This is a genomic window from Streptomyces sp. NPDC093094 (genome assembly GCF_044754345.1).
Taxonomy (GTDB): Bacteria; Actinomycetota; Actinomycetes; order Streptomycetales; family Streptomycetaceae; genus Streptomyces.
Window position 1 is genome coordinate 1 of sequence record NZ_JBIVOX010000005.1, and the last position, 55,744, is coordinate 55,744.

At 70.8% G+C, this 55,744-nt stretch carries 53 protein-coding genes, 1 tRNA gene, 1 pseudogene and 1 riboswitch (1 of these 56 cut by a window edge); of the genes and pseudogenes, 30 read left to right on the top strand and 25 right to left on the bottom strand.

All coding sequences use genetic code 11. The annotated features are described in order from the left end of the window. Positions 1–160: 160 nt before the first annotated feature. Positions 161–607 carry an ATP-binding protein gene (locus ACIQGV_RS11110; protein WP_402493212.1) on the bottom strand — a complete coding sequence of 149 codons (447 nt, stop codon included), beginning with the start codon at positions 605–607 and terminating at the stop codon, positions 161–163. Positions 608–849: 242 nt separating this feature from the next. Here ACIQGV_RS11110 and ACIQGV_RS11115 point away from each other — a divergent pair, with 242 nt between their 5' ends. From ACIQGV_RS11115 to ACIQGV_RS11155, 9 genes are all read left to right on the top strand, one after another. Further along, positions 850–1,656: a hypothetical protein gene (locus tag ACIQGV_RS11115; protein WP_402493214.1), complete on the top strand. Its 807-nt coding sequence runs from the start codon at positions 850–852 to the stop codon at positions 1,654–1,656. A 194-nt stretch (positions 1,657–1,850) separates the two neighbouring features. Beyond that, the gene (locus ACIQGV_RS11120; protein ID WP_402493216.1) at positions 1,851–2,603 is read left to right on the top strand and encodes a YcnI family protein; all 753 of its coding nucleotides are present in this window, start codon (positions 1,851–1,853) and stop codon (positions 2,601–2,603) included. A gap of 86 nt (positions 2,604–2,689) precedes the next feature. Further along, the gene (locus ACIQGV_RS11125) at positions 2,690–3,343 is read left to right on the top strand and encodes an SCO family protein (protein WP_402493218.1); all 654 of its coding nucleotides are present in this window, start codon (positions 2,690–2,692) and stop codon (positions 3,341–3,343) included. After that, positions 3,340–3,804: a copper chaperone PCu(A)C gene (locus ACIQGV_RS11130; protein ID WP_402493220.1), complete on the top strand. Its 465-nt coding sequence runs from the start codon at positions 3,340–3,342 to the stop codon at positions 3,802–3,804. The genes ACIQGV_RS11125 and ACIQGV_RS11130 overlap by 4 nt, the downstream gene beginning before the upstream one ends. A 13-nt stretch (positions 3,805–3,817) precedes the next feature. Next, positions 3,818–5,878 carry a copper resistance CopC/CopD family protein gene (locus ACIQGV_RS11135; RefSeq protein ID WP_402493222.1) on the top strand — a complete coding sequence of 687 codons (2,061 nt, stop codon included), beginning with the start codon at positions 3,818–3,820 and terminating at the stop codon, positions 5,876–5,878. Between the two features lie 5 nt (positions 5,879–5,883). Further along, positions 5,884–7,206 (top strand): iron uptake transporter deferrochelatase/peroxidase subunit, encoded by a 1,323-nt coding sequence (gene efeB, locus ACIQGV_RS11140; RefSeq protein ID WP_402493224.1) that lies wholly within the window; start codon positions 5,884–5,886, stop codon positions 7,204–7,206. Between the two features lie 76 nt (positions 7,207–7,282). Continuing rightward, a complete protein-coding gene (gene pheA, locus ACIQGV_RS11145) occupies positions 7,283–8,215 on the top strand; it encodes a prephenate dehydratase (RefSeq protein WP_402493226.1) in 933 nt (310 codons plus the stop codon). 652 nt (positions 8,216–8,867) lie between these two features. Beyond that, on the top strand, positions 8,868–10,145 hold the full coding sequence (serS, locus tag ACIQGV_RS11150; protein WP_402493228.1) for a serine--tRNA ligase: 1,278 nt from the start codon (positions 8,868–8,870) through the stop codon (positions 10,143–10,145). Beyond that, positions 10,142–10,945, top strand: a complete 804-nt coding sequence (locus ACIQGV_RS11155; RefSeq protein ID WP_402493230.1) for an HAD family hydrolase — start codon at positions 10,142–10,144, stop codon at positions 10,943–10,945. The genes serS and ACIQGV_RS11155 overlap by 4 nt, the downstream gene beginning before the upstream one ends. A 75-nt stretch (positions 10,946–11,020) precedes the next feature. On the opposite strand, the gene ACIQGV_RS11160 is transcribed toward ACIQGV_RS11155, so the two are convergent. From ACIQGV_RS11160 to ACIQGV_RS11185, 6 genes are all read right to left on the bottom strand, one after another. Then, positions 11,021–11,105 (bottom strand) — tRNA-Ser (locus ACIQGV_RS11160). A 285-nt stretch (positions 11,106–11,390) separates the two neighbouring features. Then, positions 11,391–11,618 (bottom strand): hypothetical protein, encoded by a 228-nt coding sequence (locus ACIQGV_RS11165; protein ID WP_402493232.1) that lies wholly within the window; start codon positions 11,616–11,618, stop codon positions 11,391–11,393. A 94-nt stretch (positions 11,619–11,712) separates the two neighbouring features. Beyond that, complete coding sequence (locus ACIQGV_RS11170; RefSeq protein WP_402493234.1) at positions 11,713–12,432, bottom strand: ABC transporter permease subunit; 720 nt, start codon at positions 12,430–12,432, stop codon at positions 11,713–11,715. A gap of 10 nt (positions 12,433–12,442) precedes the next feature. After that, on the bottom strand, positions 12,443–13,354 hold the full coding sequence (locus ACIQGV_RS11175; RefSeq protein WP_402493236.1) for an ABC transporter ATP-binding protein: 912 nt from the start codon (positions 13,352–13,354) through the stop codon (positions 12,443–12,445). Next, on the bottom strand, positions 13,351–14,256 hold the full coding sequence (locus ACIQGV_RS11180; RefSeq protein ID WP_402493238.1) for an ABC transporter permease: 906 nt from the start codon (positions 14,254–14,256) through the stop codon (positions 13,351–13,353). Before ACIQGV_RS11180 ends, ACIQGV_RS11175 begins: the two co-directional genes overlap by 4 nt. Then, positions 14,246–15,220 (bottom strand): ABC transporter ATP-binding protein, encoded by a 975-nt coding sequence (locus tag ACIQGV_RS11185; RefSeq protein WP_402494099.1) that lies wholly within the window; start codon positions 15,218–15,220, stop codon positions 14,246–14,248. The genes ACIQGV_RS11180 and ACIQGV_RS11185 overlap by 11 nt, the downstream gene beginning before the upstream one ends. A gap of 238 nt (positions 15,221–15,458) precedes the next feature. Between ACIQGV_RS11185 and ACIQGV_RS11190 the strand changes: the two genes are divergently transcribed. From ACIQGV_RS11190 to ACIQGV_RS11210, 5 genes are all read left to right on the top strand, one after another. Beyond that, a complete protein-coding gene (locus ACIQGV_RS11190) occupies positions 15,459–16,301 on the top strand; it encodes a M24 family metallopeptidase (RefSeq protein ID WP_402493240.1) in 843 nt (280 codons plus the stop codon). Beyond that, positions 16,298–18,055: an SDR family oxidoreductase gene (locus ACIQGV_RS11195; protein ID WP_402493242.1), complete on the top strand. Its 1,758-nt coding sequence runs from the start codon at positions 16,298–16,300 to the stop codon at positions 18,053–18,055. Before ACIQGV_RS11190 ends, ACIQGV_RS11195 begins: the two co-directional genes overlap by 4 nt. Before the next feature lie 197 nt (positions 18,056–18,252). Then, complete coding sequence (locus ACIQGV_RS11200) at positions 18,253–18,801, top strand: RNA 2'-phosphotransferase (protein ID WP_402493244.1); 549 nt, start codon at positions 18,253–18,255, stop codon at positions 18,799–18,801. Between the two features lie 18 nt (positions 18,802–18,819). Further along, the gene (locus ACIQGV_RS11205) at positions 18,820–19,263 is read left to right on the top strand and encodes a hypothetical protein (protein WP_402493246.1); all 444 of its coding nucleotides are present in this window, start codon (positions 18,820–18,822) and stop codon (positions 19,261–19,263) included. A 206-nt stretch (positions 19,264–19,469) separates the two neighbouring features. After that, the gene (locus tag ACIQGV_RS11210; protein ID WP_402493248.1) at positions 19,470–20,375 is read left to right on the top strand and encodes an HAD hydrolase family protein; all 906 of its coding nucleotides are present in this window, start codon (positions 19,470–19,472) and stop codon (positions 20,373–20,375) included. 37 nt (positions 20,376–20,412) lie between these two features. On the opposite strand, the gene ACIQGV_RS11215 is transcribed toward ACIQGV_RS11210, so the two are convergent. From ACIQGV_RS11215 to ACIQGV_RS11230, 4 genes are all read right to left on the bottom strand, one after another. Continuing rightward, positions 20,413–21,504, bottom strand: coding sequence for a M23 family metallopeptidase (locus ACIQGV_RS11215; RefSeq protein ID WP_402493250.1), 1,092 nt, complete (start codon positions 21,502–21,504; stop codon positions 20,413–20,415). Between the two features lie 88 nt (positions 21,505–21,592). Beyond that, the gene (cydD, locus tag ACIQGV_RS11220; RefSeq protein WP_402493252.1) at positions 21,593–25,144 is read right to left on the bottom strand and encodes a thiol reductant ABC exporter subunit CydD; all 3,552 of its coding nucleotides are present in this window, start codon (positions 25,142–25,144) and stop codon (positions 21,593–21,595) included. A gap of 70 nt (positions 25,145–25,214) precedes the next feature. Then, positions 25,215–26,222: a cytochrome d ubiquinol oxidase subunit II gene (gene cydB / locus ACIQGV_RS11225; protein ID WP_402493254.1), complete on the bottom strand. Its 1,008-nt coding sequence runs from the start codon at positions 26,220–26,222 to the stop codon at positions 25,215–25,217. A 20-nt stretch (positions 26,223–26,242) separates the two neighbouring features. Beyond that, positions 26,243–27,751 carry a cytochrome ubiquinol oxidase subunit I gene (locus ACIQGV_RS11230; RefSeq protein ID WP_402493256.1) on the bottom strand — a complete coding sequence of 503 codons (1,509 nt, stop codon included), beginning with the start codon at positions 27,749–27,751 and terminating at the stop codon, positions 26,243–26,245. A gap of 209 nt (positions 27,752–27,960) precedes the next feature. Between ACIQGV_RS11230 and ACIQGV_RS11235 the strand changes: the two are divergent. Next, a pseudogene (locus tag ACIQGV_RS11235) lies at positions 27,961–28,348 on the top strand (cyclophilin-like family protein); the annotation flags it as partial. 90 nt (positions 28,349–28,438) lie between these two features. On the opposite strand, the gene hisC reads toward ACIQGV_RS11235, so the two are convergent. Further along, the gene (gene hisC / locus ACIQGV_RS11240) at positions 28,439–29,518 is read right to left on the bottom strand and encodes a histidinol-phosphate transaminase (RefSeq protein ID WP_402493258.1); all 1,080 of its coding nucleotides are present in this window, start codon (positions 29,516–29,518) and stop codon (positions 28,439–28,441) included. A 437-nt stretch (positions 29,519–29,955) separates the two neighbouring features. Between hisC and ACIQGV_RS11245 the strand changes: the two genes are divergently transcribed. The 3 genes from ACIQGV_RS11245 (at position 29,956) to ACIQGV_RS11255 (ending at position 33,639) form a co-directional block, all read left to right on the top strand. Then, positions 29,956–31,068, top strand: coding sequence for a LacI family DNA-binding transcriptional regulator (locus tag ACIQGV_RS11245; RefSeq protein ID WP_402493260.1), 1,113 nt, complete (start codon positions 29,956–29,958; stop codon positions 31,066–31,068). A gap of 424 nt (positions 31,069–31,492) precedes the next feature. Beyond that, positions 31,493–32,578, top strand: a complete 1,086-nt coding sequence (locus tag ACIQGV_RS11250; protein ID WP_402493261.1) for a metallophosphoesterase — start codon at positions 31,493–31,495, stop codon at positions 32,576–32,578. 194 nt (positions 32,579–32,772) lie between these two features. Then, positions 32,773–33,639 (top strand): hypothetical protein, encoded by an 867-nt coding sequence (locus ACIQGV_RS11255; protein ID WP_402493262.1) that lies wholly within the window; start codon positions 32,773–32,775, stop codon positions 33,637–33,639. Positions 33,640–33,765: 126 nt separating this feature from the next. Here ACIQGV_RS11255 and thiC read toward each other — a convergent pair whose 3' ends face one another. Beyond that, positions 33,766–35,565, bottom strand: coding sequence for a phosphomethylpyrimidine synthase ThiC (gene thiC / locus ACIQGV_RS11260; RefSeq protein WP_402493263.1), 1,800 nt, complete (start codon positions 35,563–35,565; stop codon positions 33,766–33,768). After that, a riboswitch (TPP riboswitch) is annotated at positions 35,558–35,735 on the bottom strand. (Overlaps the previous gene by 8 nt.) A gap of 71 nt (positions 35,736–35,806) precedes the next feature. On the opposite strand from thiC, the gene ACIQGV_RS11265 reads away from it, so the two are divergent. Continuing rightward, positions 35,807–37,408, top strand: a complete 1,602-nt coding sequence (locus ACIQGV_RS11265; protein ID WP_402493265.1) for a YibE/F family protein — start codon at positions 35,807–35,809, stop codon at positions 37,406–37,408. A gap of 250 nt (positions 37,409–37,658) precedes the next feature. Here the strand turns inward: ACIQGV_RS11265 and ACIQGV_RS11270 are convergent, their stop codons facing one another. The 4 genes from ACIQGV_RS11270 to ACIQGV_RS11285 form a co-directional block, all read right to left on the bottom strand. Then, positions 37,659–38,096 (bottom strand): SsgA family sporulation/cell division regulator, encoded by a 438-nt coding sequence (locus ACIQGV_RS11270; RefSeq protein WP_402493266.1) that lies wholly within the window; start codon positions 38,094–38,096, stop codon positions 37,659–37,661. Between the two features lie 98 nt (positions 38,097–38,194). Beyond that, positions 38,195–39,055, bottom strand: coding sequence for an IclR family transcriptional regulator (locus ACIQGV_RS11275; protein ID WP_402493268.1), 861 nt, complete (start codon positions 39,053–39,055; stop codon positions 38,195–38,197). Between the two features lie 205 nt (positions 39,056–39,260). Further along, complete coding sequence (locus tag ACIQGV_RS11280) at positions 39,261–39,473, bottom strand: DUF5326 family protein (protein WP_402493270.1); 213 nt, start codon at positions 39,471–39,473, stop codon at positions 39,261–39,263. A 156-nt stretch (positions 39,474–39,629) separates the two neighbouring features. Further along, the gene (locus tag ACIQGV_RS11285) at positions 39,630–39,947 is read right to left on the bottom strand and encodes a cupin domain-containing protein (protein WP_402494101.1); all 318 of its coding nucleotides are present in this window, start codon (positions 39,945–39,947) and stop codon (positions 39,630–39,632) included. Positions 39,948–40,005: 58 nt separating this feature from the next. On the opposite strand from ACIQGV_RS11285, the gene ACIQGV_RS11290 reads away from it, so the two are divergent. The 5 genes from ACIQGV_RS11290 to ACIQGV_RS11310 all read left to right on the top strand — a co-directional run bounded on the left by ACIQGV_RS11290 (position 40,006) and on the right by ACIQGV_RS11310 (position 43,762). After that, positions 40,006–40,383 carry a phage holin family protein gene (locus tag ACIQGV_RS11290; RefSeq protein ID WP_402493272.1) on the top strand — a complete coding sequence of 126 codons (378 nt, stop codon included), beginning with the start codon at positions 40,006–40,008 and terminating at the stop codon, positions 40,381–40,383. Positions 40,384–40,389: 6 nt separating this feature from the next. Beyond that, positions 40,390–40,881: a low molecular weight protein-tyrosine-phosphatase gene (locus tag ACIQGV_RS11295; protein ID WP_402493274.1), complete on the top strand. Its 492-nt coding sequence runs from the start codon at positions 40,390–40,392 to the stop codon at positions 40,879–40,881. Beyond that, positions 40,878–42,020 carry a cystathionine gamma-lyase gene (locus ACIQGV_RS11300; RefSeq protein ID WP_402493276.1) on the top strand — a complete coding sequence of 381 codons (1,143 nt, stop codon included), beginning with the start codon at positions 40,878–40,880 and terminating at the stop codon, positions 42,018–42,020. The genes ACIQGV_RS11295 and ACIQGV_RS11300 overlap by 4 nt, the downstream gene beginning before the upstream one ends. A 219-nt stretch (positions 42,021–42,239) precedes the next feature. Further along, the gene (locus tag ACIQGV_RS11305) at positions 42,240–43,145 is read left to right on the top strand and encodes a LysR family transcriptional regulator (RefSeq protein ID WP_402493278.1); all 906 of its coding nucleotides are present in this window, start codon (positions 42,240–42,242) and stop codon (positions 43,143–43,145) included. Between the two features lie 134 nt (positions 43,146–43,279). Beyond that, on the top strand, positions 43,280–43,762 hold the full coding sequence (locus ACIQGV_RS11310) for an NUDIX domain-containing protein (RefSeq protein ID WP_402493280.1): 483 nt from the start codon (positions 43,280–43,282) through the stop codon (positions 43,760–43,762). Between the two features lie 9 nt (positions 43,763–43,771). On the opposite strand, the gene ACIQGV_RS11315 is transcribed toward ACIQGV_RS11310, so the two are convergent. Beyond that, a complete protein-coding gene (locus tag ACIQGV_RS11315; protein ID WP_402493282.1) occupies positions 43,772–44,407 on the bottom strand; it encodes an HAD family hydrolase in 636 nt (211 codons plus the stop codon). A 211-nt stretch (positions 44,408–44,618) separates the two neighbouring features. On the opposite strand from ACIQGV_RS11315, the gene ACIQGV_RS11320 reads away from it, so the two are divergent. Continuing rightward, positions 44,619–45,485 (top strand): GNAT family N-acetyltransferase, encoded by an 867-nt coding sequence (locus tag ACIQGV_RS11320; RefSeq protein ID WP_402493284.1) that lies wholly within the window; start codon positions 44,619–44,621, stop codon positions 45,483–45,485. Positions 45,486–45,552: 67 nt separating this feature from the next. Here ACIQGV_RS11320 and ACIQGV_RS11325 read toward each other — a convergent pair whose 3' ends face one another. Further along, the gene (locus ACIQGV_RS11325; protein WP_402493286.1) at positions 45,553–46,761 is read right to left on the bottom strand and encodes an MFS transporter; all 1,209 of its coding nucleotides are present in this window, start codon (positions 46,759–46,761) and stop codon (positions 45,553–45,555) included. A gap of 138 nt (positions 46,762–46,899) precedes the next feature. On the opposite strand from ACIQGV_RS11325, the gene ACIQGV_RS11330 reads away from it, so the two are divergent. After that, a complete protein-coding gene (locus ACIQGV_RS11330) occupies positions 46,900–47,358 on the top strand; it encodes a MarR family winged helix-turn-helix transcriptional regulator (RefSeq protein WP_402493288.1) in 459 nt (152 codons plus the stop codon). 9 nt (positions 47,359–47,367) lie between these two features. Then, a complete protein-coding gene (locus tag ACIQGV_RS11335) occupies positions 47,368–47,820 on the top strand; it encodes a GNAT family N-acetyltransferase (protein WP_402493290.1) in 453 nt (150 codons plus the stop codon). 104 nt (positions 47,821–47,924) lie between these two features. On the opposite strand, the gene ACIQGV_RS11340 is transcribed toward ACIQGV_RS11335, so the two are convergent. Together ACIQGV_RS11340 and dnaB are read right to left on the bottom strand one after the other, a co-directional pair. Next, positions 47,925–49,310, bottom strand: a complete 1,386-nt coding sequence (locus ACIQGV_RS11340) for a serine hydrolase domain-containing protein (RefSeq protein ID WP_402493292.1) — start codon at positions 49,308–49,310, stop codon at positions 47,925–47,927. A gap of 71 nt (positions 49,311–49,381) precedes the next feature. Further along, the gene (gene dnaB, locus ACIQGV_RS11345; protein WP_402493294.1) at positions 49,382–50,848 is read right to left on the bottom strand and encodes a replicative DNA helicase; all 1,467 of its coding nucleotides are present in this window, start codon (positions 50,846–50,848) and stop codon (positions 49,382–49,384) included. A gap of 459 nt (positions 50,849–51,307) precedes the next feature. Between dnaB and ACIQGV_RS11350 the strand changes: the two genes are divergently transcribed. Next, positions 51,308–52,645 (top strand): MATE family efflux transporter, encoded by a 1,338-nt coding sequence (locus tag ACIQGV_RS11350; RefSeq protein WP_402493295.1) that lies wholly within the window; start codon positions 51,308–51,310, stop codon positions 52,643–52,645. Positions 52,646–52,753: 108 nt separating this feature from the next. Here ACIQGV_RS11350 and rplI read toward each other — a convergent pair whose 3' ends face one another. The 4 genes from rplI to rpsF form a co-directional block, all read right to left on the bottom strand. After that, the gene (rplI, locus tag ACIQGV_RS11355; protein WP_402493296.1) at positions 52,754–53,200 is read right to left on the bottom strand and encodes a 50S ribosomal protein L9; all 447 of its coding nucleotides are present in this window, start codon (positions 53,198–53,200) and stop codon (positions 52,754–52,756) included. Positions 53,201–53,218: 18 nt separating this feature from the next. After that, positions 53,219–53,455, bottom strand: a complete 237-nt coding sequence (rpsR, locus tag ACIQGV_RS11360) for a 30S ribosomal protein S18 (protein ID WP_003949403.1) — start codon at positions 53,453–53,455, stop codon at positions 53,219–53,221. A 58-nt stretch (positions 53,456–53,513) separates the two neighbouring features. Next, positions 53,514–54,110, bottom strand: coding sequence for a single-stranded DNA-binding protein (locus ACIQGV_RS11365; protein ID WP_402493298.1), 597 nt, complete (start codon positions 54,108–54,110; stop codon positions 53,514–53,516). A gap of 77 nt (positions 54,111–54,187) precedes the next feature. Beyond that, positions 54,188–54,478 carry a 30S ribosomal protein S6 gene (gene rpsF / locus ACIQGV_RS11370; RefSeq protein WP_402493300.1) on the bottom strand — a complete coding sequence of 97 codons (291 nt, stop codon included), beginning with the start codon at positions 54,476–54,478 and terminating at the stop codon, positions 54,188–54,190. 276 nt (positions 54,479–54,754) lie between these two features. Here rpsF and ACIQGV_RS11375 point away from each other — a divergent pair, with 276 nt between their 5' ends. Together ACIQGV_RS11375 and femX are read left to right on the top strand one after the other, a co-directional pair. Next, on the top strand, positions 54,755–55,063 hold the full coding sequence (locus ACIQGV_RS11375; protein WP_402493301.1) for a hypothetical protein: 309 nt from the start codon (positions 54,755–54,757) through the stop codon (positions 55,061–55,063). A 292-nt stretch (positions 55,064–55,355) separates the two neighbouring features. Beyond that, positions 55,356–55,744: the 5' portion of a peptidoglycan bridge formation glycyltransferase FemX gene (gene femX / locus ACIQGV_RS11380; protein WP_402493303.1), read on the top strand. It continues 733 nt past the right edge of the window; the window shows 389 of its 1,122 coding nt (coding positions 1–389); it begins with the start codon at positions 55,356–55,358; the stop codon falls past the right edge of the window.

The following is a 55,744-nucleotide window of genomic DNA, read 5'->3' on the forward strand; positions in this document are numbered from 1 at the left end:
GCGCTGCGGTCCGCGCCGCGCTGCGGTCCGCGCCGCGCTGCGGTCCGCGCCGCGCTGCGGTCCGCGCCGCGCTGCGGTCCGCGCCGCGCTGCGGTCCGCGCCGCGCTGCGGTACGGCGCGGACCGCGGTACGGCGCGGACCGCGGTGCGGCCGCCTCCGCTCAGGACGCCGTGACCAGCGGGGCGTTGTCGCGCCACTTGAGCATCTTGTCGAAGCTCACCACCGCCCCGCCCCGGCCCGGCTTGTTGCCGATGTGGACGTGGTCGGCGAGCTCCTCGATCAGACACAGACCCCGGCCGTGCTCGGCGTCCGTACGGGCGGGCCGCGCCGCCGCGGAACGGGCGAAGCCCGGACCCGAGTCGGCGACCTCGATACGGCACTTCTCGCCGTCGAGGTACGCGGTCACCCGGTACGCCTCCGTGCCGCCCGCCGCGGTGCCGCCGCCGTGCTCGACGGCGTTGGCGCATGCCTCGGTGAGGGCGACGGACAGGTCGTAGGAGACATCGGGATCCACCCCCGCGGTCTCCATGGTGCCGAGCAGCAGGCGCCGCGCGAGCGGGACGCTCGCGGCCTCGCGCCGCAAATGGAGTGACCACCAGATGCTCATGCTCCAGCCTCCCGGCCGCGGCTCGACATACCGATACCTATTGCCACGAGTGCCCGAACGTAAGCGTCCATTCAGCGTGATGCCGCCCATATGGGGGATGTGCCTCGGGTGCCATTCGGTGTATGTGGGACAGGACCGTCGTGTGGGGACCAGTCCGGCCAGAGGATGCCCTTCCGGATCGTACGGAACCTTGCGGACCTGCCGTACGGCGGTCGCCGGGCCAGTGCGATGATGGGCCCGCCATGTCTGCCCCCCATGCACGCGCGACGCGCTCCGGAGCTCGTCTGCGGATCCTGCGGGCCGCGGTGTTCGCCGCGGTCTGTGTCGTGCTGTCCGGGGCCGGACACACTCTCGCCTCCTGCGCCGCCGTACCGCTGTGGTCGCTCGGCGCGGGCTTCCTGGCCGTGCTCGCGGTGGCGGCTCCGCTCGCCGGGCGCGAGCGCTCGCTGCCGGGGATCGCGGCCGTGCTGACAGCCGGACAGGCGGTGCTGCACACCCTGTTCGGGCTGGGGCAGCACGGCACGGCGGCCATGACGGCGCCCGCGGCGGACGACAGCGCGCTGGTAGAGCGGGCCGCACGGCTCGTGTGCGGGACCACCGCGGCCGCGCTCAGTCCCGTCCAGGCCCAGCGCATCCTCGCCGACGCCCGGCTGCTCCCCTCGGGAGGCACCGGCGCGCATCACCCCGCGGACGCGCTGTCCACCACGGCGGGCTCCCCGGCGGCCCTGCTGCCCTCGCTGCCGATGCTGCTCGGTCACGCCCTCGCGGCACTCGCCGTCGGCTGGCTGCTGCGTCACGGCGACCTGGCCCTGCTGCGGCTGGTCCGGCTGTCGGCGCACGGTGTCGCGGAGGGGGCGCTCGTACGTTCTCTGCGCGGGGCGCTCGCGCTGGTGCGCGCCCTGCGGGCCGGGCTCCCGGCCGCTCCCGCGGCGGGCCCGCGTCCGGCACGCGCGGCTCTGCTCGCGCCTCCCGAGCCCCGTACCACCGCACTCCAGCACACGGTGATCCGGCGCGGGCCACCCGCCGCCGTGCTCGTCCTCGCCGCCTGACGCGACCGCACCGCTCCGCTCCGGGATCCACGGGATCCGGCGGGAGGGCCGGCCGCCGTCGTGCGGCCCGCGCGTGTGCGCGCCTGCGTCCGGGATTTCTTCGTTCCGGTCATGACCTCCGGTCACCTGCGCGCGCTCGTGTCCCTCTTCCTCACCGGACCACCGTTCTCACTCGAAGTGGAGTGCTTCCTCGCATGAAGGTTTCCCGTATCGCCGCCGCCGGTGCCGTCGCCGGTTCCGCCGTCCTCGCCCTGGCCGCTCCCGCGCTCGCGCACGTCAGCGTCCAGCCGGAGGGCACGGCCGCCAAGGGCGGCTACGCGGTCGTCGACTTCAAGGTCCCCAACGAGCGCGACAACGCCTCGACCACCAAGCTCGAGGTCAGCTTCCCGGCCGAGCACCCGCTGTCCTCGGTGATGCCCGAGCCGCTCACCGGCTGGGACATCGAGGTCACCAAGGCCAAGCTGGCCAAGCCGCTGGAGGTGCACGGGCGGCAGATCACCGAGGCCGTCACCAAGGTGACCTGGACCGCGAAGAACGGCGGCATCAAGCCGGGCTTCTTCCAGAAGTTCCCGGTCAACATCGGCGCGCTGCCCGAGGACGCCGACGAGCTGGTCTTCAAGGCGATCCAGACGTACTCCAACAAGGACGTCGTGCGCTGGATCGAGGTCCAGGAGGGCGAGGAGGAGCCGGAGAACCCGGCTCCGGTGCTCGCCCTGGCCGCCGCCGAGGAGGGCGGCCACCACGGCGCGGGCGCGTCCTCGGCCGAGCCGTCCGCCGAGGCGTCCGACGACGCCGACCAGGCCGCGGCCCACACCTCGGCCTCCGCCGAGGACGCCTCGCAGGACAGCACCGACACCACCGCCCGCGTCCTCGGCATCGTGGGCATCGTCGTCGGCGCGGCCGGTGTCGCCTACGGCGTGCTGGCCGGGCGCCGGCGCTCCGCCTGACGCATCCACCTCGGCGGGCGCCGGGACACGTCAGGTCCCGGCGCCCGCCGGAGCACTCACCTCCGGGACATCCCTCCATGCTCTCCATGCGCAAGAAGAAGTTCGCCGCGGCCGCGCTGCTCGCCGCCGCCTCGCTGACCCTGTCCGCCTGCGGCGGCGGGACCGGGGACAGCGGCTCGGCCGTCTCCGTGGTCTCCGAGGACCCTGCCGCGGCCAAGGCCGCCACCGTCCTCGACAAGCCCTTCGAGAAGCCGGACCTGGTGCTGACCGACACCACCGGCAAGAAGTACGACCTCCGCGAGGCGACCGCGGGCAGGCCGACACTGATCTACTTCGGCTACACCAACTGCCCCGACGTCTGCCCCCTGACGATGAACAACATCGCCGTCGCCAAGAAGTCGCTGTCCAGGGCCGAGCAGGACGCGCTGCGGATCGTGTTCGTCACCACCGACCCCGAGCGCGACACCCCCGAGGCGCTCGGCAAGTGGCTCAAGGGCATCGACCCCCAGGTCGTCGGCCTCGGCGGCGACTTCGCCACCATCCAGGCCGGCGCCCGCACCCTCGGCATCTCCATCGAGGCGCCGAAGAAGGAGAAGGGCAAGGTCGTCTCCATGCACGGCACCCAGGTCGTCGCCTTCTCCCCGAAGACCGACGCCGGGTACGTCCTCTACGGCGAGGACGCGACCGTCGAGGACTACACCCGGGACCTGCCGAAGCTGATCAAGGGGGAGAAGCCGTGAGGCGCTTCTCCGCGACGGCGGCGATACGGCCTCTGGTGCTGGTGACGGCCGGCACGCTCGCCCTGGCCGGCTGCGGCGGCGACGAGCCCGCCGGACCCGACCTGTCCGTCAGCGGGGCCTACATGCCCCAGCCGGTCTCGGACATGGCGGCGGGCTTCCTGACCGTCACCAACAAGGGTGACGAGGACGCCGAGCTGACCTCCGTCACCAGTGACCTCGGCGAGGTCACCGTCCACGAGACCGAGGGACAGGCCATGCGGGAAGTCTCCTCCCTCGACGTGCCCGCCCACGGCGCGCTCGTCCTGGAGAGCGGCGGCAGCCACCTGATGTTCGAACAGCTCGCGCAGAAGCCGCGGGAGGGCCAGACCGTCTCCGTCACGCTGCACTTCACCGGCCTCGACCCCGTCGAGGTCGACCTGCCGGTCAAGGCGGCCACCTACCGCCCCACGTCCGGCAACTGAAGGAGGGACCACCTTGACGCAGTCCACCGCCCCCCGCGTCCGCACGCTGGTGCTGCTGCTCCTGGCCGTCGCCGGCGCGCTCCTGGCCGGTGCGGCACCGGCCTCCGCGCACGCCGCGCTCACCGGCAGCGACCCCCGGCAGGGGGCGGTGGTCGACCGGGCCCCGCAGCAGGTCTCGCTGACCTTCTCCGAGACCGTCTCCCTGTCCGACGACTCGCTGCGCGTGTTCGACCCCAAGGGCAAGCGCGCCGACACCGGCGGGTCCACGGGCTCCGGCGGCACGACGTACGCCGTGAAGCTGCACTCCGGACTGCCCGACGGCACGTACACGGTGACCTACCAGGTCGTCTCCGCCGACAGCCATCCCGTCTCCGGCGCCTTCACCTTCTCCGTCGGCGCACCCTCCTCGACGTCCGTCTCCCTCGACCAGCAGGCCGCGGGAGACGGACCGGTCGGGCGGCTCTACGGGTTCGCGCGCTACATGTCGTACGCCGGGTTCATCGTGCTGGTCGGCGGCTGCGCGTTCGTGCTGGCCTGCTGGCAGCGCGGCGCAGGGGTGCGGGCGGTGCAGCGGCTGGTCGTCTCCGGCTGGGTCGCGCTGACCGCGGCCACGCTGGCGCTGCTGCTGCTGCGGGGCTCGTACACGACGTCGTCGAGGTTCGCGGACGTCTTCGATCTGGAGCTGCTCGGGCAGGTGCTCCAGACCAAGACCGGGGCGGCCCTGGTCTCGCGGCTGCTGCTGCTCGCGGCGGGGGCGCTGTTCATCGCGGTGCTGTTCGGGGCGTTCGACCGGCGCGAGGAGGACGAGAAGCGGGACCTGGTGTTCGGGCTCGCGGTCGGCGGCGGAGTCGTGGCCGCCGGGCTCGCCGCGAGCTGGGCGATGGCCGAGCACGCCTCCACCGGGCTGCAGCCGGGCATCGCCATGCCGGTCGACATCGTCCACATGCTGGCCGTGGCCCTGTGGCTCGGCGGGCTGGGCACGCTGCTCGTCGCGCTGTACGGGGCCCCGGTGGAGACCCCGCTGGACACCACCGCCGTACGCCGCTTCTCGCAGGTCGCCTTCGGCAGCGTGCTCGCGCTGGTCGCGACCGGCGTCTACCAGAGCTGGCGGCAGGTCGGCTCCTGGTCCGCGCTGACGGGCACGCGCTACGGACAGCTGCTGCTGATCAAGATCGGGCTCGTGGCGCTGCTGGTCGGCGTCGCCTGGATCTCGCGCCGGTGGACCTCGCGGCTGGCCGACACGACGGTGGCGCAGGCCGGCGGGAAGACCTCGGTGGAGGCGGCCGTCGGCGCGAAGGCGGGGGCCGGGGCGGCGTCCGGGACCGAGTCCGGGGTCGGGGCTGAGACGGCGTCCGGGGCGGCGTCCGGCGCGAAGGCCGGGGTGAGGACGAAGGGCTCGGAGGCCGAAGACGGCGCGGAGGCCGGAGCCACCGACGCGTCCGGCACCACCGGCACCACCGACGCCTCCGGGGGCGACGAGGGCACCGGGAGCGACGCACGAGCCGCCCAGCTCGCACGGCAGCGGGCCGCCGCGGAGGCCGCGCGGCGCAAGCAGGCCCGTGACGCCGACCCGCAGCGTCTCGGGCTGCGGCGCTCGGTGCTCGTCGAGGCGGCCGTCGCCGTCGTGGTGCTCGCCGTGACCACGATGCTGACGTCGACCGAGCCGGGCCGGACCGAGGAGGAGGCCAGGGCCGCCACCTCGGCATCGGCCTCGGACGCGGACTCGTCGACCGGCGCCCTCACCCTGGACATGCCGTTCGACACCGGCGGCGAGGACGGCAGGGGCGTCGTCCGCCTCGATCTCGACCCGGCCCAGGTCGGCGGCAACGAGATGCACCTCTATGTCGAACGGCCCAACGGCCGCGCCTTCGACGTCCCCGAGGTGAAGGTCTCGTTCACCCTCGACGCCAAGGACATCGGGCCGCTGCCCGTCGTCCCGGACCGCATCACCACCGGACACTGGGCGGCGAACGGGGTGCAGATCCCGATGGCCGGCGACTGGAAGATCGCCGTGACCGTGCGCACCTCCGACATCGACCAGGTGACCGTCGACAAGAACGCGAAGATCGGCTGAACCCCATGGCTGACCAGTCCCTTCCCGAGACACGCCAGGAACGCCGGGCCCAGGGGGCCGGAACCTCCGCGGAGGCGTCCGGCGGCCCTGCTCCGGCGGGCCCGGCCCGCGAGGGCGTCTCCCGGCGTGCCCTGCTCGCCACCGCCGGGGCGACCGGACTCGTGCTCGGCGCGGCGGGCGGTGCCGCCGGCTACGCGGCCGCTCCCTCCCCGGCGACGCCGCTGGCCTCGGTGGGCACCGGCCGGGCGATGTTTCACGGGAAACATCAGCCCGGCATCACCGACGCCCTCCAGTCCCGCGGCCATCTCGTCGCCTTCGACCTGGCTCCCGGCGCCGGCCGCAAGGAGGCCGCCGCTCTGCTGCGCCGCTGGTCGCGGACGGCCCGGCGGCTGATGGCCGGGGAGCCCGCGGACCACGAGGACACGGGCATCGCGCTGGACGCCGGCCCGTCCTCCCTGACGGTCACCTTCGGCTTCGGACACAGCTTCTTCGGCCGGACCGGCCTGGAGAAGCAGCGCCCGGTGTCGCTGGACCCGCTGCCCGACTTCTCCTCCGACCAGCTGGACAAGGCCCGCAGCAACGGCGACCTCTGGGTGCAGATCGGCGCCGACGACGCACTGGTCGCCTTCCACGCCCTGCGCGCGATCCAGAAGGACGCGGGCGCCGCGGCCCGGGTGCGCTGGCAGATGAACGGCTTCAACCGGTCGCCGGGCGCCACCGCACACCCCATGACCGCCCGCAATCTCATGGGCCAGGTGGACGGCACCCGCAACCCGAAGCCGTCCGAGCCGGACTTCGACGGACGGGTCTTCGTCCCGGCCTCGGGCTCCCGGGACCCCGCGTGGATGGCGAACGGCTCCTACGCCGTCGTACGCCGTATCCGCATGCTCCTGGACGACTGGGAGGAACTGTCCGCGAAGGACCAGGAGGACGTCATCGGGCGCCGCAAGGCGGACGGGGCTCCGCTGTCGGGCGGCTCGGAGACGACCGAGATGGACCTGGAGAAGACCGACGCCGCGGGCGACCTGGTGGTGCCGATCGACGCGCACGCGCGGATCAGCCGGCCCGACCAGAACGGCGGCGCGGCGATGCTGCGGCGGCCCTTCTCCTTCCACGACGGCATCGGCGCGGACGGGGTGCCGGACGCGGGGCTGCTGTTCATCTGCTGGCAGGCGGATCCGCTGCGCGGCTTCGTCCCGGTGCAGCGCAAGCTGGACCGTGGCGACGCCCTGTCACGGTTCGTCCGGCACGAGGCGAGCGGGCTGTTCGCGGTGCCGGGCGGGGCGGCCGAGGGCGAGTACGTGGGGCAGCGGCTCCTGGAGAGCTGACGCTTCAAACCACCCTCAGGGGTGATCATGGCGAGACGGGACCGCCCGGGCTCTTTGCGGCCATTAGGGTGAGGACATGCCAGCGAGCTATGCGTATCTCGGTCCCGAGGGCACTTTCACCGAAGTCGCCCTGCGCACGCTCCCGGAGACGGCGACCCGGGAGCTGGTCCCCTATGTGTCCGTGCAGTCCGCGCTGGACGCGGTGCGCACCGGGGAGGCCGAAGCGGCGTTCGTGCCGATCGAGAACTCCGTCGAGGGCGGCATCACCACCACCCTGGACGAACTGGTCGCGGGTGCGCCGCTGATGATCTACCGCGAGGTGCTGCTGTCGATCACCTTCGCGCTGCTGGTCCGCCCCGGCACCGAGCTGTCGGAGATCAAGACGGTCTCCGCCCACCCGGCCGCCCAGCCCCAGGTGCGCAACTGGCTGAAGAAGCACCTCCCGGACGCCCGCTGGGAGTCGGCAGCGTCGAACGCGGACGCCGCCCGGCTGGTCCAGGAAGGCCGCTACGACGCCGCCTTCGCGGGTGAGTTCGCCGCGGCCCGGTACGGGCTGGAGGCCCTGGAGACCGAGATCCACGACGCGGAGAACGCCCAGACCCGGTTCGTGCTGGTGGGCCGGCCCGCCCGGCCCGCCGCGCCGACCGGGGCCGACAAGACGTCCGTGGTGCTGTGGCAGCGCGACGACCATCCCGGCGGTCTGCGCGATCTGCTCGGCGAGTTCGCCACGCGCGGTATCAACCTGATGCTGCTGCAGTCCCGCCCGACCGGAGCAGGCATCGGCAACTACTGCTTCTGCATCGACGCCGAGGGGCACATCTCCGACCGCCGGGTCGCCGATGCCCTGAGGGGGCTGAAGCGGATCTGCCTGGAGGTGCGCTACCTCGGTTCGTACCCGCGCGCGGACCTGGGCGTGGAGGACGTGAGCGCTCCCCGGAGAGGCACGTCGGACGAGGAGTTCGTCGCGGCGGCCGACTGGGTGGCCCGCTGCCAGGACGGCCGCTTCTAGGCTGCCTGCACGTCCGTCTCCAGGCTGCCGGGGCGACCGTCTCCGGGCTGCCTGGACGGCCGCGGCCGGAGCGGTCGCCGACAGGCGGTTTCCCGCCCATCACACCCGTCGTACCTGCTGATCTTCGTTATCCACAGAAGTTATCCACAGGTCCGCTTCTCGACCTGTGCACAAGTCGACAACGAGCACCACGCAGTCGACAAATCACCCTGAGTGGATCAAGGTCGGCCACCAGGGCGTAAGTCACCCTTCGTCCACTCGTTTCCTTTGATCAATCCTTTGGGGCGACGCATTTCCACTCGAAGGTGGACTCGAAGAAGGTTTACCCAGGGAATCGCAGGGGGCGATCGAGCCTTCCGGAGTGGTCGATTCCGAAATCCACAGATCTTCCTCACAGGCTGTGGATAACCCTGAGCGACTGTGGATCCCTGTGGACAACGGGCGGACAGGGGCGATCCAAGTCCCTTTTTCCGCAAGGGAATCAGGTCAACAGAGCGCCGGGCGCATGCCCCGTCCCAGGGAGTGAGACACTTTTTATTGACACGCTCTGACACCCACTGACACGCACGGCAATTCCCCCATAACGGTACGTAAGCCATGGTTCGGAATAGTGAGTCGTGAGCCGTCATCCGTCACCGGTAGCCTTGAGCACGTGATTGACCTTCGCCTGCTCCGTGAGGACCCCGACCGTGTGCGCGCGTCCCAGCGCGCCCGTGGAGAGGACGTCGCGCTCGTCGACTCTCTCCTGTCTGCCGACGAGCGGCGCAGGTCGTCCGGCGTCCGCTTCGACGAACTCCGCGCCGAGCAGAAGGCGCTCGGCAAGCTGATCCCCCGGGCCACGCCCGAGGAGCGCGCGGAGCTCCTGCAGAAGGCCGAGCAGCTCAAGACCGACGTGAAGGCCGCCGAGGCCGCGCAGAACGAGGCCGACGAGGAGACCAGGCGTCTCGTGCTCGCCCTCGGCAACCTCGTGCACCCCGACGTCCCGGTCGGCGGCGAGGAGGACTTCACCGTCCTGGAGACGCACGGCACCATCCGCGACTTCGCCGCCGAGGGCTTCGAGCCCAGGGACCACCTGGAGCTCGGCGAGGCGCTGGGCGCCATCGACGTCGAGCGCGGCGCCAAGGTGTCCGGCTCGCGCTTCTACTACCTCACCGGCGTCGGCGCCCTGCTGGAGCTGGCGCTGGTCAACGCGGCGATCGCCCAGGCCACCGAGGCCGGGTTCATCCCGATGCTGACCCCCGCCCTGGTCCGCCCGCGCGCCATGGAGGGCACCGGCTTCCTCGGCCAGGCCGCGGAGAACGTGTACCACCTGGAGAAGGACGACTACTACCTGGTCGGCACCTCCGAGGTCCCGCTCGCCGCGTACCACATGGACGAGATCATCGACGCCGGCCAGTTGCCGCTGCGCTACGCGGGCTTCTCCCCGTGCTTCCGCCGCGAGGCCGGTACCTACGGCAAGGACACGCGGGGCATCTTCCGTGTGCATCAGTTCGACAAGGTCGAGATGTTCTCGTACGTCGCTCCCGAGGACGCCGAGAACGAGCACAAGCGGCTCCTGGAGTGGGAGAAGCAGTGGCTCACCGCCCTCGAACTGCCCTTCCAGGTGATCGACGTCGCCTCGGGTGACCTGGGTTCCTCCGCCTCCCGCAAGTTCGACTGCGAGGCGTGGATCCCGACCCAGGGCAAGTACCGCGAGCTGACCTCCGCCTCGAACTGCGACAGCTTCCAGGCCCGCCGGCTGTCGGTTCGACTGCGGGACGGCAAGCAGGTCAAGCCGCTGGCCACGCTCAACGGCACCCTGTGCGCCGTGCCGCGCACCATCGTCGCGCTGCTGGAGAACCACCAGCAGGCCGACGGCTCGGTGCGGGTGCCCGAGATGCTGCGGCCCTACCTCGGCGGCCGCGAGCTGCTGGAGCCGGTAGCCAAGTGACCAGCGGGTTCCCCTACCGGCTCGTCGCCACCGACCTCGACGGAACGCTTCTGCGGTCCGACGAGTCGGTCTCCGAGCGCACCCGTGAGGCGCTCGCCGCGGTCACCGCGGCGGGCGCCGCCCACATCGTCGTGACGGGACGTGCCGTCCCATGGACCCGGCACATCCTCGACGCCCTCGACTACCGGGGCCTCGCGGTCTGCGGACAGGGCGCGCAGGTCTACGACGCCGGGTCGCACCGGCTGCTGACCTCGGTCACCCTGGACCGGCAGCTGGCCGGGGTCGCCCTCGCGAAGATCGAGGCCGAGGTCGGTCCGCTGTATCTCGCCGCGAGCCGGGACGGCCTGGAGGGCGAGGTGCTGGTGGGTCCGGGCTACGCGCTCACCGGCGCGCTGCCGGCCACACCGTTCACCGAGGCGTCCGACCTGTGGTCGGCCCCGCTGAACAAGATCTACATACAGCATCCGCAGCTGTCCGACGACGAGCTGGCGGAGGCGTCCCGGCAGGCGGCCGGGGGGTTCGTCAGCGTCGCGATGGCGGGCCAGGGCATCGTGGAGCTGCTGCCGCTCGGCCTGTCCAAGGCGACGGGGCTGTCCCTGGCGGCCCGCCGGCTCGGGATCAAGGCGGCGCAGACGATCGCCTTCGGCGACATGCCCAACGACATTCCGATGTTCGCCTGGGCCGCGCGGGGTGTGGCGATGGCCAACGCGCACGAGCAGCTGAAGGCCGTCGCCGACGAGGTGACGGGTTCGAACGAGGAGGACGGCATCGCGGTCGTCCTGGAGCGTCTGCTGGGCTGACGCCACCTCAGGGGTACGGGTGGTGAAGGCCGTTCGCGCCCCTGGGACATCTCGCCCGCGGCGTCTCGTGTCTTGCGGAGGATGCACGGATCGAACGTGCGCGGAGTTGCCCCCGACCTCGGCTCAGCAAGCCGGTGCCTTGCCTCTCGGCCAATCCTCCGGGTGGGCGGCCCACGCGAGAGCGACATCGCGTGCTCGAAGCGGCCGCCCCGGGCAGTCGTACGGTCGGCTCGACGGTGGGGTAACTACACCGGAGCCTGCCGCCGGCTGCCCTGACGGGAGCTCGGCGTACTGCCGTGCATGGGCATCGCCGGGCTCCTCTCCCAGACCGTGGCACCGGGCCGTGTGAACGCCCGGACTGACGCGACCAGTCTGCCGGGCCGGGGAGTCGGCCGCCACCGAATAAAACAGGCGTGCGACCGCGCCCAGGATCTCCGGACCGGTCCTAGCGGCGGCGCCACTTCCGTCTGCGGGCCTTGCCGAAGAACCAGCCCGCCGGGGGCTCGTCGGAGCGCCAGGGCTGGGGTTCGGGCTGCTCACGGCTCCAGCGGGCGGCGAGCATACGGGCGCGGGCGGACGGCTCGCTGGTCTCGGCGGCACGGACGAAGTCCTCGTCCAGGACGAGGCCGTCCCAGGCGTCCTCGGACCGTCCGCGCTCTTCCTGCTGCGCCATCCGCTTCCTCCTCGCTGCGCATCCCCTCGGCCCAGTGTGCCCGGGCCGAGGTGAAGCCCCTGTCAGTAAGCGCGGTGTCGGGGGTGACTGTGCGTCACTCCTCGCCCGCGAGGGTCAGCGTCCGCAGCTTCCGCCCGGCGTACCAGGTGGCGAGCACGGTCACCGCGATCAGCAGCACCGTGGCCGTCGTCAGTCCGACGTCGGAGGTGACCAGTTCGCCCCCGGCGACCTTGTGGGCCACGGCCAGCGACCACTGCTGGACGCTGAGGGTGCGCGCGCCGGGCACCAGGGAGCCGAACAGTGCCTCCCAGACGAGCGCGTAGACGAGCCCGAAGACCACCGCGTGCCGCGAGACCGTGCCCAGCAGCAGGAACAGGGCGGCGTAGGCGATGGAGGAGACCAGTGCGGCGACCGTGTAGGCGACGGCGATCTGCTGGCCGTTGCCGTTGAGGATGAACCCGGCGACGAACGTCGGCAGCGCGGAGAACACCATCGTCACCGCGACGGCCACGAACAGCTTGGTGGAGATGATCGTGGAGCGTTTCACCGGCTTGGACAGCAGATAGACGACGGAGCCGTCGTCGATCTCCGGGCCGATCGCCCCGGTGCCGGCGATGACGCCGATGATCGGCACCATGGTGGCGAGCGCGAGCCCGCCCAGCAGGTCGGACGCGGTCTGGTCGTCGGCTCCGGCCAGGCCGCGCACCACCACGGAGATGGCGATGAGCAGCAGCGGCAGCGCGCCGAGGATGAGGGCCCGGCGACGGCCGAGCAGGGCCCGGTAGGTGAGTCGGGCGACTGTGGGGTCGTACATCTTCGGCCTCCTACGCCGCGACGAGATACGAGAAGACGGACTCCAGGGACTCGTCGGACGGCGAGACCGTCAGCAGCCGGATGCCGTTGTCCCGGGCCACCTTCGGCAGCAGGGCCGTGAACCGGCCGAAGTCGACGGCCTGGATGCGCAGGGCACCCTCGGCGAGGTCGACCTCGATGCCGGCGGTGGACGGGTCGGCGATCAGCGCGGCCGCGAGGGCGCGGTCGTCGCTGGAGCGCACCAGATAGCGGTGCGGCCGGTCGGTCATCAGACGGCGGATCTTGCGGAAGTCCCCGCTGGCGGCGTGCCTCCCGGCGACGACGACCTCGATGTGCCAGGCGAGCTGCTCGACCTCCTCCAGGATGTGGGAGGAGAACAGCACGGTGCGGCCCTCGTCGCCCATGCGGCGCAGCAGGTCCATCAGCTGCATGCGCTGGCGCGGGTCCATGCCGTTGAAGGGCTCGTCCAGCAGGAGCAGCGAGGGGTCGTGGACGAGGGCGCTGGCCATCTTCACGCGCTGGCGCATGCCCTTGGAGTACGTGGCGATCTTGCGGTCCTGGGCGTACTCCATCTCGACCGTGGCGAGCGCCTTCTGGGCGGCCTTGTCGCCGAGGCCGTGCAGTTCGGCGTTGGCGACGACGAATTCGCGGCCGGTGAGGAAGTCGTACATCGCCTCGCGCTCGGGGACGATGCCGATGTGCCGGTAGATGGACTCGTTGCGCCACACCGGCTGTCCGTCGAGGGTGACCGTGCCGGTGGAGGGGGCGAGGAAGCCGCCCATCATGTTGATGAGGGTGGACTTGCCGGCGCCGTTGGGGCCGAGGAGGCCCGTGACGCCGGGGCCGATGGTCATGGTGACGTCGTTGACGGCGACCACGTTGCCGAACCAGCGGGAGACATGGTCGATGCTGAGTGTGGTCACAGTCCCACCTTCCGGTAGCGGCGCATCAGAAGGCCGTAGCTCGCGGCGATCAGGCCGAGGGTGACGAGGACGTAGACGGCGCCCTCGCCGTTCGACGGTGCCACCCCTCCGGGGAACGTCGAGGTGGCCCCGAGGAAGGCCGACTGCACGCCGTCGATCAGGGTGACCGGGGAGAACAGGCCGATCCAGGCGATCGCGCCGGTGCTGTCCTGGAGCTCGGCGATGCCCTGGAGGGCGGAGACGGCTCCGTAGGAGATGGTGAGGACGGCGATCACGGCCGCGATGCCGAAACCGCGGCGCGGGGTGACGGACGCGATCACCAGGCTCAGCCCGGCGAACAGCAGCGAGAGCAGTGCCACGGACATGAGTCCCTGAGCGAACCCCTTGGTCTGGTCGGTGAAGTCGAGCTTGGCGAGCAGCGCGCCGACGTAGAGCACCAGCAGCGGGGCCGCGGTGAGGATGAACAGCGCGGAGGCCAGGGCCGCGTACTTGGCGCGGACGTAGTCGGCGGTCTCGATGGGCCGCGAGAAGTACAGCGGGACCGTCTTGAAGCGCAGGTCGCGGGAGACGGACTGGGGCGCCTGCGCGGCGACGTACAGGCTGATGACGGCCTGCATGATGATCGCGTAGCGCGTGTAGTCGACGGGGAGTTCCTTGGCCTTGGTGGCGACCGCGACGGCGACCATGATGGCCGCGGGCACGCACATCACCACGAACAGCAGCATCGGCAGGACCTTGGACTTCACCGAGCGGCCGAGGCCGTAGGCGCCGCGCAGGGACTGCGAGTACAGGGAACGGGTCGCGTAGGCGCGGCCGAGACGGGGGCCGTCGTAGCTGCGGTAGCCGATGTTGTGGATGCGGGTCTGGTCGCCCGCCGCGGTCACGGGGTGCTCAACGGCCATGGCCGACGGCCTCCTTCCGCTGCTCGTCGCTCTCCTCGCCGGTGGTGCCGAACACCTCGGCGATGTGGTGCCTGCGCTGTTCCATGCGCACGAGGCCGAGGCCCAGGTCGGCGACGGTGTCGCGGACCACGTCGTAGGTCTCCTCGCCCTGCGCGGTCAGCAGCAGGAGATGGCCGGCGCCGGGCAGACCGCTGCCGTCCTGGACGGTGATCCCGCGCGCGTGGAGCGCCTCGCGGACCGCGCGGGTGCCGTCGGGGTGCTCGTCGGTGTCGGTGACCTCGATGGCGAGGGTGGTGGTGGTCTGGGTGAAGTCGGTGGTGGAGCTGGAGCGCAGGAGCTTGCCGCCGTCGACGACGACGACGTGGTCGCAGGTGCGTTCCAGTTCGCCCAGGAGGTGCGAGGTGACCAGGACCGAGATGCCGAAGTCGGTGTGGATGCGGCGGATCAGGCCGAGCATGTCGTCACGGCCGACCGGGTCCAGGCCGTTGGTCGGCTCGTCGAGGAAGACCAGCTGCGGGTCGTGCACGAGGGCCTGGGCCAGCTTGACGCGCTGCTTCATGCCGGTGGAGTAGCCGCCGATGGGGCGGTAGCGCTCCTCGTACAGCCCGACATGGCGCAGGGTGTCCGCGGTGCGTTCGCGCGCGGCGGTGGGCGGCAGGCCGGACATGCGCGCCATGTGGACGACGAACTCGGTGGCCGAGACGTCGGGCGGCAGGCAGTCGTGCTCCGGCATGTAGCCGACCCGCTCGCGGATGGCGGCACCCTCGGTGGCGATGTCGAGGCCGAGCACGCTCGCTCGGCCCTCGGACGCCGGGGACAGACCCAGCAGGATCTTGATCAGGGTGGACTTGCCGGCGCCGTTGGCCCCGACGAGTCCGGTCACACCGGGTCCGATGTCCACGGACAGCCGGTCGAGCGCGGTCACCCGGGGGAACCGCTTGCTCAGGCTTTCGGTCACGATCACAGTCACGCATCCGACAGTAGTGACGCGGGCCACGCCGGTCGTCAGACTCCAGAGCCGTCTTGGCATCACCCTGGAGTCGTACGGGGCCTTAAGGGTCCCCCTGAGGTCGGGCCCCGCAACCGGGTCCGTCCAGCCCGCGACCGCCCTATTGACGCCGACTCTAACAAGGTGCGAGATTCGGCCTTGTCAAGTTACGGACACGTACCGCAGTCGGCGGTAACCGGGTGGACGGGGCGGCATGACGACGGCAGTGGCAGGCAGGAACTCCACGGAGCTGCACGGATTCAGGACGGTGCAGCGACTGGCCTACGCGTGCGCGGAGGCGGTGGCCGCCCGCCTCGCGCCCGGTGTCACCGAGCGTGAGGCGGCACGCATGCAGCGGGAGTGGCTGCGGGAGCGGGGGGTGAAGGACTGGTTCCATCTGCCCTTCGCCTGGTTCGGCGACCGGACGGCGTTCGCGGGCTTCCGCATCCCCCTCCAGTTCTTCCCCACCGACCGGGCGCTGGAGCCGGGGATGCCCTTCATCCTCGACATGGCCCCGGTGTACGAGGGTCACACCGCGGACATCGGCTACTCGGGCTCGCTCGGCCCCAACCCTCTGCAGGACCGGCTGATGGACGACCTCCGGGCGCACCGGGAGCTGATCCTGCGCGAGGTGCGCGAGCGGCGTCCGCTGCGCGAGATCTACGAGGACGTGGACCGGCTCATGGTCCGCCAGGGCTACGCCAACCGGCACCGCGCCTATCCCTTCGGGGTGATCGCGCACAAGGTCGGCCGGGTCACGCCCCGGCGTTTCTCGCCGCATCTCTTCGGCTTCGGCACGCAGTCGCTGAAGGGCCTCGTGTCGGACGCGCTGCACGGGCACCGCGAGGGATGGTCGCCGCTGTGGTCGCCGTACCGGTTCTCCGACCATCCGCCGCAGCCGGGCCTGTGGGCGGTCGAGCCGCATCTCGGGTTCCGGGGCACGGGCGCGAAGTTCGAGGAGATCCTCGTCGTCACCGACTCGCGGGACCCCGGGGAGAGCGCCTTCTGGCTGGACGACGATCTGCCGCACGTGCGGCGCTGGGCGAAGGAGAAGTGACCATGCTCAAGGGCGCGCGCGAGCGCCGGGTGGCGACCGGCGGGGTGGAGCTGTGCGTCGCCGAACTGGGCGACCCCGAGCAGCCGACGGTGGTGCTCGTGCACGGCTACCCGGACAGCAAGGAGGTGTGGTCCGAGGTCGCGCCGCGTCTCGCCGACCGCTTCCACGTCGTGCTGTACGACGTGCGCGGACACGGCCGCTCCAGCGCGCCGCAGCCGCTGCGCGGCGGGTTCACGCTGGAGAAGCTGACCGACGACTTCCTGGCCGTCGCGGACGCGGTGAGCCCGGACCGGCCGGTGCACCTGGTCGGACACGACTGGGGCTCGGTGCAGTCCTGGGAGTTCGTCACGGTCGCGCGCACCGAGGGACGCATAGCCTCCTTCACCTCGATGTCCGGCCCTTCGCTCGACCACTTCGGCCACTGGATCAACAGCCGTCTCCGGCGTCCGACCCCGCGCCGGGTCGGCCAGCTCCTCGGCCAGGGCGCCAAGTCCTGGTACGTCTATCTGCTGCACACGCCGGTGCTGCCCGAACTGGCCTGGCGCGGGCCCCTCGGCAAGCTCTGGCCGGGCGTCCTGGAGCGGCTCGAACGGGTGGCCTCGGACGGCTATCCGACCCCGTCGCTGCCCCAGGACGCGGCCCGGGGCGCCTGGCTGTACCGGGACAACGTGCGCGCACGGCTGCGCAGGCCACGCCCGGACGCCCACGCCCACGCGCCCGTGCAGCTGATCACGCCGCTCGGCGACGCCTTCCTCTCGGAACGGCTCCACGACGATCTGGAGCAGTGGGTTCCGCAGCTCACCCGCCGCACCCTGCCGGCCAGGCACTGGGTCCCCCGAACCCGGCCCGACCAGCTCGCCTCCTGGATCACCGAGTTCGTCCACGGGATCGAGGGCGGCCACACGAAGTCCCCTGCCACGGGGCGGCACTTCGACCGGTTCGGCGGTCAGCTCGTGCTGGTCACCGGCGCGGGCAGCGGGATCGGACGGGCCACGGCGTTCGCGTTCGCCGAGTCCGGCGCACGGGTGATCGCCGTCGACCGGGACGCCGAGAGCGCCGCGCGGACCGCCGAACTGGCCCGGCTCGTCGGCGCGTCCGACGCCTGGGCCGAGACGGTCGACGTCTCCGACGCCCAGGCCATGGAGAAACTCGCCGACAAGGTCGCCAGGGAGTACGGCGTCCTCGACGTCCTGGTGAACAACGCCGGCATCGGTCTGTCCGGCTCCTTCTTCGACACCGCACCGGAGGACTGGAAGAAGGTCCTGGACGTCAACTTGTGGGGTGTCATCCACGGTTGCCGTCTCTTCGGACGGCAGATGGCCGAGCGCGGGCAGGGCGGCCACATCGTGAACACGGCGTCCGCGGCGGCCTTCCAGCCCTCGCGCGCCCTGCCCGCCTACAGCACCTCGAAGGCGGCGGTGCTGATGCTCAGCGAGTGCCTGCGAGCCGAACTCGCCGAACAGGGCATCGGGGTGAGCGCCATCTGTCCCGGTCTGGTGAACACCGGCATCACCTCCACGGCACGGTTCGTCGGTGTCGACGGGGAGGAGGAGAAGCGGCGCCGGCAGAGCTCCTCGCGTCTGTACGGCCGGCGCAACTACCCTCCGGAGAAGGTCGCCGAGGCGATCCTGCGCGCCGTGATCCACGACGAGGCGGTCGTACCGGTGACCCCCGAGGCACACGGTGCGTACGTCCTGTCCCGTTTCGCGCCGAGGGTGTTGAGGCGGCTGGCGCGCATGCAGCCGCGTCTGTAGGACTCAACGGCTGCCGCGGAACGAGCTGTTCGCCAAGCAACCTTCATATGCGCCATGGTTGAACAAGTCGCCCATATGGAAAGGCGGTTGTCCACAGTCACGCCAAATCGCCTGTGGATAACCGCCGTTGCTGTGGATCAAACCTTCGTGTGAAAAAAGTGTGCGTGATCCCCGTCTCGCTCGGCATGCTGATGCGCATGGACGAAAGACGCACCGTGAAGGTGTCGAAGTACCTCTCCAAGCATCTGCGGCACCAGCCGGAGCGGATCGGGCTCACGCTGGACGAGGGCGGGTGGGTGGAGATCGACGCCCTGATGGCGGCGGCCGCCGCGCACGGGTTCCGCTTCACACGCGAGGAGCTGGACCAGGTGGTCGCCACGAACGACAAGAAGCGCTTCGCCGTCGAGGGCACCCGGATCCGCGCCAGCCAGGGCCACAGCGTCGAGGTCGATCTGGGCCTGCCGCCCGCGACCCCGCCGCCGTACCTCTACCACGGCACCGTGGCCGCCCGTCTGGAGGCGATCCGCGACGAGGGGCTGCGGCCCATGAACCGCCATGACGTGCATCTGTCCTCCGACCGGGAGACCGCCACACGCGTGGGCGCCCGCCGGGGACGGCCCGTCGTGCTGTCGGTGGACGCCGGGGCCATGCACCGGGACGGCCATGTCTTCCACATGAGCGCGAACGGGGTGTGGCTCACCAAGGCGGTGCCGCCGCGTTATCTGCGCTTCCCCGAGGCGCACTGACCCGGCATGATCAGTGGTATGGACCACTTGCCGACCACCGAGGCCGCGGTCTCCGCGCTACGGGCCCTCGCCCATGAGTACCACCGCGAGATCGAGGTCACCCACGACATCGGCGCCGACCGGACGTCACGGCGTACGACCGCGGGGGTCGGCGTCGTCACCGACCCGGACGGTTCCCTGCCGCACGAGGCCCATGTCGAGCTGGGCGGCCGCCCCGCCGTGGGCGTACGGCTCTATCCGGAGGACGACGCACTGATCACCGTGGACGGGGTGGAGTGTCCCGACGTCGACCGCGACGACGTCCCCGCCTTCGTGCGCTCCCTCTACGACGGCCGGGCCTGGGTCAGGGCCCGCCGGTTCCCTCCGGGTCACTTCCTGATGGTCCCGCTGCCGCGCGACCGTGTGCACAAGGAGTTCGTCCTCGTGGCCCTCACCCCGTGGCTGGCCGCCTGCGGGCGGTGACGCCTGCGGGCGGTGACGCCTGCGGGCGGTGACGCCTGCGGGCGGTGACGCCTGCGGGCGGTGACGCCTGCGGGCGGTGACGCCTGCGGGCCGCCGCCGCGGTGCGCCTTCCGTCCGGGCCTTCCGTCCGGGCCTTCCGTCCGGGCCTTCCGTCGAGTGTGCCACGGGCCTCATCTGTGCGGACTCCCGCACGGTCGTGCTGGCATATGCGCGAGAATGGCCCGGTGACCTCAGCGACCAGAAAGCCCGCGCCCTCCGCCTCCCCCGAGCCTCCGCGGCCCCGCCCGCGGCTGATCGCCACCGATCTCGACGGCACCCTCCTGCGCGACGACAAGTCGGTCTCCCCGCGGACCGTCGCCGCACTGGCCGCCGCCGAGGAGGCGGGCATCGAGGTCTTCTTCGTCACCGGCCGGCCCGCCCGCTGGATGGACGTCGTCAGCGACCACGTCCACGGCCACGGCCTCGCCATCTGCGGCAACGGCGCCGCCGTGGTGGATCTGCACGGCGGCCCGGGCACCCACCGCTTCGTCAAGGTGCGCGAGCTGGCCCGGGAGAACGCGCTCGACGCCGTACGCCTGCTGCGGGACGCGGCGCCCGGCACGGTGTACGCGGTCGAGCAGACGTACGGCTTCAACCAGGAGCCGGACTACCCCAAGCTGCACATGGAGATCCCCGACGTCCTGGCACCGGCCGAGCAGCTCCTCGGTCCGGACGGGCCGGGCGCCGACGAGCCCGTGCTGAAGATCCTCGCCTTCCACCCCACGCTCGACCCCGACGCCTTCCTCACCCTCGCCCGCCTCGCCATCGGCGACCGCGCAGGCGTCACCCGCTCCAGCCCCAGCGCCCTGCTGGAGATCAGCGGCCCCGGTGTCTCCAAGGCCAGCACCCTCGCCCTGTGCTGCGCCGAGCGCGGCATCTCCCACGAAGAGGTCGTCGCCTTCGGCGACATGCCGAACGACGTCGAGATGCTCACCTGGGCGGGACGCTCCTACGCGATGGGCAACGCCCACCCCGACGTCATCGCGGCGGCCTCGGGCCGCACGGTCGCCAACAACGAGGACGGCGTCGCCGTGGTCGTCGAGCAGCTGCTGGCCGAGGCCCTGGAGGCGTGAGCCCGGGGCTGCCCGGCCGCCCCGGGCCGTGGTCCGGCTACCCCAGCGGGACGCCACGGGCAGCCAGCCACGGCACCGGGTCCACCCCCGAGCCCAGCTCGGGGGTGACCCGCACCTCGAAATGCAGATGCGGTCCGGTGGAGTTGCCGGTGGTGCCCGTCTGTCCGATCCACTGCCCGGCGGCCACCCGCTCGCCCTCGTCGACGGCGACGGACGCGAGGTGCGCGTACTGCGTGTAGTAGCCGCCCGGATGCCCGACCACGATCTGGATGCCGAACGCGCCCCCGCAGGACACGCTCACCACCCGCCCGTCGCCGACCGCCCGCACCGGCGTACCGATCGGCACCGCGAAGTCCTGCCCGGTGTGCCGGTTCGCCCACCGCGACCCCCCGCTGCCGAAGCCCGCCGACAGCTGGTACGTCTCCACGGGCGCGACCCAGCCCTGCGCGTACGAGGCCGGCGGCTGTTCGAGCCGGACCGCACCCCGGCAGCTGCCCGCCAGAGCCGACGCGTCCGCCTCCCCCTGGAGCCGTGAGCGGGCCTCCTCCAGCTTCTGCTCGATGGACCCCTTCAGCGCCGCCAGCTCGCCGTTGCGCCTGTCCAGCTCCCGCCAGGCCGCCGCGGCCCTCGCCTCGTCGGCCACGAGCCGCTGCTCCGCCCGGCGGCTCTTCTCGATGGCGTTGCCGAGCTCCAGATTCGCCTGGGAGAACATCCGCTGACCGCGCATCATCTCCTCCGGAGTGCCCGCCAGCAGGATCTGCGCGGCGACCGGCAGCCCGCCGCCGTCGCGGTACTGGGCCCGTGCGATCCGGCCCAGGTCCTCGTGCAGCACGGCGATCTCGCGCCGCCGGCTCTCCAGCAGCCCCTCGTAGTGCCGGGCCCGCGCCTGCTGCGCCCCGGCCTCGCGCTGTCCCCGCTCGTACTGCTGCGTCGCCACGGCCGCGTCCTCGTACAGCCGTGCCACCTCCGCCGCCGTGCTCCCCGAGGCACTGCCCGACGCGCTTCCCGCGACGCTCCCTCCGACGCCGCCCTCGGCCGTGTCCGAGGCTTCGGTGGGCCGGGCCGCGAGCACGGCGAGCGCGCACAGCAGCACCGAAACGAGCAGCGGATGACGGCGAAGTGAGGGCATGTCAGCGATCGTGGCCCCACCGCACGCCCGGAGTCCTGTTCAAGTCGTACGCCTGGGGGACAGGTTGCTGCGAACGAGGTGTTTTCGGTTACAGAGCCTCAAGCACAGGTGCCTGCCGTGTCAGTTCCTCCGCCTCCGCCTCACGGGCCGCCGTCTCCCGCAGCGGCCCCTCCGCCGCGGCCAGCTCCGCGAAGCCTCCCCGCTGCACGACCCGGCCCCGGTCCAGCACGACCACCTCGTCGACGTCCGTGAGACCGGCCAGCCGGTGGGTGATCAGCAGAACCGTACGGCCCTCGGTGGCCGCCAGCAGATCCGCGGTGAGGGCGTCCGCCGTGGGCAGGTCGAGATGCTCGGTGGGCTCGTCGAGGACGAGCACGGGGAAGTCGGCGAGCAGCGCACGCGCGAGCGCCAGCCGCTGCCGCTGCCCCCCGGACAGCCGGGCCCCGTGCTCCCCCACCAGCGTGTCCAGCCCGTCGGGCAGGCTCTCCACCCACTCCAGCAGCCGCACCCGCGCCAGCGCGTCGCACAGCTCGGCGTCGGTCGCCCCGCGCCGGGCCAGCAGCAGGTTCTCCCGTACGGAGCTGTCGAAGAGGTGCGCGTCCTGGGCGCACAGCCCGACAAGACGCCGTACGTCGTCACCGCTCGGCGCGTACGCGTCCACGCCGCCCAGCGTGTACGAGCCGGCGTCGGCGTCCAGGAAGCGCAGGAGCACCTGCGCCAGCGTGGTCTTGCCCGACCCCGACGGGCCCACCACGGCCACCCGGCGGCCCTCCTCCAGCCTCAGGTCCAGCCCGGCCAGCGCGTCCCGGCCCTGCCCGGGGTACCGGGCGGTCAGGCCGCTCACGACCAGCGGGAACGGTGAGGCGGGCGCCTGCCGCGGCTGCTCCGGCTCTCGCACGGGCACCGGGGCGTCCAGCACCTCGTGCACCCGCTCGGCGCTCCTGCGCACCCGCTGGCGGAACTGCACGGCGAGCGGCAGCCCGAGAACCGCCTCGAACGCCGCCAGCGGGGTGAGGACGACGACGGCCATGGCCACACCGCTCAGCCGCCCGGCGGCGACCGCCTGGGCGCCCACGAGCGCGGTCGCGGCGACGGTCAGCCCGCCGGCCAGGGCGGTGAGCCCGTCACCGAGCGCGGTCGCGCCGGCCGTGCGCGAGGCGATCCGGGTCAGGTCGGCGTCCGCCGCGCGGGCCCGAGCGGTCCGGGCCGGCAGCGCTCCGGCGACGGTCAGTTCGGCGGTGCCGGTGAGCAGATCGGCCACGCGGGTGGCGAGCACGCCCCGGGCGGGGGCGAGCCTGCGTTCGGCGTGCCGCGCCACCGCGCCGGAGAGCAGCGGGACCCCGACGCCCGCCGCGAGCAGTCCGGCCGCCAGGACCGCGCCCGCCTCCGGCAGCAGCCAGGCCGTGAAGGCGACCGACCCGGCCGACACGAGCGCCGCGGCCCCGGCGGGCAGCAGCCAGCGCAGCCAGTAGTCCTGGAGGGCGTCCACGTCGGCGACCAGCCGGGTGAGCAGATCACCCCGCCGGGTGTCGCGCAGTCCGGCGGGCGCCAGTCGCTCCAGGCGCCGGTAGACCGCGACCCGGGTGTCGGCCAGCATCCGCAGCACCGCATCGTGCGACACCAGCCGCTCCGTGTAGCGGAAGACGGCCCGGCCGATCCCGAAGGCCCGGGTCGCCGTCACGGCCATCATCAGATACAGCACCGGCGGCTGCTGCGACGCCCGCGAGATGAGCCACCCGGAAGTGGCCATCAGTCCGACGGCACTGCCCAGCGCGAGGCTGCCCAGCAACAGCGCCAGGGCGAGGCGGCCGTGTCGCGGTGCGGCCATGGCACGGACCCGGGTGAGGGGACGGGCCCCGGAAGGGGCGGGCCCGAGAGCGGCTTCCTCACCCGCGGGGGCACTCGCTTCCGTCACGGGGGAGACGTCGTTCCCGGCCGTCCGGTCGGCCGTACCGGTGAGGCGGGCCATGGGCACCGGCTCTGCCTCCGCCCCCAGCCGCTCCGGTCGTTCCGGCAGCTCCAGCCGTTCCACCCGGTCCGCCACCGCCAGCAGCGCGGGCCGGTGCACGACCAGCAGGACCGTACGCCCGGCCGCCAGCCTGCGGACCGCGGCGACGATCTCGGCCTCGGTCTCTCCGTCGAGTGCGGCCGTCGGCTCGTCGAGCAGCAGCACAGGACGGTCGGCCAGGAAGGCCCGGGCCAGCGCGAGCCGCTGCCGCTGTCCGGCCGAGAGCCCCGCCCCGTCCTCGCCGAGCACGGTGTCGGCACCGAAAGGCAGCGCGTCCACGAACTCCAGCGCCCCGGCGTCCCGCAGTGCCTCCCGGACGGACGTGTCGTCGGCGTCGGGCCGTGCGAGGCGCACGTTCTCCCCGACCGTGCCCGCGAAGAGATGCGGCCGCTGCGGAACCCACGCGACCTTCGCCCGCCACTGCTCCGGGTCGATGCCGGCGAGATCCGTGCCGCCGATCCGCACCTGCCCCGAGGCCGGCCGCACAAAGCCCAGCAGGACGCTCAGCAGCGTCGACTTGCCCGCGCCGCTCGGTCCGACGAGTGCGACCGTCTCCCCGGGCCTCACGGTGAAGGAGACATCGGCGACAGCGTCCTGTGACCGTCCGGGGTGGCGGACCATGACGCCGTCGAACACGAGGGGCCCGTCGGGGGCGGGGCCGGTCCCCGTGTCCGGCACCGGCGTCTCCAGCACCGCGAAGATCTCCTCGGCCGCCGCGAGCCCCTCGGCCGCCGCGTGATACTGCGCGCCCACCTGCCGCAGCGGGAGATACGCCTCGGGGGCCAGCACAAGGACGACCAGCCCGGTGAAGAGGTCCATCTCTCCGTGGACGAGCCGCATCCCGATGGTCACCGCGACCAGGGCCACGGAGAGGGTGGCGAGCAGTTCCAGGGCGAAGGAGGAGAGGAAGGCGATCCGCAGCGTCCGCATGGTCGCCTGCCGGTACTCCCCGGTGATGCGCCGGATCGACTCGGCCTGCGCCTTGGCCCGGCCGAACACCTTCAGCGTCGGCAGCCCCGTCACCACGTCCAGGAAGTGCCCGGACAGCCGGGACAGCAGCCGCCACTGGCGGTCCATCCGCGCCTGTGTGGCCCAGCCGATCAGCATCATGAAGAGCGGGATCAGCGGCAGGGTGCCGACGATGATCGCGGCGGACACCCAGTCCTCGGTGACGACCCGGGCCAGCACCGCCACCGGCACCACCACCGCAAGGCCCAACTGCGGCAGATAGCGGGAGAAGTAGTCGTCGAGCGCGTCGATCCCTCGTGTGGCCAGCGCGATCAGAGATCCGGTGCGCTGTCCCTCCAGCCAGCCCGGGCCGAGCCGGCCCGCCCGCTCCAGCAGCCTTCCGCGCAGCTCCGACTTCACGGCCGCACTCGCGCGATGGGCCGCGAGTTCGGTGAGCCACGCCACGACCGAGCGGCCGGCCGCCACAGCCACGAGCAGCAGCAGGGGAGTACGCAGCTCACCGGCCGGCAGTCCGTGCTGGAAGGCACCGACCACGACCTCGGCGATGAGCATCGCCTGGGCGACGACGAGCCCCGCCCCCACGGCGCCCAGGGCGACGACCGCCGCGAGGAAGAGCCGGGTGGCACGGGCGTGGCGGAGAAGGCGGGGATCGATCGGTTTCACGTGAAACATGCCCTTCGGCCCGGGGAAGGTGTCTGACGGTGTTTCACGTGAAACACCTTCCCGGTCGGACTCAGTGTGTTGCTTCGACAGCGATGTGCTGAGTGCCGATCCGCTTGCGGAACACCCAGTACGTCCAGCCCTGGTAGAGCAGCACGATCGGTGTGGCGATCGCCGCACACCAGGTCATGATCTTCAGGGTGTACGGGCTCGACGAGGCGTTGGTGACCGTCAGGCTCCACTCCTCGTCGAGCGAGGACGGCATGACGTCGGGGAAGAGCGACAGGAAGAGCATCGCCACGGCGGCGACGATGGTCACACCGGACAGCGCGAACGACCATCCCTCACGCCCCGCCTGGTTCGCCACCAGCGCGGCGACCAGGGCGGCGACCGCGACGACCAGGGCGACCAGGCTCTTGTCGTCACCGGTGTCGACCTGGGTCCACACCAGGAAGCACAGCGCGGCCACAGCCGTCACGAGACCGACCTTGAGGGCCATCCCGCGTGCCCTCTCCCGGATCTCACCGACGGTCTTCAGCGCCGTGAAGACCGCGCCGTGGAAGGTGAACAGGGTCAGCGTCACCAGGCCGCCGAGCAGCGCGTAGGGGTTGAGCAGGTCCCAGACGTCGCCGACGTACTCCAGATCGGCGTCGATCTTCACACCCCGCACGATGTTGGCGAAGGCCACGCCCCACAGGAAGGCGGGGATCAGCGAGGTCCAGAAGATCGCTGTCTCCCAGTTGCGCTGCCACTTCTCCTCCGGCCGCTTGACCCGGTACTCGAAGGCGACGCCGCGGACGATCAGACAGACCAGGATGACCAGCAGGGGCAGGTAGAAGCCGGAGAACAGGGTGGCGTACCACTCCGGGAAGGCGGCGAAGGTCGCTCCGCCCGCCGTGAGGAGCCAGACCTCGTTGCCGTCCCAGACGGGGCCGATCGTGTTGATCAGCACCCTCTTCTCCAGGCGGTTGCGGGCCAGCAGCCTGGTGAGGATGCCGACACCGAAGTCGAAGCCCTCCAGGAAGAAATAACCGGTCCACAGGACGGCGATCAGGACGAACCAGACGTCGTGCAGTTCCATGACTGAGCAGCTCCCTCGGCCTAGTACGAGAAGGCCATCGGCTTGTCGGCGTCACGGGAGTCGCCGCCGATCTTCGTGGGCGGGTTGAGGTCGGCCTCGGTGAGCTCCGGCGGGCCGGCCTTGACGTACTTCGCCAGCAGCTTGACCTCGACCACCGCGAGGATCGCGTAGAGCACGGTGAAGACGATCATCGAAGTGAGCACCTCACCCTGCGAGACACCGGGGGAGACCGCGTCACGGGTCTGCAGGACGCCGTAGACGACCCACGGCTGGCGTCCCATCTCGGTGAAGATCCAGCCCCAGGAGTTGGCGATCAGCGGGAAGACCATGGTCCAGATCGCGATGCGCCAGTACCAGGTGGTGAGCTTCGGACCGAGAGCCTTCTTGCGGAACAGGACCAGATGCGGCACCTCGTCCTCGCCCACCCTCAGGTGCTGCGGCAGCAGGAACTTCTTGCGGGTCAGCCAGAGCCCGGCCACGCCCACGGCGAGGGACGCCATGCCGAAGCCGATCATCCAGCGGAAGCCCCAGTAGGCGACGGGGATGTTGGGCCGGTAGTCACCGGGTCCGAACCGTTCCTGCTCGGCCTTGTTGACGTCGTTGATGCCGGGCACGTACGAGGTGAAGTCGTCCTTGGCCAGGAAGGACAGCAGGCCCGGAATCTCTATGGCGACCGTGTTGTGGCCCTTCTCGACATCGCCGTAGGCGAAGACGGAGAAGGGTGCGGGAGCCTCGCCGTCCCACAGCGCCTCGGCGGCGGCCATCTTCATCGGCTGCTGCTCGTACATGATCTTGCCGAGGACGTCACCGCTGACAGCGGTGAGCATGCCACCGGCGATCAGGGTGACCAGACCGAGCCGCAGCGAGGTCTTCATCTCGCGGATGTGCCTCTTGCGCAGCAGATGGAAGGCGGAGATGCCGACCATGAACGCGCCACCGGTGAGGAAGGCCGCCGAGAGGGTGTGGAACGCCTGGGCGAGCGCGGTGTTCTGGGTGAGGACCAGCCAGAAGTCGGTGAGCTCCGCCCGTCCCTTGGCCTCGTTGATCCGGTAGCCGACCGGGTGCTGCATCCACGAGTTGGCCGCGAGGATGAAGTACGCCGAAAGGATCGTGCCGACCGAGACCATCCAGATGCAGGCCAGGTGGATCTTCTTGGGCAGCTTGTCCCAGCCGAAGATCCACAGGCCGATGAAGGTGGACTCGAAGAAGAAGGCGATGAGCGCCTCGAAGGCGAGCGGGGCGCCGAAGATGTCACCCACGAACCGGGAGTAGTCGGACCAGTTCATCCCGAACTGGAACTCCTGCACGATGCCGGTGACCACACCCATGGCGATGTTGATCAGGAACAGCTTGCCCCAGAACTTGGTGGCCCTGAGGTACTTCTCCTTCTCCGTCCGCACCCATGCCGTCTGCAGGCCGGCCGTCAGGGCGGCGAGCGAGATCGTCAGCGGGACGAAGAGGAAGTGGTAGACGGTGGTGATGCCGAACTGCCATCGCGCCAGGGTCTCCGGCGCCAAAGCCAATTCCACGTCATCGTCTCCTTACTCGCCGTGGACACAGCGGCAGTTTGCCCCTTTTGTCACACACATCATCGGAGCAACCGGGACACGCTTGTGAACGCGTTCACATTCACAAGCAATTATGACGCACTGATTTTCGGACTCCACAGGGGGGTGCCTCTTTGGCCGCCACGCCGGCCCCTCGGCGAGAAATTCAACACCTTGTTGAAGGGCCTGCCATGCAGACACAGCACTCATCGACCCGCGTACGGATCTCCTGGCCCGCGGGGCATCTCACCGCGGCTCTCGACAGCACCCCAGTCGCCCAGGCCCTGCCGGAGGCACTGCCTCTCGCCTCCGCCGCCCGCACCTGGGGCGAGGAGGTCCACTTCGACACCGGAATCTCCGTTTCACGTGAAACGGATGCCCGGCAGGCAGTCGAGCCGGGCACGGTCGCCTTCTGGACCGACGGTGACGCCCTCGCACTCCCCGACCCGGCCCGACGCCGATCTCGCGAGGCGACGAATGCCGCCTCGCGAGCCTTTGCAACGTCCTCGGTCGTCTCGACGGGACCCCGGCCCCCTGGCCACGGTGCGCGTCGGCGACCCGGTGCGCGTGGAGACGATCGCCGGCCAGGGCTCTCCTGCCGGGCCGGCCCCGGCGGGACTGTCCCGCCGGGGCCGGCCTGCCAGGACTCCGTCCCCCCGCGGAAGACTTCTACAGCTCCTTGCGGAAGCCTTCCGCCGCCTTCAGGAAGATGTCGTTCGCCTCGGTCTCACCGACCGTGACCCGCACACCCTCGCCGGGGAACGGCCGCACCACGACACCCGCCTGCTCACACGCCGCGGCGAACGCCGCCGTGCGCTCTCCCAGCCGCAGCCACACGAAATTGGCCTGGGTGTCGGGCACCGTCCAGCCCTGGGCGCGCAGCGTGTCGACCACCCGCGTGCGCTCGCAGACCAGCGAGCCGACCCGGCCGAGCAGTTCGTCCTCCGCCCGCAGCGAGGCCACCGCGGCGTCCTGCGCGAGCTGGCTGACCCCGAACGGAACGGCCGTCTTGCGCAGCGCCGCGGCGACCGGCTCGTGAGCGATCGCGAACCCGACCCGCAGGCCGGCGAGGCCGTACGCCTTGGAGAAGGTCCGCAGCACACAGACGTTCGGCCGGTCGCGGTACAGCTCCACGCCGTCCGGCACCTCCATGTCCCGGACGAACTCGCGATACGCCTCGTCGAGCACGATCAGCACATCGCGGGGAACCCGGTCCAGGAAGCGCTCCAGCTCGGCTCGCCGCACCGCCGTGCCGGTGGGGTTGTTGGGGTTGCAGACGAAGATCAACCGGGTGCGGTCGGTGATCGCGTCGGCCATGGCGTCCAGGTCGTGCACATCGCCGTCCGTCAGCGGCACCTGAACCGAGGTCGCGCCACTGACCTGCGTGATGATCGGGTACGCCTCGAAGGACCGCCAGGCGTAGATGACCTCGTCACCGGGGCCGGAGGTGGCCTGGACGAGCTGCTGGGCGACCCCGACGGAACCGGTGCCGGTGGCCACGTGCGTGACCGGCACCCCGAACCGCTCGGCCAGCTCCTCCATCAGGCCCGTGCAGGCCATGTCCGGGTAGCGGTTGAACGCCGCGGCGGCAGCCGTGACGCTCTCCATCACGCCCGGCAGCGGGGGATAGGGGTTCTCGTTGGAGGACAGCTTGTACGCCACCGGCCCTCCGGCCGCGGCCGGCTTGCCCGGCTTGTAGGTGGGGATACCCTCCAGCTCGGCGCGCAGCTTCGGGCTCGTCTCGCTCACCGCAGTCCTCCTCGCGATCACCGGCGGGCCGTCAGCACCGTCGGCTTCCAATGCTTCTCACCTTAAGAGGATTCGGCCCGGCTGCGTATGGGTCGGCCTCACCTTCTGCCGGAGTCCGTGCACCTCAGGCACCTCACCGACAACACGGGCATCATCGTATAAAACTGTATGAATGAGGGGCGCACCATACATATATCTACGCGCCGGTGGCTCGCGCCGTGGCGCGCATCCCTCGTGAAGGTGAGTTGAGACCTCTTCGAAACATCGGACACTTGGCAGGCGGGTGCGCGCCGACAAGCCACGTACTACAGCGAAGACAGCCAACTCCCTTGCTTTCCAAGGCATTTCACCTGTCGCCGCCTTGCAGAAACGTGTCTGTCAACGGGTGCATATGCGTCCGCACTACCCCACCGCATGAGCCCTACTATCGGCACGCCATGACAGCAGCAGGGAAGCACCAGGTGAGCCGCGCGGAAACCTCACGGCGAGGCAACCGGCCGGGACGGGCGGGCATCAGAGACGTGGCCGCCGCCGCCGGAGTCTCCATCACGACCGTCTCCGACGCCCTCAACGGCAAGGGCCGGCTCCCGGACGCCACCCGCCGCCATGTCCGCGAGGTCGCCGACCGGCTGGGCTACCGCCCCTCGGCCGCCGCCCGAACCCTCCGTACCGGCAAGTCGGGACTCATCGGCCTGACCGTGACGACGTACGGGGATGAACCTTTCACCTTCACCGAGTTCGCCTACTTCGCCGAGATGGCCCGGGCCGCCACCTCCGCCGCGCTCGCCCGCGGATACGCCCTCGTCATCCTCCCCGCCACCTCCCGCCACGACGTGTGGTCCAACGTGGCCCTGGACGGCACGGTCGTCATCGACCCCTCCGACCAGGACCCCGTGGTCAGCGAGCTGGTCCGGCAGGGCTTACCTGTCGTCTCCGACGGCCGCCCGGCCGGCTCGCTCCCCGTCACCGCCTGGGTCGACAACGACCACGAGGCCGCCGTCCTCGGCATCCTCGACCACCTGGCCGACGCCGGTGCCCGCCGTATCGGTCTGCTGACCGGCACGACCACGGACACCTACACCCACCTGTCGACCACCGCCTATCTGCGCTGGTGCGAGCGTGTGGGCCAGGATCCGGTGTACGAGGCGTACCCGGCGCACGACCCCTGCGCCGGGGCCGTCGCCGCCGACCGACTGCTCGCCCGGCCCGACCGGCCCGACGCCGTCTACGGTCTGTTCGACCCCAACGGCACCGATCTGCTCGCCGCCGCCCGCCGCTACGGACTGCGCGTGCCGGAAGACCTGCTGCTCGTCTGCTGCAGCGAGTCCACCGTGTACGCCAACACCGAGCCGCCCATCACCACCCTGTCCCTCAAGCCCCGCCGCATCGGCACGGCCGTGGTCCAGCTCCTCATCGACGCCATCGAGGGCGTCGAGTCGGACCACCCGGTCGAGCAGGTGATACCGACGGAGCTGATCGTCCGCACCTCTTCCCAGCGGCGCGCGCCCCGCCGCACCGTGAGCCCTCCGCGCACACCCGACGAAGGCTGACCGCCCCGGTCCGCCACCTGGACCGGGCCGTCCGTGAGACGGAGCACGAGACGATCGCCCGCGCACGTTCCACCGGACCGGGGCGACCGCGCGCCCGAGAGGCACCGGGCGGGAGCGGCCCGGGAGGGCTCCTCCGCGCCGGGGACCCGCCGACGAGAAGCGAGCCGCGCGGGTCTGTCGGCGCGGGCACGCCGAAGGGCACCGTGCCCGCGAGGCTCCCGGGAGAACCCGGGCCGCGCCCGGAGCCGCGTCACGCCTCCGGCAAAGACCTGCCCAATCGGGGCGAAAGCCACGGTGAAGCGGAGTCCTGTTCCGATTCACCACCCCTGGGTCATCACATGGCACGATCCGCATTCCTATGATGGGCCCACGGCACCGCGGGCAGCTGCGACCAGGCAGTCCGATGCGGTGCAGATGCGGCGCGATGGTGGAGGGGTCGATGACTCAGGGGGCCGGTCAGGGACCCGAGGTGCAGCGCACGGCGACGTTGCGCGACTTCCGGGTGCCCGCTTACGTCCACGAGACCGGCGCCCGCCCCGGTGAGGTCACCGGTACCGCGGAACCGGTCGAGTACCCGGAGGGGTACACCCCCACCCAGCGCGATCTGCCCGTCATCAATCGGGGTGACACGCTCCAGGTGACCGTGGACCCCGTCGCCGCCTCCGCCCCGGTGCCCCAGCCCGTCGCCGGGCCCGGCCCGCTGTTCGTGGTCGGCGACGTGCACGGCTACCTCGACCAACTCGTCGCCGCCCTCCAGGAGAAGGGCCTGATCGACGCGGCCGGCCAGTGGTGCGCCGGCACCGCCCGGCTGTGGTTCCTCGGCGACTTCACCGACCGCGGTCCGGACGGCATCGGTGTCATCGACCTCGTGATGCGGCTGTCCGCCGAGGCGGCCGCTTCGGGCGGCTACTGCAAGGCCCTGATGGGCAACCACGAGCTGCTGCTCCTCGGCGCCAAGCGGTTCGGCGACACCCCCGTCAACTCCGGTGCGGGCACCGCCACCTTCCAGGCGGCCTGGCTGCTCAACGGCGGCCAGAAGACCGACATGGACCGCCTCCAGGACCATCACCTGCAGTGGATGTCCCGCCTCGACGCCCTGGAGGAGGTCGACGGCCATCTGCTCGTGCACTCCGACACCACCGCCTACCTCGACTACGGAAACTCCATCGAAGAGGTCAACGACACCGTCCGCGAGACCATCACGCGCAACGACGCGGACGAGGTCTGGGATCTGTTCCGCAAGTTCACCAAGCGCTTCTCCTTCCGTGACGAGGGCGGCGCGGACGCCGTGCGCTCGCTGCTCGACACCTACGGGGGCACCCGCATCGTCCACGGTCACAGCCCCATCCCCTACCTCCTGGGCGAGGTCGGCAACGAGGAGGGCGAGGACACCTCAGGCCCCGTGATCGAAGGGCCGCACGTCTACGCCGACGGTCTCGCCATCGCCATGGACGGCGGCGTGACCATGGCCGGAAAGCTTCTGGTGCAGCAACTCCCCCTGGACAAGTGAGCTTTCACCGGACAGGCGTCTCTCGTCGCATGTCCGGCCGGTGACGGACGCGGGCCGGGGGCCAATTTCTGCAAACCCCCTGTCACCGTGTGCCTTTGCCGCTCTACCATCGGCTTATCCGTAGCAGGCTCCCCTCCGTTTCTGCCCGACGGCTCGTCAGCGTGCGAGCCCCAAGCCCTACGGAGCATCGGGGGATGCACATGAACAGCGTTCCGCAGCACCTGCTGAGCGAGGACCGCCAGGAATACGAGCGGATCCTCGATGAGGCGCTGCGCTCCTCCCCACACCGTCCGGAGCCGGCCGCGGCCGGCCAGCGGCTCACCTCGGAACAACTGCGCACCATGGCGCTCGGCGCCACCGCCCTGATCACGGCAGCCGCCGCGACCGAGTACCAGCACTATGTGAAGGTCCGCGAGGAACTGCGTCGGCCGGCGCCTTCCACTCCGGCGTCCGTGCGCGAGTCCGGCTCCGCCGACCCCGGCGCGAGCACGGTGGGGCTCGCCTCCGCCATGGGCGAGGTCACCGAGACCGCCGGAGCGGGGGCCGTCGCCGTCGTCGCGGTCCTGGCGCCCGTCCTCGCCGGAACCGCCGCCGTGATCTTCCTGCTCGTCGGTTACCTCCTCAAGGTGCTCGATCCGGACCAGTCGTTCGGTGACACCCTGCTGACGACCGGGTGGGTGTTCGGCGCCGTGACGGCCGTCGCGATCCTGGTCGCCGCCGTCGGTCTGCTGCTCACCGCCCTGCGCAACAGGCCCTCACCGGAAACGGGCCTCTACGGCGATCCGGGCGGGGAGCTGGACCAGGCCAGGGAGGCATGGCGGGAGGCCCTGGTGGAGCGAGGCATCCTGCCGTTCCTGCGCGATGCCCTCACCGCGTCCGGCCCCGTCACCCTGCCCCGCACCACGCAGCCCGCGCGCACGAGCCGTATCCCCCACCTCGGCTACGGGCGCCCGGGCTTCACCAGCCCCGGTGAGGGTCCCGCGGCGGGTCCCCGGCCGAGCTACACCAGTCCCGACTTCAGCAGCCCGGACTTCGGCGGGCCCGAGCACCAGCCGGACTGACCCGGCGTGCGTTCCCCGACCGGGAACGCACGCCGTGCACCGGGCCACCGACGGCTTCGGCGGCCCGGGCCGGACGTACAGCCGGCCGACATCCGCGGCCTGGCCTGCCCGTCCCCCGCGGCGGGGTCAGTCCGCGAGCGGCAGGTACACGCGGTTGCCCGCCGCCGCGAACTCCTTCGACTTCTCGGCCATGCCCTGCTCGATCTCCGTCTTGGTGCCGCCGTGCTCACGGCGGATGTCCTGGGAGATCTTCATCGAGCAGAACTTCGGCCCGCACATGGAGCAGAAGTGGGCGGTCTTGGCGGGCTCGGCCGGAAGGGTCTCGTCGTGGAACTCCCGGGCCGTGTCCGGGTCGAGGGCCAGGTTGAACTGGTCCTCCCACCGGAACTCGAACCGGGCGTCGGACAGCGCGTCGTCCCACTCCTGTGCGCCCGGGTGCCCCTTGGCGAGGTCGGCGGCGTGCGCGGCGATCTTGTAGGTGATGACGCCCGTCTTCACGTCGTCCCGGTTGGGCAGACCCAGGTGCTCCTTGGGGGTGACGTAGCAGAGCATGGCCGTGCCCCACCAGGCGATCATCGCGGCGCCGATACCGGAGGTGATGTGGTCGTACGCGGGCGCGACGTCCGTCGTCAGCGGGCCGAGCGTATAGAACGGAGCTTCATCACAGATCTCCTGCTGAAGGTCGATGTTCTCCTTGATCTTGTGCATCGGGACATGGCCCGGGCCCTCGATCATCGTCTGAACATTGAAACGCTTCGCGATCCGGTTGAGTTCCCCGAGCGTCCTCAACTCGGCGAACTGGGCCTCGTCGTTGGCGTCCGCGATGGAACCGGGGCGCAGGCCGTCACCGAGGGAGTACGTGATGTCGTACGCCGCGAGGATCTCGCAGAGCTCCTCGAAGTTCTCGTAGAGGAAGCTCTCCTTGTGGTGCGCGAGGCACCACGCGGCCATGATCGAGCCGCCGCGCGAGACGATGCCCGTCTTGCGGTTGGCCGTCAGCGGCACGTACGGCAGGCGCACGCCCGCGTGGACCGTCATGTAGTCCACGCCCTGCTCGGCCTGCTCGATGACCGTGTCCTTGTAGATCTCCCAGGTCAGCTCCTCGGCGCGGCCGTCGACCTTCTCCAGCGCCTGGTAGAGCGGAACCGTACCGATGGGCACGGGGGAGTTGCGCAGCACCCACTCACGGGTGGTGTGGATGTTGCGCCCGGTGGAGAGGTCCATGACCGTGTCGGCACCCCAGCGGGTCGCCCAGGTCATCTTCTCGACCTCCTCCTCGATGGAGGACGTCACCGCGGAGTTGCCGATGTTGGCGTTGACCTTCACCAGGAACCGCTTGCCGATGATCATCGGCTCGATCTCCGGGTGATTGACGTTCACGGGCAGCACGGCCCGGCCCGCCGCGATCTCCTCGCGCACCACCTCGGGCGAAACGTTCTCCCTGATGGCCACGTACTCCATCTCGGGCGTGATCTCGCCCCGGCGCGCGTAGGCGAGCTGGGTGACCGCCTGTCCGTCACGGCCCCGGCGCGGCAGCCGGGGGCGCCCCGGGAAGACCGCGTCGAGGTTGCGCAGACCGCCACGCGGCGAGGTGTGCTTGAGGCCGTCGTCCTCGGGACGGACCGGGCGGCCCGCGTACTCCTCGGTGTCTCCGCGGGCGATGATCCAGTTCTCCCGCAGCGGCGCCAGGCCCCTGCGGACGTCCGTCTCGACGGATGGATCGGTGTAAGGGCCCGACGTGTCGTACAGCGTGACCGACTGGCCGTTGGTGAGGTGCACCTGACGAACCGGCACGCGCATATCGGGGCGTGAGCCCTCGACATACGCCTTGTGCCATCCGATGGACTTCCTGACGTCATCGCTGTCGGAGACCACGGAGGTCTGCGGCTGCGTGGAGGCAGGCGTGCGTACGTCCTTGCTGGTCATGAGACCTACTCCCTACGCCGGCATTACCCGGTAACAGGTTCGGCGGTCGACGCAGCGTTCACCGTCTTCCGGTGTTTCGTGTGGAACACGTCGTGTTCCACGTGAAACATCGCGAAGACGGAGGTCAGCGCCCTCTCAGCCCGGTGCTCCGAGCTCCCGCGTGTACAAAGGTGCCTCCACGCTAGCGGCAACTCTGGCGCGGTGAACAGGGGGCCCCTGCCGTTCTTGCGATGATCGGCCGGTGACCACGACACAGCAGCCCTCGTTTCCACCGCCCGAACCGCGCCGTCATGGGCGTCAGCCCGGCCACGGTGAGGCGCGCGCCGCCAGAGACACCTCCGGTGGCGGATACGGCGACAGTCCCGGCCACGACTCGGGGGACGGGCCCGGTGGCGACCACGGCCACGGCGGCGGACACGACAGCGGTACCGGCCGTCGAGGCGCCGCCGGACACGGAGGCGGCACCGGACACGGAGGCGGCACCGGACACGGAGGCGGACACGGCGCCGAAGGCGGGCACGGGCAGGGAAGCGGGCACGGGCACTCGCACAGCCACAGCCATGGGCCGGCCACACCGGTGTCCAAGCATCTGCGCAAGGTGATCGCGGCGATCCTGGTCCCGTTCGCCGCCGCGGTCGTGGTGGGCCTCGCCGTGCTGTGGCCCGGTGGGGCACCGGGCCACGAGCGCACCGGTGTCGGTTTCGACCGGCAGACGGAGCAGGCGACGGTCACCGAGGTCGTGCAGGTGGACTGCAAGTCGGTCAACGCCTCCGGTGTCCCCCCGACCGGAGACACCTCCACCGCCGAGGGGTCGTCGGCTCAGCAGCAGGCGAACGGCGACTGCAAGCGGGCGACGATCCGTGTCGACTCCGGCAAGGACAGCGGGCGCACGTTCACCGAGATCGTCCAGCCCGACCAGTCCCGGCAGCTGCACGAGGGCCAGGAGGTCGTGGTCGCCTACGAGCCCTCCGCTCCGAAGGACCTGCAGTACTCCGTCGCCGATGTGAACCGGCGTCTGCCGCTGGCAGTGCTCGCCGGCATCTTTGCGCTCGCGGTCGTCCTCGTGGGGCGGATGCGCGGGGTGATGGCGCTGGTCGCCCTGGCCATCAGCTTCCTGGTGCTCAACTTCTTCGTCCTGCCGGCGATCCTGCAGGGCTCGAACCCCCTGGTCGTCGCGGTGGTCGGGGCGAGCGCCATCATGCTGGTCGCGCTCTATCTCTGTCACGGCCTGTCCGCGCGGACATCGGTGGCCGTGCTCGGCACGCTGCTCTCGCTGCTGCTGATCGGTGTGCTCGGCTCGTGGTTCATGGACTGGGCCGCCCTCACGGGCAACACGGACGACAGCACCGGCCTGATCCACGGGCTGTACCCGTCGATCGACATGAGCGGTCTGCTGCTGGCCGGCATCATCATCGGTTCGCTCGGTGTGCTGGACGATGTGACGGTGACCCAGACGTCGGCGGTCTGGGAGCTGCACGAGGCCAACCCCACGATGGGCTGGCGCGGCCTGTACCGGGCGGGTATCCGCATCGGCCGCGACCACATCGCGTCGGTCGTCAACACGCTCGTCCTGGCCTATGCGGGCGCGGCCCTGCCCTTGCTGCTGCTCTTCTCGATCGCCCAGAGCAGCGTGGGCGCGGTCGCCAACAGCGAACTGGTGGCGCAGGAGATCGTGCGCACCCTGGTCGGCTCGATCGGCCTGGTCGCATCCGTTCCCGTCACCACCGCGCTGGCCGCGCTGATGGTCTCCGCCGACCGTCCCGCCATGTCGCCCGCAGGCGCCCAGCCGGGCCCGGCAGCCGTAGGGGCCCGCGCGGGCCGAGGCCGCCGCCGCAAGCGCTGAGCCCGGGCGGGGCCGCCGCTGCTGCAGGCATCGAGCTGAAGCAGGGCTGCTGCCGCAATCGCTGAGCCCGGCAGGCCGGGGCGCTCATGCCGAGCCGAGACGGGCGGGGGCGCCGGAAGCAGCCGGGCACGGGCCGTGCCCGGTCCGCCGGCACCCCGCGGCCGCAGCCCGGGCCGCGGCCGTGAACGCGCCGCCGAGGGCCGCGTCGGCCGCCTGGTGAAGCGTTACGGCACCGTGGTCGGCGAACGCTTCAGCCGGCGCTCTGTTCCTCGGCCAGGATGCGGTCCAGGGCCTCGTCGAGGTGGGTGTCGAAGTCGGCGAGCGAGGTCTCCTGACCGAGCGGCACCAGCTTGTCGGTGCGGTCGAGGAAGGCCACGAGCGGCGCCGTGGAGGAGCGGAACAGCGCCTGGTCGCTGCCGACCTGGAGCCGGATCAGCACCTCGCCGAGGGACTCCGGCTCCACGGGCGCGACCCGTACATCGCCCTCCCCGCTCGGCCGGCCCACGCCGTCGATGAGCAGCTCCCGCCCGAACGCCCAGGTCACCGGTGCGTCACCGGGCAAATGAAAGGTCAGACGGATGGCATAGGGATCACAGGTCTCGTAGCGCAGTTCCACCGGAATCCGGAAGGAGAGCTCCTCGGAGACGAGAAAGCTCATCATGACCTCTGCCTGCACCGACTCGCGCATCGCCTACCCCGTCTATTGCCGTCGACTGGCCGGGAATGAACCTCTGATCCTGGTGGCATCTTGCTCAACGTGCACACCAGATCACAAGGAGTGAGTTTTCAGATACTGATAGAGATCGCGAGGGATCCCAGAAGACGCCCGACCTCGCTCTGCAGCTGCCGCGCCGCAGGCAGCAGCCGTCCGGAGTGCTGGGTCGGCAGGGAGATGGCCATCGTGGCCGCCGCGCTGCCCACGGTGATCGGAACGGCCGCGCACACGGTGCCCAGCGCGTACTCCTGACGCTCGACCACCAGGTCCATGCGCCCCATCCGGTCCATCCGGCGCAGCAGGGACGCCCGGTCACGCACCGTGTACGGGGTGATCGGCTGCACCGGGTAGCGTTCGAGGTGGTCGAGCCGGGCGTCCTGTCCCAGCTGGGACAGCAGGCACTGCCCGATGGCGTGCGCGTGCCCGGTCTCGCGGAAGTCGGCCCACTCCACGACGGCCGGGTTGCCGGGGGTGTCCGAGACGCAGACGACGTCGATCTCGCCGTCCCGGTACTGGGCGTAGTACACCGGGACACCGATGGAATCTCGCCATTGGGCGAGCGCCTCGACCACCGTGCTGCGACGTTTCTGCTTCGCTCCGCTGCTGCTCAGCCGCTCCGCCGCCTCACCGAGGAAGAACAGCCCCTTGTCGCGCCGCAGATAGCCCTCGTGGACCAGGGTGCGCAGCAGGTGGTAGGCGGTGGGCAGGGCCAGGCCCGTCTCCCGGGCCAGTTGCTTGGCGGGGGCCCCGTGCTCGTGCCCGGCGGTGCACTCCAGCAGGCGCATCGCCCGCTGGACGGAGCCGATGAGCGTGGTGGCCGGGTGCGGGGCCCGCGCTCCGGGCGGGACCGGCTGTTCGGGCGGTCTGGTGAGGATCCCGGCAGGGGCGGGGGGTGCATGAGGTCCGGCGGGGGTGGTGTCAACCGTGGCCAAGGGGTCACTCCCGAAGGCGAGGGTGCTGCCCGTGCGGGGGGACACGGGGTGTACGGGGGTGTACGCCGTTCGCGGGGCGTCCGTCCCCACGTCGAGTTCCGGACTCTAACGGCCCGTCTCCGCCTGAGGGCGGGCTGCCCGGCAAACTTCCCTCGCCCGAGGGAACCGGTGGTTTTCCTTGTCACCCACCGGCTCCCTGTGCCGTTCACCAGTCGCTGCGCGACGCCGAGCTGGAGGTGAACTTCCTGACGACGTAGATGAGTCCGCCGACCAGGGCCACGAAGACCAGCAGCTTGAACAGCAGACCGATCACGAAGCCGACGACGCTGGCTATCAGCCCGCCGAACACCACCAGGGCGATGACCGGCACCGCGACCCACTTCACCCACCACGGCAGCCCCGCGAAGATCTCTCGCATCGCCCCAGCCCTTCTCTCTCGTCCGTCGGGCTCTGTCCGCCCTTCGGTCCTTCGTATCTCCTGCCCTCGATGCTAGGGCGGGCGAGGGGGCCGGCGGGGGCCTCGCGTCCCTTGTCCTCCCCTGACCGGTCCCCTAGGGAATCCGGGGGCCGGACATCAGCTCTCGGGCGGAGAGAACACCACGAGAACCCGCAGGTCCTCGCTGATGTGGTGGAACTTGTGCGCCACTCCGGCCGGGACGTAGACGACGCTGCCCCGGGCCACCTGGGTGGTCCCCAGGCCGACCGTGATCGAGGCGCGGCCGCTCACGACGAAGTACACCTCGTCCTGGTTGTGCGGCTGCTGGGGGTCGTGCTCGCCCGCGTCGAGCGCGTACAGACCCACCGACATGTTCCGCTCCCGCAGAAACTGCAGGTAGGCGCCTTCGTTGGCGGCGCGCTCCGCCTCCAGTTCGTCCAGCCGGAATGCCTTCATCGCGTTGTTGCCCTCACGCCCCTGCTCGTAGCGGATCTCGTCTGCCACGATCAGACACATGATGAATTTCGTAGTCAAGACGATCGCCAACGCGGGCGCACTGGCGGTCGCCGTGTGGATGCTCGACAAGATCACCCTGACCGGGGACAGCACCGGCAAGAAGGTCGGCACGCTGTTGCTGGTGGCGCTGCTCTTCGGGCTGGTGAACATACTGGTCAAGCCGTTGGTGAAGCTGCTGAGCCTGCCCCTGCTGGTGCTGACGCTCGGCCTGTTCACCCTGGTCGTGAACGCGCTGATGCTGTTGCTGACGTCGTGGCTGGCCGACAAGCTGGACCTGAGCTTCCATGTGGAGGGCTTCTGGACCGCGGTCGTGGGCGCCCTGATCATCTCGATCGTCTCCTGGGCGCTCAACGTCGTCCTGCCCGACAAGGACTGAACGGTCATGACGTACCGCGTCTGTTTTGTCTGCACCGGCAACATCTGCCGCTCCCCGATGGCCGAGTCCGCCTTCCGTGCGCGTGTGGCGGAGGCGGACCTGGCCGACGAGGTGGAGGTCGACAGCGCCGGCACGGGCGGATGGCACGAGGGGGACCCGGCGGACCCGCGCACTGTGGCCGTCCTGGAGGAGCACGGCTACGACGGCGGCCACACGGCACGGCAGTTCCACGCCTCCTGGTTCTCCCGGCTCGACCTCGTGATCGCCCTGGATTCCGGGCATCTCAAGGCCCTGCGCCGTCTCGCCCCGACCGAGCAGGACGCGCGGAAGGTGCGGCTGCTGCGCTCCTACGACCCCGCCGCGGGCGACGATCTCGATGTGCCGGACCCGTACTACGGCGGCATGGACGGCTTCGAGGAGTGTCTGGAGATGGTGGAGGCGGCGAGCACGGGTCTGCTCGCCGCGGTCCGTGAGCAGGTGGAGGGCCGGGCGGCATGAACGATTCCGGGCACCCGCCGCAGGGCGAGGGCACGCGCGCGGTGCGGGCCGGCCTGCCCGAGCCGGTGAAGTACGAACCGGCCCTGCCGGGGCCGGTGTTCGCCGCGCACTTCCATCTGCCGGGCGAGCCGACCGGGCCGTACACCTACGGCCGTGACGAGAACCCCACCTGGGCCCGTCTGGAGCGGGCCGTCGGCGAGCTGGAGGCGCCCGGGCAGGACGGCGTCGAGACGCTCGTGTTCTCCTCCGGAATGGCCGCCGTCTCCTCGGTGCTCTTCTCCCAGCTGCGCGCCGGCGACGCGGTCGTGCTGCCCGGCGACGGCTACCAGGCGCTGTCCCTGGTCCGTGCGCAGCTGGAGGCGTACGGCATCGAGGTGCGCACCGCCCCGACGGGCGGCGACGCCCAGCTCGACGTGCTGGACGGAGCACGGCTGCTGTGGATCGAGACGCCGTCGAACCCGGGGCTCGACGTGTGCGACGTCCGCCGGCTGGCCGAGGCGGCCCACGCGCGTGGCGCCCTGGTCGCGGTCGACAACACCCTCGCCACGCCGCTCGGCCAGCGGCCGCTCGGCCTGGGTGCCGACTTCGCGGTGGCCAGCGGCACGAAGCAGCTGACCGGGCACGGCGACGTCCTTCTCGGCTATGTCGTCGGCCGCGCGGGCGAGGCCATGACGGCCGTACGGCGCTGGCGCAAGATCGTGGGGGCGATCCCGGGGCCGATGGAGGCATGGCTGGCACACCGGTCGATCGCCACGCTCCAGTTGCGTGTGGAGCGGCAGAGCGCCACCGCGCTGGCCGTCGCCGAAGCACTGCGCGACTGGCCCGAGGACCTCGGCGTGCGCTACCCCGGACTGCCGGGCGACCCGTCGTACGAGATCGCCTCGCGGCAGATGCGCCGCTACGGCTGCGTGGTGTCGTTCACGCTGCCCACGCGCGAGCGTGCCGAGGGTTTTCTGCAGGCTCTGCGGCTCGTGGACGACGCCACCAGCTTCGGTGGCGTACGGTCCACCGCCGAGCGGCGCGGGCGCTGGGGCGGCGACGCCGTGCCGGAGGGGTTCGTCCGTCTGTCGGTGGGCGCAGAGGACGCCGCCGACCTGGTCGCGGACGTGCGGCGGGCGCTGGCCGAATCGGTGCGGTAACCGCCCGCGCCTGCGCAGGACCGGCTACGGCGAACGGACGGTCCGAGCCTCCCCCCTCGTGGCTCGGACCGCCCCCGGTTCTGCGCGCGAAGAACCGCGCGCACTAGGCTAGTTGACTCTGTGTCAGTGTCCAATCACAGTAGCGACAGCGACCTATCGACATATTTATAGTTGGCCCTGTCCGAGGCCGGAGAAGGGCGGGGAAAGGGAGGGCGTGCCATGGATCTGGCCTTGCTGCGCACGTTCGTGACCGTGCACCGGGCCGGCTCCTTCACCCGTGCCGCCGCCCTGCTGGGCCTTTCCCAGCCCGCCGTCACCTCGCAGATCCGCACGCTGGAGCGGCAGCTGGGACGGCCCCTGTTTCTGCGCCAGGCCCGCGGGGTGACGCCGACGACCATCGGCGACGAGCTGGCCCACAAGGCCGCACCGCATCTCGACGCCCTCGTCGAGATAGCCGAGAGCGGCCTCGACGACGAGTCCTCCCTGAGGACCCTGCATCTGGCCGGGCCGCCCGAGTTCACCGCCGAGCGGGCGCTGCCCGCCCTGGTGGAACTGACCGGTGACGACGGGCAGGGCTTCTCCCTGCGCGCCTCCTTCGGGAACGCCGACGAGGCTCTGGAGGGGCTGTCCGCCGGACATCACGATCTGGCCATCAGCACGGCCCGGCCACGCGGTGCGCTGCTCACGGCGACTCCGCTGTGTGACGAGGAGCATGTCCTGGTGGCCGCCCCGCGCTGGGCGAAGACGATCGGCCCTGTCGCGCCGCGCGGCAGCGGCGCGTCCGCCCTGGAGAACCTCCCGGTCGTCGAGGTGCACGAGTCGCTGCCCTTCGTCTCCCGCTACTGGGCCTCCGTCTTCGACTGCCGCCCGGCCGCCTCGGGCACGGTCGTCGTGCCCGATCTGCGTGCCGTGCTCACCTGCGCGATCGCGGGCGCCGGTCTCGCTGTGCTGCCCCGCTATCTGTGCGCGTCCGCCCTGGAACACGGGGACGTGGTCGCGCTGCACGATCCGGCCGTACCGCCGCTGCGGACGTACTTTCTCGTCGTGCGCACCGGCACACTGGCGATGCCGCACATCGCCCGGGCGCACGAATGGCTGCTCCGCACGGCCGCCGACTGGTCCTGAGCAGGGAGTTCGGGCCGGCCGGGGAAGGACGTCCCCGTCGGCCGGAGCCGACGGCCGGGGCCTGTCGCCGGGTGATCCCGTGCGAGGACGCCGCATGATGTTTCACGTGGAACCAGCCGGGCCACATTTCTCCCATGACCGTCAGACCCGTGGTCAAGCGCACCGCCCGAGCCGTGCTCCTGGACGGCGACGACCTGATCCTGATCAAGCGCACCAAGCCCGGTGTGGATCCCTACTGGCTCACCCCCGGCGGGGGCGTGGAGCCGGAGGACCCGACCGTCGTCGACGCCCTGCACCGCGAGGTCCACGAGGAGCTGGGCGCCAAGATCACCGATGTGGTCCCCTGCTTCGTGGACACCGTCGAGCACATCGGCGAGGACGGCGGCGCGACCGGCGTGAAGGTGCAGCACTTCTTCGTCTGCCGGCTGGAGTCGATGGACCCCAGCCTGCGCCACGGCCCCGAGGTCGACGAACCCATGGGTGAGTACGAGATCGTCAGGATCCCCTTCACCCGCGTCGGCATCGCCTCGGTCCATCTCGTGCCGCTGTCTCTGCGCCACTACCTGGACGGCAACATCGAGGGCGTACGTGCGATGCACGCCCCCGATCTGGGCTGACCCGCTCCTCTACAGGCGTGCGTCCTTGACCAGCGCATAGGCGTCCCACAGGTCCAGGCCCGTGTACGCGTGGGTGGCCAGGCCCGCCAGATGGCCGTCCGCGTTGACCGCGACGGAGGTCGGCACCGCCGCGAACAGCTCCTTGTCCGACAGGGAGTCGCCGTACGCGACGCAGTCGGATCTGCTCACCCCGAACTGCGCGCACAGCCGGTCGGCGACCAGGACCTTGGCCGCCGCACTGAGCACTCCGGCTGGATCCACGGGCTCGGCGAACGGCACGGCGGGAAAGACAGAGCCATGGGCGGCGTGGGCACCCCAGCCGGTGAGCCGTTCCACGAAGAACGACGGCGACAGCGAGACGACGGCGCAGTACTCGCCCCGGCTCCTGATCTCGGCCCACACCTCACGGATGCGCTCCAGCCACGGCGCGCCGTCGAAAGCGGCGGCCACATGCTCTTCGGTCAGATTCGCCCAGAGGGCGTGCACACGCACCGCGTACTCCGGGGGCCCGATGAGCCCCGCGGAGATTTCCCGGTCCAGGGCCACCGCCTCCGTCTCCAGCCCGAGCTGACGGGAGATCTCCCGCGGAGCGCTCGTGCCGTGCAGCAGGGTGCCGTCCAGGTCGAAGAGATGAAGGCGTGCCATGAGCCCTGAGGCTAGCGGGGCCGCCGCTCGGGGTGGCCGGGGCGTCCGCCCTGCGGCGGTCTCCTCGTCGCCCGGTGTTCGCCGCCGTTTCACGTGAAACACGGCATATCCGTCGGCCCGCCGTGGGGTGTGCCACAGCGTGGCCAAAAGAGCCTGTGTCTCGACCCAAACAGGTGGACGCCAGGGGCCACTGTCGGACAGCCTGACCTGCGTGCCGACACCTTCCCTCTCCTCTCTCCCCATCCGCCGTCTGACGCTCCGCGATCTCACCGCCTGCGCCGACTTGTCCGAGAACAGGGGGTGGCCACGCGAGGAGCACAAGTGGGGCCTTCTCCTCACGGCCGGGAGGGGGTACGGCATCGACGCCCCCGACGGCGGACTGCTGAGCGCCTGCGTCGTCACGCAGTACGGCCCGCAGGACCGCCCCGATCTCGCGGCCATCGGAATGGTTCTGGTGGCGGAGCGGTACGCCCGCCAGGGGGTGGGCCGCCGGCTGATGCGGCACGTCGTCGCAGCCATGGACACCACGCCCCTGACGCTGCACGCGACGCCCGGCGGACGTCCGCTCTACGAGGAGCTGGGCTTCAAGGTCACCGGGCAGGCAGAGATGCTGCGCGGGCGCTTCAGCCCTGACGGCGAGACGCCCGCCGTCCCCACCCGGGCAGCCACCGCCGAGGACGTCACCTCGCTGCTGCGGCTCGACGAGCCGGTGTTCGGCGCCGACCGCACCCAGATGATCACGCGGCTCCCGGCCTTCGCGGATCTGCTGCATGTCGCCGAGGAGGGCGGCCGGATCATCGGCTACGCCGCCGCCTGGCCCAACATGGATACCCATGTCGTGGGACCGCTGATCGCCCGGGACACGGACACGGCGAAGGCTCTCATCAGCTCGCTCGCCGCCCGCACCGACCGCCCCCTGCGCACCGACATCGACGTACGGCACACGGAGCTGATCGGCTGGGTCAAGGAGCGCGGCCTGACGTCGGTCGCCTTCAACTCGGTCATGACGTACGGGATCGGGGAACTGCCCGGCGACTGGAGCCGGAGGTTCGCCCCGCTGACGGTGGCCGCGGGCTGACCGCATCCGCGCGAGAAGCGCCGGTCCCCTGGCCGGGACGGGCGCTCCTGACGTGTGCGGGAACGGATCAGCCGCGCAGCACGGCCTGCTCCTTCACGGGCGCGGCCCCCGTGACCACCGTGCTGCGGGAGCTGCCGCGGCGCTCCAGGGCGGCGGAGAGGACAGCGAGGACCAGGGCCGCCGCGGCGAGGACGGCCCCCACCCAGTTCGGGGCGGTGTAACCGAGGCCGGCCGCGATGACCAGCCCGCCGAGCCAGGCGGCCAGAGCGTTGCCCAGATTGAAGGCGCCGATGTTGACGGCCGAGGCCAGGGTGGGCGCCCCGTGCGCCTGGTCCAGGACGCGCTTCTGCAGAGGCGGCACGGTGGCGAAGCCGAGGGCGCCGATCAGGGTGATCGAGACGGCGGCCAGGACCTTGTCGTGCGCGGTCAGCGTGAACAGGGCGAGGACAACGGCGAGGGCGCCGAGCGAGACGTACAGCATGGGCATCAGGGCCCGGTCGGCGAACCGGCCGCCGACAAGGTTGCCACCGACCATGCCCAGCCCGAACAGGACCAGCAGCCAGGTCACCGAGCCCTCGGCGAAGCCCGCCACCTGGGTCATCATCGGCGCGATGTAGGTGATGGCCGCGAAGACACCGCCGAAGCCGAGAACGGTCATCGCCATGGCGAGCAGTACCTGCACGTTCTTGAAGGCGGCCAGTTCGTGGCGCAGTCGGACGCCCTCCTGCCTGGGCAGGTCCGGCACCAGCCGGGCGATGCCGACGAGACCGATCACGCCGAGGGCGGCGACGACGGCGAAGGTGACCCGCCAGCCGAGGGACTGTCCGACGAGGGTGCCGAGCGGGACACCGACGACATTGGCGACCGTCAGACCGGTGAACATCATCGCGATGGCGCCGGCCTTCCGGTCCGGCGCGACCAGCTCGGCGGCGACGACCGCGCCGATGCCGAAGAAGGCTCCGTGGGCCAGCGAGGCCACCACGCGTCCGGCCAGCATCAGGGAGAAGGCCGGCGCCAGTGCGGAGAGCAGGTTGCCGACGACGAACAGGCCCATCAGGACCATCAGCATCCGCTTGCGCGAGATCTTGGTGCCGAGCACCGTCATGAGCGGGGCGCCGAGCATCACACCCAGCGCGTAGCCGGTCACGAGGAAACCGGCTGTGGGGATGGAGACCCCGAAGTCGCTCGCGACCTCGGGCAGCAGGCCCATGATCACAAACTCGGTCGTGCCGATCCCGAAGGCCCCGATCGCCAGGGCCAGGAGCGCGAGAGGCATGGAGTACACCTTCCCAGATGTTTGCATGTGCGTCTTACGTGCTTCAACAATAATTGCAGACGCCTAATAATTGCAAGAGCTGGCTATTGCGCCGGTGCTCTACTCTGGATGCAGCCGCTCCTGGAGGAGGAAACGCCCATGACAGCGACGGACCCCGCGCTCACCGCCCTCTCCCAGGGCTGGTGCGCCCTCTCCCTGCTGCACGGCAGGATCGAGGCCCACATCGAGCGCGCCCTGCAGACCGGGCACGACCTGAGCGTGCGGGAGTACTCCCTGCTGGACGTGCTCAGCCGCCAGCACGACGGCGAAGGCGGCCATCTTCAGATGAAGCAGGTGGCGGACGCGGTCGTCCTCAGCCAGAGCGCCACCACCCGGCTGGTCACCCGCCTGGAGGACCGCGGGCTCCTGGAGCGCTATCTGTGCCCCACGGACCGGCGCGGCATCTACACCAACGTCACCGAGGCCGGTCTCCAGCTGCTGGAGGAGGCGCGGCCGACCAACGACACCGCCCTGCGCGAGGCGCTCGACGAGGCTGCCAGGAACCCCGAACTGACCCCCCTGGTACGCGTCGTGGAGTCGCTGAAGGTGCCCGCGTAGGGTGCGGTCATGGGAGATCTTGAGATAAGGCGGGCCGCGCCCGAGGACATCCCCGCGATCGTCGCCATGCTCGCGGACGACCCGCTGGGAGCCCGGCGCGAGTCACCGGACGACCTGACCCCGTATCTGACGGCGTTCGAACGGCTCGCGTCCGACCCCCATCAGCGTCTCGTCGTGGCGGTGCGCGAGGGCAGCGTCGTCGGCACGCTCCAGCTCACGATCGTTCCCGGGCTCTCCCGGCGCGGCTCCACCAGGTCGATCATCGAGGGCGTCCGTGTCCACGCCGACGAGCGGGGCAGCGGGCTGGGGACGCTGCTCATCGAGTGGGCGGTCGACGAATCCCGCCGCCAGGACTGCCGACTGGTCCAGCTGACCTCGGACGCGACCCGTACCGACGCCCACCGCTTCTACGAGCGGCTCGGCTTCACCGCCTCCCATGTGGGCTTCAAGCTCCAGCTCTGACGACAGAGTTCCGGCCGGCTGTGCCGAGGGGCCGTGGTCCGCGTCGTTCCACGTGAAACACAGCCCCTCCTCCCGTCCGTCCCGGCGCGGGGGTTCTTCCGGCCTCAGCCGATCCCCCGCCAGCCGTCCGGGTCCACCCCGCCGGGCACATCGGCCGTCTCGTCGTAGGGCGTGCGGGTGAAGACGAACGAGCCCACATCCAGATGGCTCACGGATCCGTCCGCCCGGCGCACGGCGCGCAGGATCTCCCCGGCGAAGTAGCCCTCCAGCCCGGTCCAGGTGCCGTCGCCGTTCGCCCGGAACCGTGAGCGGCGGCCCACTCCGGACAGCGGCCCCAAGGAGAGCAGCCCGTCGGCGGTCAGCCTCAGCCCGAAACCGTTGGTGCCCCAGTACCACTGTCCGGCCAGCTCCAGCGGGGCCGCATCGGCCTCCCGCAACGGCCGCCACGGCTCGGGGAGACGGGGCTCGGCCTCGGCGACGATGCGGACGAGATCGGCTCCCACGGACGAAAGCAGCGGGCCAGAGGTGCAGTTGGCGAGGACCACGGCCGCCACATCGTCCGCCACGCTGATCACGAGGTTCGCCAGGAAGCCGGGCAGCGATCCCGAGTGGCCGACGAGCAGCCTGCCGTCGCGGTGCTGGATCTGCAGCCCGAGCCCGTACGCGGCCCCGTCCGCCAGATCGGCCGGCTCGGCCGGAGCCGCGGGAGTCCGCATCTCCTGAAGGCTCTCCGCGCTCAGCACCCGCTCGTCGCCGCGTGCCAGGAAGGCCGCGAAACGGGCCAGGTCGCCGGTGGTGGACCAGAGCTGACCCGCCGGGGCCATCCGGCCGAGATCCTCCAGAGGTTCGGGCATCATCACGTCGGCCCAGGGATGCACCGCCCAGCCGCCCGCGTGCGGGGCCTGCGGCCGGCCACCGGTACGGGCGAGACCGAGCGGTTCCAGCACCTCACGCCGGAGCACGTCCTCCCAGGGCGCTGCGCGCAGCTTCTCGACGAGCGCGCCGAGCAGGGTGTAGCCGGGGTTGGAGTAGTGGAAACGCCGCCCCGCCGGGTGGAGGAGGGGCCGCTCCCCCAGCACGTCGGAGAGCTCAGGGCGCAGCGACCCCGGGGTGCGCTCCCACCACGGCGCCGGCGACTCGGCGGCCAGACCACCGGTGTGGGCGAGCAGTTCACGGATCGTGGCCTCTCCGGCCCCGGTGCCCGGCAGATGCTTCTCCAGCGGGTCGCCGAGGTCGAGCGCTCCCTCGTCGCGCAACCGCAGGACGAGTACCGCGGTGAAGGTCTTGGTGATCGAGCCGATCCGGTACTGCACCTGCTCGTCCGGGCCGTGGCCGTCGACGGACGTCCTCGCCCCGTGCCACACGGCTCGTCCGCCGCGGACCACCGCCGCCACGAGGGACGGGGTCCGGCCCTCGGACTGCGCGACGGCGATGCGGTGCAGCAGGGCACGGCGGGTGGCGGGGAGCAGGTCTTCCTGCGGTGGTGTCATGCCCCCCAGTCCACCTGCCGCGGGCCGTCCCGTCGAGCCCATTTCGTCCTGGGCGGCGAGGGCACCGTGGATCAGGTCTGTGCCATGTCCACGAAGCGCGAGTAATGGCCCTGGAAGGCCACCGTGATGGTCGCGGTGGGGCCGTTACGGTGCTTGCCCACGATGATGTCGGCCTCGCCCGCGCGCGGCGACTCCTTCTCGTAGGCGTCCTCGCGGTGCAGCAGGATCACCATGTCGGCGTCCTGCTCGATGGAGCCGGACTCACGCAGGTCGGACACCATCGGCTTCTTGTCCGTGCGCTGCTCGGGACCACGGTTGAGCTGCGACAGGGCGATCACCGGGACCTCCAGCTCCTTGGCCAGGAGCTTGAGGTTACGGGACATGTCCGAGACCTCCTGCTGACGGCTCTCGGAGCGCTTGGAGCCGCCGGACTGCATCAGCTGGAGATAGTCGATGATCACGAGCTTGATGTCGCTGCGCTGCTTCAGTCGGCGGCACTTCGCGCGGATCTCCATCATCGACAGGTTGGGGGAGTCGTCGATGTAGAGCGGCGCCGAGGACACCTCGGGCATCCGCCGCGCCAGGCGGGTCCAGTCATCGTCCGTCATCGTGCCCGAGCGCATGTGGTGCAGGGCGACACGGGCCTCGGCGGACAGCAGACGCATCGCGATCTCGTTGCGGCCCATTTCGAGGGAGAAGATGACGCTGGGCAGGTTGTGCTTGATCGACGCGGCGCGGGCGAAGTCCAGCGCGAGGGTGGACTTGCCCATGGCGGGACGCGCGGCGATGACGATCATCTGGCCCGGATGCAGACCATTGGTGAGCGAGTCCAGGTCGGTGAAGCCCGTGGGCACACCGGTCATCTCACCGCTGCGCGAGCCGATCGCCTCGATCTCGTCGAGCGCGCCCTCCATGATGTCGCCGAGCGGCAGGTAGTCCTCACTGGTGCGCTGCTCGGTGACGGCGTAGATCTCCGCCTGGGCCCGGTTGACGATCTCGTCGACGTCGTCGTCGGCCGCGTATCCCATCTGGGTGATGCGAGTGCCTGCCTCGACCAGGCGCCGCAGGACCGCCCGCTCATGGACGATCTCCGCGTAGTACTCGGCGTTGGCGGCCGTGGGCACCGTCTGGACGAGGGTGTGCAGATACGATGCGCCGCCGACCTTGTTGATCTCGCCGCGCTTGGTGAGCTCGGCGGCGATGGTGATCGGGTCGGCCGGCTCGCCCTTGGCGTAGACGTCGAGGATCGCCTGATAGATCGTTTCGTGGGCGGGCTTGTAGAAGTCGTGGCCCTTGAGGATCTCCACGACGTCGGCGATGGCGTCCTTGGACAGGAGCATGCCGCCGAGAACCGACTGCTCGGCGTTGAGGTCCTGGGGCGGCACCCGCTCGAAGGCGGAGCCTCCGCCCTCCCACTCACCGCGGTCGTGCCGCTCCTCGCGACCGCGCGACTGGTCGCCGCGACCGCGGGAGACCGGCAGGCGATCACCCGGCCCGCTGTCGGCCCACGGGTCGTCCAAGGGCTCGGAAATGCTCACCGAGCCACCTCCTCCCGTCCGCCGAGCGGACCTCGCCATGCCCCTCTTTCTACGGCACGGCACTGACAAATCGAGGAGCCCGACTCCGTTGATGGCGCGTCGGTTTTATGGCGTTTCCACGGCCGACGGACGGAGCGGGCGCCGGACCACGGTAGGCCCCCGGGCAGCGACAGCCAATCTGGTTATCCACAGGGCATGTGGACGACGGCCCAGATGCTGTGGAGAACTCCGCGAAACCTGTGCACGACCCGGTGGACAGCCCTGTGAACAAGCCCCCACAGTCTCCACACGGACGCCGCTGACCTGCATCTTTACCATCCACCGGCTGTGCAGAAGAAAAACTTTCCCAGTCGGCGCAAGATCGACCCGAGCACTGTGGGCAAGCACACCCACAGTGACGACCAGTAAGGGTCTAAAAGGCTTTGCATCTCTTACCTGTGGACGATTACATTGAGCCTCATGACACAGGCTCCCGCGCCCCCCAGGGCCACCCGGCGACAGCACGATCGAGAGATCCTCGCGCTGGCCGTCCCGGCCTTCGGCGCGCTCGTCGCCGAGCCTCTCTTCCTCCTGGCCGACAGCGCGATCGTGGGTCACCTGGGCACTCCGCAGCTGGCCGGGCTCGGCATCGCCTCCGCCCTCCTCGGCACAGCCGTCAGCGTCTTCGTCTTCCTCGCCTACGCCACCACCGCCGCCGTCGCCCGCCGGGTCGGCGCGGGCGATCTCCAGGCCGCTGTCCGCCAGGGCATGGACGGCGTCTGGCTCGCTCTGCTGCTCGGAGCCGGCGTCATAGCCGTCGTCCTCCCCGCCGCGGGATCCCTCGTCGATCTCTTCGGCGCCTCCCCGACCGCCGCTCCCTCCGCCACCGTCTACCTGAAGATCTCCGCCCTGGGCATACCGGCCATGCTCGTCGTGCTCGCCGCCACCGGAGTGCTCCGCGGTCTGCAGGACACCAGGACTCCCCTCTACGTCGCCGTCGCCGGTTTCGTGGCCAACGCCGCCCTCAACGTGGCGCTCGTCCACGGCGCCGGCCTCGGCATCGCAGGATCCGCCTGGGGCACGGTCGCCGCCCAATGGGGAATGGCCGCCGCCTATCTCTGGGTGGTGGTCCGCGGGGCCCGCCGGCACGGCGCCTCCCTGCGTCCCGATCTCGCCGGGATCAAGGCTTCCGCGCACGCGGGTGTCCCGCTGCTGGTGCGCACGCTCTCGCTGCGGGCGATCCTGATGATCGCCACCGCCGTGGCGGCCCGGCTGGGCGACGCAGAGGTCGCCGCCCATCAGATCATCCTGTCCCTGTGGAGCCTGCTCGCCTTCGCCCTCGACGCCATCGCGATCGCCGGACAGGCCATCATCGGCCGCCACCTCGGCGCCGGTGACGCCCGGGGCGCCCGTGACGCCTGCCGCCGGATGGTGGAGTGGGGCATCGGGGTCGGGATCGTGCTCGGCGTCCTGGTGATCGCCGCGCGGCCGGTGTTCCTGCCGCTGTTCACCGGCGACTCCACCGTGACGGACACCGCGCTGCCCGCGCTGATCGTGGTGGCGTTGTCCCAGCCCGTGTGCGGTGTGGTCTTCACCCTCGACGGTGTGCTCATGGGTGCCGGCGACGGCCCGTATCTCGCCTGGGCGATGCTGGTGACGCTGGCGGTCTTCACCCCGGTCGCGCTGCTCGTGCCCGTGCTGGGCGGTGGTCTCACCGCTCTGTGGGGCGCCATGACGCTGATGATGGTGCTGCGTATGGCGACCCTGTGGCTGCGCACCCGCTCGGGCCTCTGGACGGTCACCGGCGCGACGCGCTGACCTTTCCCCGGCTCCGTGCGAGAGCGGGGCACCGTCCTCATGCGGAAGGGGCCGTACCCTGGCGGGTACGGCCCCTTCCTGTCAGCTCTTCGAGCCGGGACGCGGCGATCAGGCCGCGACGACCTCGACGTTGACCTTGGCGGCAACCTCGGGGTGCAGACGCACGGACGTCTCGTGGGCGCCCAGGGTCTTGATCGGCGAACCGATCTCGATGCGGCGCTTGTCGACCTCGGGACCACCGGCGGCCTTGATCGCGGAAGCGACGTCGGCCGGGGTGACGGAGCCGAAGAGACGGCCGGCGTCGCCGGAGCGAACGGCCAGACGGACCTTCACGCCCTCGAGCTGGGCCTTGACGGAGTTGGCCTGCTCGATGGTCTGGATCTCGTGGATCTTGCGAGCACGACGGATCTGCTCGACGTCCTTCTCGCCGCCCTTGGTCCAGCGGATCGCGAACTTCCGCGGGATCAGGTAGTTGCGGGCGTAGCCGTCCTTGACGTCGACGACATCGCCGGCGGCACCGAGGCCGGAGACCTCGTGGGTGAGGATGATCTTCATGTTTCGGTCACCCTTCCCTTAGCGCGCAGTGGAGGTGTAGGGCAGCAGCGCCATCTCACGGCTGTTCTTGACGGCCGTGGCGACGTCACGCTGATGCTGCGTGCAGTTGCCGGTCACGCGGCGGGCACGGATCTTGCCGCGGTCGGAAATGAACTTCCGCAGCATGTTCGTGTCCTTGTAGTCCACGTACGTGACCTTGTCCTTGCAGAAAGCGCAGACCTTCTTCTTAGGCTTGCGCACAGGCGGCTTCGCCATGGTGTTTCTCCTGTGTGATCAAGAAGTGTGGGTGCGGGCCCGCCCCTGACCCGAGGGTCTAGAAGGGGGGCTCGTCCGAGTAGCCGCCGCCGTTGCCGGAGCCTCCGCCCCAGCCACCGCCGCCCTGCTGCTGGCCGCCGCCGGCAGGAGCGCCGGTCGCCCACGGGTCGTCGGCGGGAGCGCCGCCGCCCTGCTGCTGGCCGCCGCCGGAGCCGCCGCCCCAGCCGCCGCCACCCTGGGCGCCGCCACCACCGCCGCCGAAGCCGCCGCCACCGCCCTGGCCACCGCGGCCGGCGGTCTTGGTGACCTTGGCCGTGGCGTTGCGCAGGCTGGGGCCGACTTCCTCGACGTCCAGCTCGAAGACCGTGCGCTTGACACCCTCACGGTCCTCGTAGGACCGCTGCTTCAACCGGCCCTGCACGATCACGCGCATGCCTCGCTGGAGCGATTCGGCGACGTGCTCCGCCGCCTGACGCCAGACCGAGCAGGTCAGGAACAGGCTCTCGCCGTCCTTCCACTCGTTCGTCTGACGGTCGAAGGTGCGGGGAGTGGACGCGACACGGAACTTCGCGACCGCCGCACCGGAGGGGGTGAAGCGCAGCTCGGGGTCATCGACAAGGTTGCCGACGACCGTGATGACGGTCTCGCCTGCCATGGGGGAACCTCTCGGCGGGTTTGCTGCGGGCTGCTTGCGGTACTACTCGTGGCCCGAGATCAGCTGAGCGGGAGAGCTCAGTGGGTCTCGGGACGGAGGACCTTGGTCCGGAGGACCGACTCGTTCAGGTTCATCTGGCGGTCGAGCTCCTTGACGACCGCAGGCTCGGCCTGCAGGTCGATGACCGAGTAGATGCCCTCGGGCTTCTTCTTGATCTCGTACGCGAGACGACGACGGCCCCAGGTGTCGACCTTCTCGACCTTTCCGCCGCCGTCACGGACGACAGAAAGGAAGTTCTCGATCAGCGGGGAGACAGAGCGCTCCTCGACCTCGGGGTCGAGGATCACCATCACCTCGTAGTGACGCATGTGGAACCCACCTCCTTTGGACTCAGCGGCCACGGTCGTTCCGTGGCAGGAGGGTTGTGATGCGTACGCACCAATGCCTGTCAGTAAAACAGCCGCCACTGACAATCGGGGGTCTCGCGGGGAGATCCCGGCCGCGGCCTGGGCAGACACCGGTGCAGACGGTACAGAGTACCCGCACACCCGCTTCCGGTTGAAATCAGGCCCCCACGACCCTCAATCTGTACACATCGGGTGTGTATGGCGCTACGATGCGCCGTTTTCCGCAGGAGGTGCCACATGGCACAAGCATTGCGACCCAACACCGCCGGATCTCTCCTCGCCACTGACGGCAGGCCCCATCCGCTCCAGGACACGCTGATGGCCGTGACCCTGGTGCTCGGGGCGGTCTCCTTCATCACGGCGATGTTCCACAGCCTCCATCTGCTCAGCTCCTGGACCGGTCTGGTGGGGATCTTCACCGGCGCCTACGGACAGTGGATCTCCGAGACCACCCGTGAGCGCTTCGGGCTGATCCTGGGCCTCGGTGCCTCCGCCGTCGGCTTCTTCCTCGGCATGGCCCACGGCGGCCTGTTCGGCGGTTTCTGACCGCCGCCGGCGCTTCCGGGACCCGACGGGCACCCACCCGTCGGGTCCCGGAGGACCCGCCCCGGGGTGCCGTGCGCCCGAGGGGCGGGCCCCTCACGACGGCCGTGGCGGGTGCGGCGGTGGCCGCACCCGCCCGCCCCGGGGGAGGAGAGGGGCGGACGGACAGGCCCTGCTGCCGGGGCAAAGGTGCCGTACGCGCCAGTCGGGCCGCTCGCCGGGCGCAGTAGGCTTCGGCGCGAGAGCCGGAGCCCCTGTACCCATGGGGACACACCAGCCCGAGGAGCGCCCCGACATGAGCCTGACCCTGAGGACCATCAGCCGCGAGCAGCATCTGGCATACATCCAGAGCCTGCCGGCGGCCAGTCACATGCAGGTCCCCGCATGGGCAGACGTCAAGGCCGAGTGGCGCTCGGAGAACCTCGGCTGGTTCGACGAGCGGACCGGCGAGATGGTCGGCGCGGGTCTGGTCCTCTACCGGCAGCTGCCCAAGATCAAGCGCTACCTCGCCTATCTGCCCGAGGGCCCGGTCATCAACTGGTTCGCCCCGAACCTCGACGACTGGATCCAGCCGATGCTGGCCCACCTCAAGCAGCAGGGCGCGTTCTCCGTGAAGATGGGCCCGCCGGTGATCATCCGGCGCTGGGAGGCCAACTCCATCAAGCAGGGCATCCAGAACCCGGA

What these genes read in the sequence shown, in the direction of transcription:
- ACIQGV_RS11110 (WP_402493212.1), bottom strand. Translation starts at nt 607, where the DNA reads ATGAGCATCTGGTGGTCACTCCATTTGCGGCGCGAGGCCGCGAGCGTC.
- ACIQGV_RS11115 (WP_402493214.1), top strand. Translation starts at nt 850, where the DNA reads ATGTCTGCCCCCCATGCACGCGCGACGCGCTCCGGAGCTCGTCTGCGG.
- ACIQGV_RS11120 (WP_402493216.1), top strand. Translation starts at nt 1,851, where the DNA reads ATGAAGGTTTCCCGTATCGCCGCCGCCGGTGCCGTCGCCGGTTCCGCC.
- ACIQGV_RS11125 (WP_402493218.1), top strand. Translation starts at nt 2,690, where the DNA reads ATGCGCAAGAAGAAGTTCGCCGCGGCCGCGCTGCTCGCCGCCGCCTCG.
- efeB (WP_402493224.1), top strand. Translation starts at nt 5,884, where the DNA reads ATGGCTGACCAGTCCCTTCCCGAGACACGCCAGGAACGCCGGGCCCAG.
- pheA (WP_402493226.1), top strand. Translation starts at nt 7,283, where the DNA reads ATGCCAGCGAGCTATGCGTATCTCGGTCCCGAGGGCACTTTCACCGAA.
- ACIQGV_RS11165 (WP_402493232.1), bottom strand. Translation starts at nt 11,618, where the DNA reads ATGGCGCAGCAGGAAGAGCGCGGACGGTCCGAGGACGCCTGGGACGGC.
- ACIQGV_RS11170 (WP_402493234.1), bottom strand. Translation starts at nt 12,432, where the DNA reads ATGTACGACCCCACAGTCGCCCGACTCACCTACCGGGCCCTGCTCGGC.
- ACIQGV_RS11180 (WP_402493238.1), bottom strand. Translation starts at nt 14,256, where the DNA reads ATGGCCGTTGAGCACCCCGTGACCGCGGCGGGCGACCAGACCCGCATC.
- ACIQGV_RS11190 (WP_402493240.1), top strand. Translation starts at nt 15,459, where the DNA reads ATGACGACGGCAGTGGCAGGCAGGAACTCCACGGAGCTGCACGGATTC.
- ACIQGV_RS11200 (WP_402493244.1), top strand. Translation starts at nt 18,253, where the DNA reads ATGGACGAAAGACGCACCGTGAAGGTGTCGAAGTACCTCTCCAAGCAT.
- ACIQGV_RS11205 (WP_402493246.1), top strand. Translation starts at nt 18,820, where the DNA reads ATGGACCACTTGCCGACCACCGAGGCCGCGGTCTCCGCGCTACGGGCC.
- ACIQGV_RS11210 (WP_402493248.1), top strand. Translation starts at nt 19,470, where the DNA reads ATGCGCGAGAATGGCCCGGTGACCTCAGCGACCAGAAAGCCCGCGCCC.
- ACIQGV_RS11215 (WP_402493250.1), bottom strand. Translation starts at nt 21,504, where the DNA reads ATGCCCTCACTTCGCCGTCATCCGCTGCTCGTTTCGGTGCTGCTGTGC.
- cydB (WP_402493254.1), bottom strand. Translation starts at nt 26,222, where the DNA reads ATGGAACTGCACGACGTCTGGTTCGTCCTGATCGCCGTCCTGTGGACC.
- ACIQGV_RS11245 (WP_402493260.1), top strand. Translation starts at nt 29,956, where the DNA reads ATGACAGCAGCAGGGAAGCACCAGGTGAGCCGCGCGGAAACCTCACGG.
- ACIQGV_RS11250 (WP_402493261.1), top strand. Translation starts at nt 31,493, where the DNA reads ATGGTGGAGGGGTCGATGACTCAGGGGGCCGGTCAGGGACCCGAGGTG.
- ACIQGV_RS11255 (WP_402493262.1), top strand. Translation starts at nt 32,773, where the DNA reads ATGCACATGAACAGCGTTCCGCAGCACCTGCTGAGCGAGGACCGCCAG.
- thiC (WP_402493263.1), bottom strand. Translation starts at nt 35,565, where the DNA reads ATGACCAGCAAGGACGTACGCACGCCTGCCTCCACGCAGCCGCAGACC.
- ACIQGV_RS11270 (WP_402493266.1), bottom strand. Translation starts at nt 38,096, where the DNA reads ATGCGCGAGTCGGTGCAGGCAGAGGTCATGATGAGCTTTCTCGTCTCC.
- ACIQGV_RS11280 (WP_402493270.1), bottom strand. Translation starts at nt 39,473, where the DNA reads ATGCGAGAGATCTTCGCGGGGCTGCCGTGGTGGGTGAAGTGGGTCGCG.
- ACIQGV_RS11285 (WP_402494101.1), bottom strand. Translation starts at nt 39,947, where the DNA reads ATGAAGGCATTCCGGCTGGACGAACTGGAGGCGGAGCGCGCCGCCAAC.
- ACIQGV_RS11290 (WP_402493272.1), top strand. Translation starts at nt 40,006, where the DNA reads ATGATGAATTTCGTAGTCAAGACGATCGCCAACGCGGGCGCACTGGCG.
- ACIQGV_RS11295 (WP_402493274.1), top strand. Translation starts at nt 40,390, where the DNA reads ATGACGTACCGCGTCTGTTTTGTCTGCACCGGCAACATCTGCCGCTCC.
- ACIQGV_RS11300 (WP_402493276.1), top strand. Translation starts at nt 40,878, where the DNA reads ATGAACGATTCCGGGCACCCGCCGCAGGGCGAGGGCACGCGCGCGGTG.
- ACIQGV_RS11305 (WP_402493278.1), top strand. Translation starts at nt 42,240, where the DNA reads ATGGATCTGGCCTTGCTGCGCACGTTCGTGACCGTGCACCGGGCCGGC.
- ACIQGV_RS11310 (WP_402493280.1), top strand. Translation starts at nt 43,280, where the DNA reads ATGACCGTCAGACCCGTGGTCAAGCGCACCGCCCGAGCCGTGCTCCTG.
- ACIQGV_RS11315 (WP_402493282.1), bottom strand. Translation starts at nt 44,407, where the DNA reads ATGGCACGCCTTCATCTCTTCGACCTGGACGGCACCCTGCTGCACGGC.
- ACIQGV_RS11325 (WP_402493286.1), bottom strand. Translation starts at nt 46,761, where the DNA reads ATGCCTCTCGCGCTCCTGGCCCTGGCGATCGGGGCCTTCGGGATCGGC.
- ACIQGV_RS11330 (WP_402493288.1), top strand. Translation starts at nt 46,900, where the DNA reads ATGACAGCGACGGACCCCGCGCTCACCGCCCTCTCCCAGGGCTGGTGC.
- ACIQGV_RS11335 (WP_402493290.1), top strand. Translation starts at nt 47,368, where the DNA reads ATGGGAGATCTTGAGATAAGGCGGGCCGCGCCCGAGGACATCCCCGCG.
- ACIQGV_RS11340 (WP_402493292.1), bottom strand. Translation starts at nt 49,310, where the DNA reads ATGACACCACCGCAGGAAGACCTGCTCCCCGCCACCCGCCGTGCCCTG.
- ACIQGV_RS11350 (WP_402493295.1), top strand. Translation starts at nt 51,308, where the DNA reads ATGACACAGGCTCCCGCGCCCCCCAGGGCCACCCGGCGACAGCACGAT.
- rplI (WP_402493296.1), bottom strand. Translation starts at nt 53,200, where the DNA reads ATGAAGATCATCCTCACCCACGAGGTCTCCGGCCTCGGTGCCGCCGGC.
- rpsR (WP_003949403.1), bottom strand. Translation starts at nt 53,455, where the DNA reads ATGGCGAAGCCGCCTGTGCGCAAGCCTAAGAAGAAGGTCTGCGCTTTC.
- ACIQGV_RS11365 (WP_402493298.1), bottom strand. Translation starts at nt 54,110, where the DNA reads ATGGCAGGCGAGACCGTCATCACGGTCGTCGGCAACCTTGTCGATGAC.
- rpsF (WP_402493300.1), bottom strand. Translation starts at nt 54,478, where the DNA reads ATGCGTCACTACGAGGTGATGGTGATCCTCGACCCCGAGGTCGAGGAG.
- ACIQGV_RS11375 (WP_402493301.1), top strand. Translation starts at nt 54,755, where the DNA reads ATGGCACAAGCATTGCGACCCAACACCGCCGGATCTCTCCTCGCCACT.